This window comes from Halomonas sp. MCCC 1A11062 (assembly GCF_021404355.1).
Lineage (GTDB): Bacteria > Pseudomonadota > Gammaproteobacteria > Pseudomonadales > Halomonadaceae > Halomonas > Halomonas aerodenitrificans.
The window spans coordinates 1-54,621 of sequence record NZ_JABFTW010000021.1; the positions used below are offsets into that span (position 1 = coordinate 1).

The 54,621-nt window shown below is 64.1% G+C and carries 55 protein-coding genes and 1 rRNA gene; 31 read left to right on the forward strand and 25 right to left on the reverse strand.

The features are described 5' to 3' along the window. Window position 1 precedes the first annotated feature (1 nt). Window positions 2-117 (forward strand): 5S ribosomal RNA (rrf, locus tag HOP58_RS18110). Between the two features lie 139 nt (window positions 118-256). Further along, window positions 257-571, forward strand: a complete 315-nt coding sequence (gene sugE / locus HOP58_RS18115; RefSeq protein ID WP_010627686.1) for a quaternary ammonium compound efflux SMR transporter SugE — start codon at window positions 257-259, stop codon at window positions 569-571. 106 nt (window positions 572-677) lie between these two features. Here sugE and gdhA read toward each other — a convergent pair whose 3' ends face one another. Next, the gene (gene gdhA, locus HOP58_RS18120) at window positions 678-2,030 is read right to left on the reverse strand and encodes an NADP-specific glutamate dehydrogenase (RefSeq protein ID WP_234261103.1); all 1,353 of its coding nucleotides are present in this window, start codon (window positions 2,028-2,030) and stop codon (window positions 678-680) included. 251 nt (window positions 2,031-2,281) lie between these two features. Between gdhA and rlmM the strand changes: the two genes are divergently transcribed. Then, window positions 2,282-3,367, forward strand: coding sequence for a 23S rRNA (cytidine(2498)-2'-O)-methyltransferase RlmM (gene rlmM, locus HOP58_RS18125; RefSeq protein WP_234261137.1), 1,086 nt, complete (start codon window positions 2,282-2,284; stop codon window positions 3,365-3,367). Between the two features lie 42 nt (window positions 3,368-3,409). Here rlmM and HOP58_RS18130 read toward each other — a convergent pair whose 3' ends face one another. Continuing rightward, window positions 3,410-3,697, reverse strand: coding sequence for an antibiotic biosynthesis monooxygenase (locus HOP58_RS18130; protein ID WP_010627689.1), 288 nt, complete (start codon window positions 3,695-3,697; stop codon window positions 3,410-3,412). Window positions 3,698-3,726: 29 nt separating this feature from the next. Between HOP58_RS18130 and tusA the strand changes: the two genes are divergently transcribed. Beyond that, window positions 3,727-3,978, forward strand: coding sequence for a sulfurtransferase TusA (gene tusA, locus HOP58_RS18135; RefSeq protein WP_234261104.1), 252 nt, complete (start codon window positions 3,727-3,729; stop codon window positions 3,976-3,978). A 24-nt stretch (window positions 3,979-4,002) separates the two neighbouring features. Here tusA and HOP58_RS18140 read toward each other — a convergent pair whose 3' ends face one another. From HOP58_RS18140 to HOP58_RS18150, 3 genes are all read right to left on the reverse strand, one after another. Then, window positions 4,003-4,716, reverse strand: coding sequence for a hypothetical protein (locus HOP58_RS18140; RefSeq protein WP_234261105.1), 714 nt, complete (start codon window positions 4,714-4,716; stop codon window positions 4,003-4,005). Between the two features lie 153 nt (window positions 4,717-4,869). Further along, window positions 4,870-5,934 (reverse strand): DUF3080 family protein, encoded by a 1,065-nt coding sequence (locus HOP58_RS18145; protein WP_234261106.1) that lies wholly within the window; start codon window positions 5,932-5,934, stop codon window positions 4,870-4,872. Continuing rightward, window positions 5,906-7,354, reverse strand: a complete 1,449-nt coding sequence (locus HOP58_RS18150; protein ID WP_234261107.1) for an MATE family efflux transporter — start codon at window positions 7,352-7,354, stop codon at window positions 5,906-5,908. The genes HOP58_RS18145 and HOP58_RS18150 overlap by 29 nt, the downstream gene beginning before the upstream one ends. 136 nt (window positions 7,355-7,490) lie before the next feature. Between HOP58_RS18150 and HOP58_RS18155 the strand changes: the two genes are divergently transcribed. Continuing rightward, window positions 7,491-8,075, forward strand: a complete 585-nt coding sequence (locus HOP58_RS18155; protein WP_234254292.1) for an elongation factor P hydroxylase — start codon at window positions 7,491-7,493, stop codon at window positions 8,073-8,075. Here HOP58_RS18155 and HOP58_RS18160 read toward each other — a convergent pair. Continuing rightward, complete coding sequence (locus HOP58_RS18160) at window positions 8,033-8,884, reverse strand: LysR family transcriptional regulator (protein ID WP_234261108.1); 852 nt, start codon at window positions 8,882-8,884, stop codon at window positions 8,033-8,035. The genes HOP58_RS18155 and HOP58_RS18160 overlap by 43 nt on opposite strands. 97 nt (window positions 8,885-8,981) lie before the next feature. Here HOP58_RS18160 and HOP58_RS18165 point away from each other — a divergent pair, with 97 nt between their 5' ends. Together HOP58_RS18165 and HOP58_RS18170 are read left to right on the forward strand one after the other, a co-directional pair. Further along, a complete protein-coding gene (locus HOP58_RS18165; RefSeq protein ID WP_234261109.1) occupies window positions 8,982-11,210 on the forward strand; it encodes an alpha-ketoacid dehydrogenase subunit alpha/beta in 2,229 nt (742 codons plus the stop codon). Beyond that, window positions 11,207-12,295 (forward strand): ACP S-malonyltransferase, encoded by a 1,089-nt coding sequence (locus tag HOP58_RS18170; protein WP_234261110.1) that lies wholly within the window; start codon window positions 11,207-11,209, stop codon window positions 12,293-12,295. Before HOP58_RS18165 ends, HOP58_RS18170 begins: the two co-directional genes overlap by 4 nt. Here HOP58_RS18170 and HOP58_RS18175 read toward each other — a convergent pair. Both HOP58_RS18175 and HOP58_RS18180 read right to left on the reverse strand, forming a co-directional pair. Beyond that, the gene (locus tag HOP58_RS18175) at window positions 12,281-12,757 is read right to left on the reverse strand and encodes a hypothetical protein (protein WP_234261111.1); all 477 of its coding nucleotides are present in this window, start codon (window positions 12,755-12,757) and stop codon (window positions 12,281-12,283) included. The genes HOP58_RS18170 and HOP58_RS18175 overlap by 15 nt on opposite strands. Before the next feature lies 1 nt (window position 12,758). Continuing rightward, on the reverse strand, window positions 12,759-13,652 hold the full coding sequence (locus tag HOP58_RS18180) for a TatD family hydrolase (RefSeq protein ID WP_234261112.1): 894 nt from the start codon (window positions 13,650-13,652) through the stop codon (window positions 12,759-12,761). 100 nt (window positions 13,653-13,752) lie between these two features. Between HOP58_RS18180 and HOP58_RS18185 the strand changes: the two genes are divergently transcribed. After that, on the forward strand, window positions 13,753-15,678 hold the full coding sequence (locus tag HOP58_RS18185) for an ATP-binding cassette domain-containing protein (protein WP_234261113.1): 1,926 nt from the start codon (window positions 13,753-13,755) through the stop codon (window positions 15,676-15,678). A gap of 55 nt (window positions 15,679-15,733) precedes the next feature. Here HOP58_RS18185 and HOP58_RS18190 read toward each other — a convergent pair whose 3' ends face one another. Continuing rightward, complete coding sequence (locus tag HOP58_RS18190; RefSeq protein WP_010627703.1) at window positions 15,734-16,186, reverse strand: universal stress protein; 453 nt, start codon at window positions 16,184-16,186, stop codon at window positions 15,734-15,736. A 100-nt stretch (window positions 16,187-16,286) separates the two neighbouring features. Here HOP58_RS18190 and HOP58_RS18195 point away from each other — a divergent pair, with 100 nt between their 5' ends. Continuing rightward, window positions 16,287-16,823 carry a preprotein translocase subunit YajC gene (locus HOP58_RS18195; protein ID WP_234261114.1) on the forward strand — a complete coding sequence of 179 codons (537 nt, stop codon included), beginning with the start codon at window positions 16,287-16,289 and terminating at the stop codon, window positions 16,821-16,823. 2 nt (window positions 16,824-16,825) lie between these two features. Here HOP58_RS18195 and slyA read toward each other — a convergent pair whose 3' ends face one another. Continuing rightward, window positions 16,826-17,269, reverse strand: a complete 444-nt coding sequence (gene slyA / locus HOP58_RS18200) for a transcriptional regulator SlyA (RefSeq protein WP_010627705.1) — start codon at window positions 17,267-17,269, stop codon at window positions 16,826-16,828. Window positions 17,270-17,604: 335 nt separating this feature from the next. Between slyA and fadB the strand changes: the two genes are divergently transcribed. From fadB to HOP58_RS18215, 3 genes are all read left to right on the forward strand, one after another. Beyond that, window positions 17,605-19,782, forward strand: coding sequence for a fatty acid oxidation complex subunit alpha FadB (fadB, locus tag HOP58_RS18205; RefSeq protein WP_010627706.1), 2,178 nt, complete (start codon window positions 17,605-17,607; stop codon window positions 19,780-19,782). A gap of 27 nt (window positions 19,783-19,809) precedes the next feature. Then, entirely contained in the window at window positions 19,810-20,988 is a 1,179-nt protein-coding gene (gene fadA, locus HOP58_RS18210) for an acetyl-CoA C-acyltransferase FadA (protein WP_010627707.1), read from the forward strand. A 155-nt stretch (window positions 20,989-21,143) separates the two neighbouring features. Continuing rightward, window positions 21,144-21,332, forward strand: coding sequence for a CCGSCS motif protein (locus tag HOP58_RS18215; RefSeq protein WP_141638564.1), 189 nt, complete (start codon window positions 21,144-21,146; stop codon window positions 21,330-21,332). A gap of 89 nt (window positions 21,333-21,421) precedes the next feature. On the opposite strand, the gene HOP58_RS18220 is transcribed toward HOP58_RS18215, so the two are convergent. After that, window positions 21,422-21,883 (reverse strand): flavodoxin family protein, encoded by a 462-nt coding sequence (locus HOP58_RS18220; RefSeq protein ID WP_234261115.1) that lies wholly within the window; start codon window positions 21,881-21,883, stop codon window positions 21,422-21,424. Window positions 21,884-21,958: 75 nt separating this feature from the next. Here HOP58_RS18220 and HOP58_RS18225 point away from each other — a divergent pair, with 75 nt between their 5' ends. The 3 genes from HOP58_RS18225 to thpD all read left to right on the forward strand — a co-directional run bounded on the left by HOP58_RS18225 (window position 21,959) and on the right by thpD (window position 24,274). Further along, window positions 21,959-22,435 carry a YbhB/YbcL family Raf kinase inhibitor-like protein gene (locus HOP58_RS18225; protein ID WP_234261116.1) on the forward strand — a complete coding sequence of 159 codons (477 nt, stop codon included), beginning with the start codon at window positions 21,959-21,961 and terminating at the stop codon, window positions 22,433-22,435. 36 nt (window positions 22,436-22,471) lie between these two features. Then, complete coding sequence (locus HOP58_RS18230) at window positions 22,472-23,185, forward strand: hypothetical protein (RefSeq protein ID WP_234261117.1); 714 nt, start codon at window positions 22,472-22,474, stop codon at window positions 23,183-23,185. A gap of 177 nt (window positions 23,186-23,362) precedes the next feature. Next, the gene (gene thpD / locus HOP58_RS18235) at window positions 23,363-24,274 is read left to right on the forward strand and encodes an ectoine hydroxylase (RefSeq protein ID WP_010627711.1); all 912 of its coding nucleotides are present in this window, start codon (window positions 23,363-23,365) and stop codon (window positions 24,272-24,274) included. 77 nt (window positions 24,275-24,351) lie between these two features. On the opposite strand, the gene HOP58_RS18240 is transcribed toward thpD, so the two are convergent. Beyond that, window positions 24,352-25,119 carry a methyltransferase domain-containing protein gene (locus HOP58_RS18240; protein ID WP_026038033.1) on the reverse strand — a complete coding sequence of 256 codons (768 nt, stop codon included), beginning with the start codon at window positions 25,117-25,119 and terminating at the stop codon, window positions 24,352-24,354. Window positions 25,120-25,218: 99 nt separating this feature from the next. Further along, window positions 25,219-26,157, reverse strand: coding sequence for a 2-dehydropantoate 2-reductase (locus HOP58_RS18245; protein WP_010627713.1), 939 nt, complete (start codon window positions 26,155-26,157; stop codon window positions 25,219-25,221). Window positions 26,158-26,350: 193 nt separating this feature from the next. Between HOP58_RS18245 and HOP58_RS18250 the strand changes: the two genes are divergently transcribed. The 6 genes from HOP58_RS18250 (at window position 26,351) to HOP58_RS18275 (ending at window position 32,119) form a co-directional block, all read left to right on the forward strand. After that, entirely contained in the window at window positions 26,351-27,943 is a 1,593-nt protein-coding gene (locus HOP58_RS18250) for a thymidine phosphorylase family protein (protein ID WP_026038034.1), read from the forward strand. After that, complete coding sequence (locus HOP58_RS18255) at window positions 27,943-28,836, forward strand: ribose-phosphate diphosphokinase (RefSeq protein WP_234261118.1); 894 nt, start codon at window positions 27,943-27,945, stop codon at window positions 28,834-28,836. The genes HOP58_RS18250 and HOP58_RS18255 overlap by 1 nt, the downstream gene beginning before the upstream one ends. A gap of 142 nt (window positions 28,837-28,978) precedes the next feature. After that, window positions 28,979-29,521, forward strand: a complete 543-nt coding sequence (locus HOP58_RS18260) for a hypothetical protein (protein ID WP_010627716.1) — start codon at window positions 28,979-28,981, stop codon at window positions 29,519-29,521. Between the two features lie 135 nt (window positions 29,522-29,656). Then, window positions 29,657-30,094 carry a nucleoside deaminase gene (locus HOP58_RS18265; protein ID WP_010627717.1) on the forward strand — a complete coding sequence of 146 codons (438 nt, stop codon included), beginning with the start codon at window positions 29,657-29,659 and terminating at the stop codon, window positions 30,092-30,094. Window positions 30,095-30,201: 107 nt separating this feature from the next. Continuing rightward, window positions 30,202-31,410, forward strand: coding sequence for a Na/Pi cotransporter family protein (locus HOP58_RS18270; RefSeq protein ID WP_234261119.1), 1,209 nt, complete (start codon window positions 30,202-30,204; stop codon window positions 31,408-31,410). A gap of 25 nt (window positions 31,411-31,435) precedes the next feature. Next, window positions 31,436-32,119 (forward strand): PhoU domain-containing protein, encoded by a 684-nt coding sequence (locus tag HOP58_RS18275; protein WP_234261120.1) that lies wholly within the window; start codon window positions 31,436-31,438, stop codon window positions 32,117-32,119. Here HOP58_RS18275 and HOP58_RS18280 read toward each other — a convergent pair. After that, the gene (locus tag HOP58_RS18280) at window positions 32,089-33,015 is read right to left on the reverse strand and encodes a complex I NDUFA9 subunit family protein (RefSeq protein ID WP_234261121.1); all 927 of its coding nucleotides are present in this window, start codon (window positions 33,013-33,015) and stop codon (window positions 32,089-32,091) included. The genes HOP58_RS18275 and HOP58_RS18280 overlap by 31 nt on opposite strands. Before the next feature lie 51 nt (window positions 33,016-33,066). After that, window positions 33,067-33,534, reverse strand: a complete 468-nt coding sequence (locus HOP58_RS18285; RefSeq protein ID WP_234254276.1) for an Lrp/AsnC family transcriptional regulator — start codon at window positions 33,532-33,534, stop codon at window positions 33,067-33,069. Window positions 33,535-33,824: 290 nt separating this feature from the next. Between HOP58_RS18285 and HOP58_RS18290 the strand changes: the two genes are divergently transcribed. The 8 genes from HOP58_RS18290 (at window position 33,825) to HOP58_RS18325 (ending at window position 42,716) form a co-directional block, all read left to right on the forward strand. After that, on the forward strand, window positions 33,825-35,549 hold the full coding sequence (locus HOP58_RS18290; protein WP_234261122.1) for a bifunctional diguanylate cyclase/phosphodiesterase: 1,725 nt from the start codon (window positions 33,825-33,827) through the stop codon (window positions 35,547-35,549). A gap of 247 nt (window positions 35,550-35,796) precedes the next feature. Further along, the gene (locus HOP58_RS18295; protein WP_010627723.1) at window positions 35,797-36,261 is read left to right on the forward strand and encodes an SUF system Fe-S cluster assembly regulator; all 465 of its coding nucleotides are present in this window, start codon (window positions 35,797-35,799) and stop codon (window positions 36,259-36,261) included. Between the two features lie 70 nt (window positions 36,262-36,331). Continuing rightward, window positions 36,332-37,774, forward strand: a complete 1,443-nt coding sequence (gene sufB, locus HOP58_RS18300) for a Fe-S cluster assembly protein SufB (RefSeq protein WP_086510747.1) — start codon at window positions 36,332-36,334, stop codon at window positions 37,772-37,774. A gap of 201 nt (window positions 37,775-37,975) precedes the next feature. Further along, complete coding sequence (gene sufC / locus HOP58_RS18305; RefSeq protein ID WP_234261123.1) at window positions 37,976-38,728, forward strand: Fe-S cluster assembly ATPase SufC; 753 nt, start codon at window positions 37,976-37,978, stop codon at window positions 38,726-38,728. Next, window positions 38,725-40,095, forward strand: coding sequence for a Fe-S cluster assembly protein SufD (gene sufD, locus HOP58_RS18310; protein WP_234261124.1), 1,371 nt, complete (start codon window positions 38,725-38,727; stop codon window positions 40,093-40,095). The genes sufC and sufD overlap by 4 nt, the downstream gene beginning before the upstream one ends. 14 nt (window positions 40,096-40,109) lie before the next feature. After that, a complete protein-coding gene (locus tag HOP58_RS18315) occupies window positions 40,110-41,369 on the forward strand; it encodes a cysteine desulfurase (RefSeq protein ID WP_234261125.1) in 1,260 nt (419 codons plus the stop codon). Window positions 41,370-41,371: 2 nt separating this feature from the next. Beyond that, entirely contained in the window at window positions 41,372-41,944 is a 573-nt protein-coding gene (sufT, locus tag HOP58_RS18320; RefSeq protein ID WP_234261126.1) for a putative Fe-S cluster assembly protein SufT, read from the forward strand. A 55-nt stretch (window positions 41,945-41,999) separates the two neighbouring features. Continuing rightward, the gene (locus HOP58_RS18325) at window positions 42,000-42,716 is read left to right on the forward strand and encodes an ElyC/SanA/YdcF family protein (RefSeq protein ID WP_234261127.1); all 717 of its coding nucleotides are present in this window, start codon (window positions 42,000-42,002) and stop codon (window positions 42,714-42,716) included. A gap of 12 nt (window positions 42,717-42,728) precedes the next feature. On the opposite strand, the gene HOP58_RS18330 is transcribed toward HOP58_RS18325, so the two are convergent. From HOP58_RS18330 to HOP58_RS18345, 4 genes are all read right to left on the reverse strand, one after another. Continuing rightward, window positions 42,729-43,172: a hypothetical protein gene (locus tag HOP58_RS18330; protein WP_010627730.1), complete on the reverse strand. Its 444-nt coding sequence runs from the start codon at window positions 43,170-43,172 to the stop codon at window positions 42,729-42,731. Window positions 43,173-43,282: 110 nt separating this feature from the next. Next, complete coding sequence (gene rimK / locus HOP58_RS18335; protein ID WP_010627731.1) at window positions 43,283-44,191, reverse strand: 30S ribosomal protein S6--L-glutamate ligase; 909 nt, start codon at window positions 44,189-44,191, stop codon at window positions 43,283-43,285. A 29-nt stretch (window positions 44,192-44,220) separates the two neighbouring features. Then, complete coding sequence (locus HOP58_RS18340; protein WP_234261128.1) at window positions 44,221-44,658, reverse strand: RimK/LysX family protein; 438 nt, start codon at window positions 44,656-44,658, stop codon at window positions 44,221-44,223. A 24-nt stretch (window positions 44,659-44,682) separates the two neighbouring features. Next, window positions 44,683-45,714, reverse strand: coding sequence for a DUF3549 family protein (locus HOP58_RS18345; protein ID WP_234261129.1), 1,032 nt, complete (start codon window positions 45,712-45,714; stop codon window positions 44,683-44,685). Window positions 45,715-45,968: 254 nt separating this feature from the next. On the opposite strand from HOP58_RS18345, the gene HOP58_RS18350 reads away from it, so the two are divergent. Next, a complete protein-coding gene (locus HOP58_RS18350; protein ID WP_234261130.1) occupies window positions 45,969-46,301 on the forward strand; it encodes a YqcC family protein in 333 nt (110 codons plus the stop codon). A gap of 54 nt (window positions 46,302-46,355) precedes the next feature. Here the strand turns inward: HOP58_RS18350 and HOP58_RS18355 are convergent, their stop codons facing one another. Next, on the reverse strand, window positions 46,356-46,982 hold the full coding sequence (locus HOP58_RS18355; RefSeq protein WP_234261131.1) for an OmpW family outer membrane protein: 627 nt from the start codon (window positions 46,980-46,982) through the stop codon (window positions 46,356-46,358). A 211-nt stretch (window positions 46,983-47,193) separates the two neighbouring features. Further along, window positions 47,194-47,799, reverse strand: a complete 606-nt coding sequence (locus HOP58_RS18360) for an OmpW family outer membrane protein (RefSeq protein WP_234261132.1) — start codon at window positions 47,797-47,799, stop codon at window positions 47,194-47,196. A 267-nt stretch (window positions 47,800-48,066) separates the two neighbouring features. On the opposite strand from HOP58_RS18360, the gene HOP58_RS18365 reads away from it, so the two are divergent. After that, on the forward strand, window positions 48,067-48,363 hold the full coding sequence (locus HOP58_RS18365) for a hypothetical protein (protein WP_234261133.1): 297 nt from the start codon (window positions 48,067-48,069) through the stop codon (window positions 48,361-48,363). A gap of 72 nt (window positions 48,364-48,435) precedes the next feature. Here HOP58_RS18365 and putP read toward each other — a convergent pair whose 3' ends face one another. The 4 genes from putP to HOP58_RS18385 all read right to left on the reverse strand — a co-directional run bounded on the left by putP (window position 48,436) and on the right by HOP58_RS18385 (window position 54,579). Continuing rightward, complete coding sequence (putP, locus tag HOP58_RS18370) at window positions 48,436-49,914, reverse strand: sodium/proline symporter PutP (protein WP_010627738.1); 1,479 nt, start codon at window positions 49,912-49,914, stop codon at window positions 48,436-48,438. 43 nt (window positions 49,915-49,957) lie between these two features. Next, on the reverse strand, window positions 49,958-53,149 hold the full coding sequence (gene putA / locus HOP58_RS18375; RefSeq protein WP_010627739.1) for a bifunctional proline dehydrogenase/L-glutamate gamma-semialdehyde dehydrogenase PutA: 3,192 nt from the start codon (window positions 53,147-53,149) through the stop codon (window positions 49,958-49,960). Between the two features lie 180 nt (window positions 53,150-53,329). After that, complete coding sequence (locus tag HOP58_RS18380; RefSeq protein WP_010627740.1) at window positions 53,330-54,145, reverse strand: AraC family transcriptional regulator; 816 nt, start codon at window positions 54,143-54,145, stop codon at window positions 53,330-53,332. A gap of 59 nt (window positions 54,146-54,204) precedes the next feature. Further along, complete coding sequence (locus HOP58_RS18385) at window positions 54,205-54,579, reverse strand: hypothetical protein (protein ID WP_010627741.1); 375 nt, start codon at window positions 54,577-54,579, stop codon at window positions 54,205-54,207. Between the last annotated feature and the right edge of the window lie 42 nt (window positions 54,580-54,621).

Sequence of the window (54,621 nt, forward strand, 5' to 3'; positions counted from 1 at the left end):
GCCTGACGACCATAGCGAGTGGGAACCACCTGATCCCATGCCGAACTCAGCAGTGAAACCGCTCAGCGCCGATGGTAGTGTGGGGCCTCCCCATGCGAGAGTAGGTCATCGTCAGGCACTTCTTCAGAAACCCAGCTTCGAAAGAGGCTGGGTTTCGCCGTTTGGGGGGCCTAAAATGGCTCCGATCGCCAGCGGGACGACCCGATGGTGTGCTGCCAACCCGGGGACGGCCTCGGACCCTCAGAAGGAAATCTCAATGGCCTGGTTGTTGTTGGTCGTTGCCGGTCTTCTCGAAGTGGCGTGGGCGTTGGGCCTGAAGGCGTCACACGGTTTTACCCGACCGCTCCCCAGTCTGCTCACGATCTTGGCCATGGTGGCCAGTTTCTATCTGCTGGCACAGGCAATGAAGGTGCTGCCCGTGGGTACCGCCTACGCCATCTGGGTAGGCATTGGTGCGGTGGGTACGGTCTTGCTGGGCATTCTGATCTATGGCGATAGCGCTTCGCCGCTGCGGCTGCTCAGCCTGGTGCTGATCCTTGCCGGCCTGGTGGGCTTGAAGCTGGCTGCTTAGCGGGCGGTAGGTAAGAAGGTGCCCGTATGAAGCAAAGCCCTGGCCGAGAAGGCCAGGGCTTTGTCGTGTTCGGCCATCGGGAGCCCGACGGCCTGGATGGAGCGGCTTAGACGACGCCTTGATCGATCATGGCATCGGCCACCTTGCGGAACCCGGCGATGTTGGCGCCCAGCACCAGGTTGGTGGGCTCGCCGAACTCCTCGGCGGTGCCCGCACACTGCCGATGAATACCTGCCATGATCGCCTGCAGCTTGGTGTCGACCTTCTTCAACGACCACTGCTGCATGCTGCTGTTCTGCGCCATCTCGAGCTGACTGGTGGCCACGCCGCCGGCGTTGGCCGCCTTGCCGGGGCCGTAGGCGATCCTGGCTTCGAGGAAGCGGTCGACGGCGGTAGCGGTGGAGGCCATATTGGAGCCTTCGCTGATGCAGTGTACGCCGTTGCCGAGCAACGCCATGGCGTCGGCCTCGGTCACTTCGTTCTGCGTGGCGCTGGGGAAGGCAATCTCGCCCTTGATGCGCCATACGGCATGGCCGTCGCTCGGGTAGTCCAGAGCATCGATGTACGTTGCCTCAGGATGGTATTCCACATACTCACGCAGCGAGGTGCGTTTGACCTCCTTGAGCAGCTTGAGCGTGTCGAGATCGATACCTTCCGGATGATGGATCGTGCCGCGGGAGTCCGAGCAGGTGATGGGTCGGGCGCCGAGCTGGTAGAGCTTCTCGATGGTATAGATGGCAACGTTGCCGGCGCCGGATACCAGGCAGGTCTTGCCGATGATGCTGTCGCCGCGCGCCTCGAGCATGTTCTGTGCGAAGTAGACCGCGCCGTAGCCGGTGGCTTCCTTGCGACCGAGGGAGCCGCCCCAGTTCAGCCCCTTGCCGGTAAAGACGCCTTCATAGCTGCCCGTAAGACGCTTGTATTGGCCATACATGTAGCCGATCTCGCGGGCGCCTACGCCGATGTCGCCGGCCGGCACGTCGATGGTCGCGCCGATATGGCGATACAGCTCGTTCATGAACGACTGGCAGAAGCGCATGATTTCGCCGTCGGACTTGCCCTTGGGGTCGAAGTTGGAGCCGCCCTTGCCGCCGCCGATGGGCAGCCCGGTCAGGGCGTTCTTGAAGATCTGCTCGAAGCCCAGGAACTTGATGATGCTGGCATTGACGCTTGGATGGAAGCGCAGGCCGCCCTTGTAGGGGCCCAGGGCCGAATTGAACTGGACGCGATAGCCTTTGTTGACCTGCACCTTGCCGGAGTCGTCGACCCAGCTGACACGGAACATGACCTGACGCTCAGGCTCGACGATACGCTCGATGATGCTGTGCTGGTGATAGCGCGGCACCGTCTCGAGCAGAGGACGCAGGCACTCGAGGACCTCTTCTGCCGCTTGGTAGAACTCGCTTTGGGCAGGGCTGCTCTTTCTCAACCCTTCGAGGGTGTCGTGCACGTAAGTCATCGCTGTGTCCTGATGGTGAAAAGGATGCGCTCACTATAATTCAGTGCACCACTATGCAGCAATTGCATAGGCTATGTCGGGATTAGACATTGATATGAGTCGAAATCGCTTTCAAATTGCCATTTTTTGCGCACCAATATAGAACATTAGATCTTTTTAAAAGACGTTGTTTAAACGAATCCAAGATGGCCGACAGCGAAGGCCTAGTGCTGGTACCATTCGTCACCAACGAATCCGTGAGAGAAACACCGATGTCCAGCCTGGCAGAACGCATGGTGCCCGATCAGCTGCTCTTCTACTGTCGCCCGGGTTTCGAAGCCGATGTGGCAGCCGAAGTGGCGGCAAACGTCGAGCGACTCGGCTGGCAGGGCAGGGCCGAGTTCATCGATCAGGCAGGCTGCGTGAATTTCGTCGTCGACGATGAGCGACCGGCCAATGAGCTGCATCGACAGCTGGCGTTCGAGCGGCTCATCTTCGCGCGCCAGAGTCTGGTAGCGCTGCCGCCACTGCAGTTGGGGCGTGACGACAGGCTGTCTCCCATCCTCGAGCAGGTGGTGGAGAGCGGCTGGAGTTTCGATGCGATCTGGCATGAAACTCCCGATACCAATGAGGGCAAGGCGCTGGCGGGATTGATCAAGGCGCTGACGCGCCCGCTCGAATCGGCCCTGCGCAAGCGGGGAGCTCTGCGTCGCAAGGCCGGTGGGCGTCGTTTACATCTGTTCTGGATGGATGGCGACCTCGTGCAACTGGGCATGAGCTTCCCGGGTAACCGCAGCGAACTGCCCGGGGGCATACGCCGGCTGCGCTTCCCTTCGGCAGCTCCCAGCCGTTCGACGCTGAAGCTCGAGGAGGCCTGGCACGAGTTCATTCCGCGGGAGGAATGGGACGAGCGCCTGACGGAGGGCATGCAGGCGGCGGATCTGGGAGCGGCGCCCGGCGGATGGACCTGGCAATTGGTCGCACGGGGCATGCATGTCTACGCCATCGACAATGGCCCCATGAAGGGCGACCTGATGGCCACGGGTATGGTCGAGCATCTGCGTGAGGACGGCTTTGTCTGGGAGCCGCCCTATCGGTTGGATTGGCTGGTTTGCGACATCGTCGACAAACCGGCTCGGGTCACTGCCATGGTTCAGCGTTGGCTGATTCGACGCTGGTGCCGGGAGGCGATCTTCAATCTCAAGCTACCGATGAAACGACGCTGGGAGGAGGTGCAGCGCTGTCTGGTTCTGCTGGAAGAGGCGCTGGGGGATGCCGGCGTTCGCGCCACGCTGCGCTGCCGTCATCTCTACCATGATCGTGAGGAGGTCACGGTGCATGTCAGGCTGCACGACTGAGGTCAGCCAGCTGCAGCGACCAGGCGCAGAGGTCAGGGCGTCTCAGTAGGACGGCTCGTAGATGCGAATGGTCTCGTCCTCGGTGAGCAGCGGCAGGATGCGCTGCATCACCCTGGAGCGCTCCTCGCTGGTGTACCATTCGTTCCAGGCGTTCAGATCCCGCCACTTGACGATCATCAGACGCCGGTCGCTGCGGCCGCGTTCGACCAGGGTTTCGCCGCCGACGAACCCTCTGGCACCGAGAGAGAAACGCATCGCCTCACGGGCGGCTTCTTCGTATTCCTCTTCCAGGCCAGGCATGATGCGACGTTCGATTATGATCTTTATCATCTAGCAGTTCCCTACGCCGAGGTCGATCGATGACGAATACCGCCGACTCGCAGCCCGTCCACCAGGTCGAGCTGGACACGACCGGTCTTTACTGCCCGGAGCCCATCATGCTCATGCACAACAAGGTGCGTGACATGCACTCCGGCGAAATACTCAAGGTGGTGGCGACGGACCCCGCCACCACCCGTGACATCCCCAAGTTCTGCAGTTTCCTGGGGCACGAGCTGGTGGCGCAGGAGGAGTCGGACGGCCACTATGTCTACTTTATCCGCTTGGGCTGATGTACCGCCACCCCTGCTGCGTGCCTAGCCGTCGGCCCTTACGGAGGTGTTGGGCATGACCATCAGCGCCAGGGCCTCCAGGGTGCCGGGGTCCTGCTCACGGATTCGATTGGCGATGCTGCGCTGGAAGAAGTAGACCATCCTGTGGCGGCTTCGGCCCGGATAGAGGCAGGCATCGCCGGGTAGGATCGGGGTGGTCTCGATGAGTGACTCATCGGCCAGCAGAGCTTCCACGTTACCGTCGCTGTACAGACGCCAGCCGAACACTTGCTTCAACTGCCAGGGGCGATCGTCATCATCGATGCAAAGGGCGTGGGTGCCTTGAGTATCGGGAATCTGCTGGATGAGGGTGATGTCGCGCGTCTCTTCGTAATCGAAGTAGGCGGCGGCGTGTTCCAGCTCACAGGCCTTGTGGGGTGGGGGGTATTCGAGCAGCTCTTCGGTTTCGGGATCGCGATAGCCGACGAAACGGCCGTGTTCCGCATCGTCGAGCTGATGGCAGGAGGTCAACGTCTCCATCCAGGGCACCAGGCCCACGACATCGCCATCTTCACGCAGGCCCCAGGCCAGAATGGGCATGCCGTAGAGGGAGTCAGGGTCCGAGGCCAGGCTGTAGACCATTTCAAGGCCGTCCAGCTCGGGGGAGAGGCGCACCAGGCGTCGCTTGGCCTGGAGCTTCTGGCGCATCGTTTCCAGGTCGATGACCCGGGCAGGGCGGGGTGACAGTGTCATACCCATGTTCCTCCCTCCAGATTCTGCATGGGCCGAGCGGCAAGGTCACGGCTACGGCAAGGCTGACGGGATCGACTCCTACCTTCTCGCAATCACCAATATCACAGAGTTGGCATCCAAGTTAAGCCTGTCGGCACCTTTTTCGTGCAGGCCCGGGGTTTACGTGCATCGCCTGGCCAGGGCCTGCCAATGCTGCCGATGCTCGTTGCGTGCCTGGCGCAGGGCAGGCAGGGGGGCCTCGGGGTTCTCCAGCGAGAGCCAGGCATGGCGATAGTCATCGACCGCTTCGGGCGGGGGAACATGGCTTGCGAACAGGCCGTCGATCGCTTCGAGCCAGCGCGTCGCCAGGCTCTCCAACTGGTCCAGCCAGGCGAATGCTGCCATGTCGGCCATCTCTTCGCTCAGCGCATCGGCAGGCGAGGCAAGTGCGGTGCAGCCACGCTGCGACCGGAGGTTGGCGGCAAGAAGCTCGTTCGCTTCGGTCAGGCGTCTTTCGGCAAGCACCAGGGCGCGCAGCAGCTCGGCGGTCAGGGGGCGGCTGCGCAGTGAGTTGAGGTGGTTCTCCAGCGTACTCGACTGGTGCTGCCATTCGGGATTGAACTGGTTGAGAGTGGCTTGATGTAGCCACGCAAGGGCTTCGAACTGTGCCTCGATGCCGCGCGTATCGTCCGGTGCCAGGGGGGAGCTGGCGCGGGAGAAGCTGCGCACCCACTCTTCGGAATCGAACAGACTGTTCCAGCTCACCTTTGGCAACTGCTCGGTCTTGATCAGCGTGAGCCGTTCGAGGCGCTCGCGGTTGGCGTTCGACAAGCTGTCAGGCACGTCGCTGTGCCAGCAAGCATGCAGGCGGCGCCACAGTTCCAGCTCGTATATCCACTGTTGGCTGGGTGGCGCCACGCGCCCGAGCTGGTTGTTGCGGGCGGCGACCAACTGGGTGATATGACAATCGCGCAAGGCGTAGACGTTGAGCATGCCCTCGCGGGTTTCGGCCACCTCGAAGAGGCGCTCGTCGCGATCGGGAAAGGCGCCGATGTTGGCCGGCGCCGTCCTCTCCGGTGCCGGCTGGCCCAAGGCTTCGGCGAGCGCCCTCTGGTACTCGATGAGCTTGGCATCACCCTGCTCACCGCCGCCGCAGCCCGCCACCAGCGATGTCATCAGCCCTGCCATCATGCCTGCCGTCAGATGGCGTTTCGCCTCAGTCCAGCGGTATTTCCTGCTCGCCATGTGCGACTCCCTTGGCCCTGCGCCGCAGCCGCTCGCCGAGCAGCAGCGCCGCCACGGTGAGCCCAGCGATCAGGCCGATCCAGTAGCCATGCACTCCCAGCGGTTCGCTCCAGCCGGGCAGGCCGCGGGTGCCCAGCCAGTGGCCGCCGGCCAGCCCTATCGCCCAATAGGCGAACAGGGTGATGACCATGATGATGCGGGTGTCCTTGTAGCCCCTCAGGGCGCCGGCCAGGTTGACCTGCAGCGAGTCGGACACCTGATAGAGCATGGCCAGCAGAACCAGCGACAGGGCCAGGCGTTGCACGGCCGTATCGTGAGTGTAGAGAGCCATGACCGGCTCTGCCGTGAACCACAGCAAGGTGCTGTTGAGCAGCGCGATCAGCACCGAGACCAGTATGCCGTTCCAGGCCACCATGCGTGCCCGTTCGACCTTGCCCTGGCCCAGGGTGTTGCCGACCCTGACGGTCAACGCCATGCTCAGGGCCAGCGGCAGCATGAACAGGATCGAGGTGTAGTTCAACGCGACCTGGTGCGCCGCCACCGTCACTTCGCCCAGGCTGGCGATGAACAGCGAGATCAGCGTGAACAGCGTTACCTCGACGAAGATCGCTACGCCAATGGGTACACCCACGTAGAGCAGCTCGCCGATCAGACGCCAGCGGGGCGGGGTGGGGGAGTGCCATAGCGAGACGTTGCCGTAGGCCCGTGAGCGCCGCGTATAGGCGATCATGGTCAGGCACATGACCCACATGGAAAGGGCGGTGGCGATACCGCAGCCCAGCGCGCCCAGCGCCGGCAGGCCTTGTATCCAGCCGGGCAGCCAGTCGCCGAAAAGCGCCGTGAGCCCGTCGCCGCCGTAGATCAGCACGTAGTTGCTGGGAATGTTCACCCCGAGCCCTACCAGGCTGATCCACAGCGAGGGGCGGGTGTGGTTCATGCCGTCGGAGAAGGCGCGCAGCGCCTGGAACAGTGCGACCCCCGGCATGCCGAAGGCCACGGCCGAGAGATAGGCTGCCGAGCGGCGTGCCACCTCGGGGGGAACGTCCATCAGGCGGAAGATCGGCATCACCGTGAACCACAGCAGCAGGGCCGCCACCACGCCCAGGGCGAGGGCCACCCACAGCGCCTGATGCACGCTGGGACGGATGCGCTCCGTGGTGCCGGCGCCGAGCAGTTGGGCGACGATGGGCGTCAGCCCCATCAAGGTGCCGGTCATGAACAGCATCAGCGGCAGCCACAGACTGGAGCCCACCGAGACTGCGGCCAGGTCGGTGGCGCTGAGCCGCCCCGTCATCATCACGTCGGCCACACTCATGCCGGCCTGGGCCAGCTGGGCGCCACAGATGGGCAGGGCAAGACGCATCAACGGCCGCGTTTCCGTGCGGCTGACGCCTAGCAGGTTGGAGAAGAACGTTGCCAAGGCAGAAGGCTCCATGCGTGTCGAAAGCCTGACCAATGTGTCAGGAGAACCGAATATGTTAGCAATATCCGGTGAATTTCGCTGCGTGGTCGACTCGCCTATACTGTCCCGCCGCTCAGCCACACAGGAAGCCAGCGTGACGCATCGCCTCGAGGACGTGATCGCCCTGTTCGACGGGCTCTTCCGGGATAGCTTCGACACCCGCCTGCTGCGTGGCGGCGACGAGCCGCTCTATCTGCCTGCCGATACGGACTGCCCCTGGCACCGGGTCATCTTCGCTCGCGGCTTCTATGCCAGCGCCCTGCACGAGATCAGCCACTGGTGCATCGCCGGCGAGCGGCGCCGCCAGTTGGAGGACTACGGCTACTGGTACCTGCCCGACGGTCGTGATGCCGAGCAGCAGCGCCGCTTCGAGGCGGCGGAAGTGGCGCCTCAGGCGTTGGAAATGCTCTTTTCACGTGCCTGTGGGCTGCGCTTTCACGTTAGCGTCGACAACCTGGGCGGAGACACGGACGTCGACCGTGACGCCTTCGCGGCCCGTGTCACGGCCCGCGCGGCGCGCTACGAGCGTGAGGGGTTCCCCGCCCGGGCGGCGGCCTTTCATGCCGCGCTGCAGGCCTTCTACCAGCAGGGGCTCTCTCTCGAGAGTGCCGTTGCCAGCGGCCTCGATGTCCTGGCTCAGGCAGTACCGGCTGACTCCCACGCCTGCCTGCCGAGCTGAAGCAGCGGCTCGAGAGCGGGCATGGCCTGCCGCGCCGGATAAGCCACGCCGACGGTCTGGCGAATGTCGAGGCCGCTGAGAGGCCGGCACTGCACGTCCGGATGGATGAGGATTTCCGGCCAGGCCGGTACCAGCGAAGCACCGACGCCGGCCGCTACCAGCCCCAGGGTGTATTCGATGGTGCGCAGGCGCGCACGAACCTGACAGCGTACGCCGGCATCGCTGAGTACCGACGCCAACTGTTCCATGGCGGCACAGGGCTGTCGCCAGATGAACGGAAGACCGTCGAGGTCGCTCAGCGATACGGACCCCTTCAAGCCCAGAGGATGGCCGCCGGGCAGCGCCAGCAGATAGCTGTCGTGCCAGATGGGTTGAAATGCCTCGCCAGCTGCCAGGTCCTGTTCGCCGATGATGCGGGCGTCGCAGCGCTCCTCGGGATTGACCAGGGTCAGCGCCAGGTTGTCGCCCTGACCGATGTACTCCTTGAGCAGTGCCGTCATGCGGTTGGCCCCGAGCGAGCGCATCAGGCCCAGGCGTACCGGCGTTGCGGGCGCCGGCGTGCGGAACAGACGGTCGATGGCGTTGAGGTCTTCGCTGACCTGACGCGCCAGCGGGTAGAGCCGGTGGCCCTCCTCGGTCGGCGTTATACCGCGCCGATGACGCTCGAATAGTAGCGTGCCCAGGCGCTCTTCCAGTTGCACCAGCGCCGTCGAGATCGAGGGTTGCGCCACGTGGCAGCGTCGGGCGGCGGCGCTGATCGAGCCGCCCTCATAGGCGGCAATGAAGTAGCGCAGGCTGCGAACATCCATAGGTGGGGCCTATATCTGGGGCAGGATATCGATATTATCTCTTTGTCTGCCGGGCGCGCTAGGCTAGAGACATCTACCCTCCTTGCCTGGAGCCAGCATGGTGCTCGAACCCCTACCCCAAGAGCAGCGTTTCTTCACCGCCCTGCGCAGCGGCGACTGGCCGACACCGGATCGCGACTGGTCGCTAGAGGAGGTCGGGCTCTCTGCGGCGGATCTAGCCGAGCTGTTCGAAACCCAACTGATGAGTCGCCACCTGGACCTGCATGCCCGGCGCCTGCAGGCCCGCGGCGAAGCCTTCTACACCATCGGCAGCGCCGGTCACGAGGGCAATGCCGCCATCGCCCGCGCCTTTCGCGCTACCGATCCTGCCTTTCTGCACTATCGCGACGCGGCTTTTCTGATCCAGCGCAGTCGCGGTGTGCCGGGGCAGACGCCGCTGTGGGATCTGCTGCTGAGCTTCGCCGCCTCGGCGGATGACCCGATCTCCGGCGGGCGGCACAAGGTACTGGGCTCGAAATCGCTGCATGTCCCACCCCAGACCAGCACCATCGCCTCGCACCTACCCAAGGCCGTGGGGGCCGCCTACAGCTTCGGGCTGTGGCGGCGGCTGGGCGGTGTCGGCGAGTGGCCGGCCGACGGTGTGGCGATCTGTAGCTTCGGCGACGCCTCGTTCAACCACTCCACCGCCCAGGGCGCGCTCAACGCTGCCGGCTGGGCCGCCTACCAGGGGGCACCGCTGCCGCTGGTGATGGTATGCGAGGACAACGGCATCGGCATCTCCACGCCCACGCCCAACGGCTGGATCGAGGCCAGCATGCGCTCGCGCCCCGGCTTTCACTACCTGGCCTGCGACGGACTCGACCTGCTCGATACCTGGCGAGCGGCGAGGGAAGCCGAACGCATCGCCCGGCTTCGCAAGCAGCCGGTATTCCTGCACATGCGCTGCGTGCGGCTCTACGGCCATGCCGGCTCCGACGCGCAGCAGGCCTACCTCTCTCCCACGCGGATCAAGTCCGACGAGGCCCGCGACCCGCTGCTGGTCACGGCGGGGCTTCTCGAACGCCACGGCGTGCTCGGGCGCGATGCCATCGCCGCGCTCTACCGCTCGGTGGCCGAGCGGGTCGCGCATGTCGCCGAGGAGGCGATCTGTCGGCCCAAACTGGAGACGGCCGCTCAGGTCATGGCCAGCATCGTGCCGCCGCCGCGGGCTGGCCGTGAACGGCCATGGCAGGGTGAGGTGGAGCCCACGCCGGCGCCCATGGCCAAGCTGCTGAATCAAGCGCTTGCCCGTCTGATGGAGAGCCATCCGCATCTGGTGATGGCGGGCGAGGACATCGGCCGCAAGGGCGGCGTCTATGGCGTCACCCAGCGTCTGCAGGCCCAGTTCGGGCCGCATCGGGTGATCGACACCCTGCTCGACGAGCAGAGCATCCTCGGGCTCGGCATCGGGCTGGGGCAGAGCGGCCTGGTACCGATTCTCGAGATTCAGTTTCTGGCCTACCTGCACAACGCCGAGGATCAGCTGCGCGGCGAGGCGGCCACGCTCAGCTTCTTCTCCAACGGCCAGTACACCAACCCCATGGTGGTGCGTATCGCCGGGCTCGGCTACCAGAAGGGCTTCGGCGGCCACTTCCACAACGACAACGCCATTGCCGTGCTGCGCGACATCCCCGGCCTGCTGGTGGCCTGCCCGTCGAACGCCGCCGATGCCGTGGGCCTGCTGCAGGAGGCGGTGCGCCTGGCCGACGAGGAGCAGCGGGTAGTGGTGGTGATCGAGCCCATCGCGCTCTACCACACCCGCGACCTGCATGAAGAGGGCGATCAGCAGTGGTGCTTCGCCGACCCCGGGCCCGGGCATCGCCTGGCGCAAGGGGTGCTCGGCCAGTGGGGCGAGGGGAGCGAACTCGCCATCGTCACCTACGGCAACGGGGTTTACCTCTCGCGTCAGGCGGCGGCAAGGCTGGAGGCCCAGGGCGTGCGCCTGCGCATCGTCGACCTGCGCTGGCTCACCGCCATCGACCATGATGCCGTGTACCGCCACGTCGCCGAGTGCGACCAGGTGCTGGTGGTGGACGAGTGCCGGCGCAGCGGCTCACTCAGCGAGGAGCTGATCACCGCGCTGGTGGAGCGCGGCATGTCGAGCGGCAGGCTGCACCGGCTGACCGCCGAGGATAGCTTCATCCCGCTGGGGCGGGCGGCCACGGTCACGCTGCCTTCGGTGGCGGCGATCGTCGAGCAAGCGCTGCGCCTTGCCGCTCCCGGAGCGAAGGATGGAGCAATGACAAAGACACCAGGCAAGGCGACGGCAGGGAGCGACAACCCATGAGCCAACGGCGCGCTAACGAACCCCGGAGCGGTGGCCGCGAACGGCTGCTGATCGTGTGCCCCGGCCGCGGCACCTACAACGCCGCCGAATGGGGCACCCTCAATCGACTGGCGGGCGGCAGCGAGTGGCTGGCACGCTTCGACGCCATGCGCCGTGAAGCCGGCATGCCGACGCTCACGGAACTGGACGGTGAAACACCCTTTCGCCAGAGCCTGCACGGGCGCGGCGAACATGCCGCACCGCTGATCTATGCCTGTGCCTGGGCCGATCTGCTGGCCATCGATCGCGAGCGTTACGAGGTGGTGGCGGTAACCGGCAACTCCATGGGCTGGTACATCGCCCTGGCTGCGGCAGGCGCCCTGGGGCCCGATGAAGCGCTGCACCTGATTGGCAGCATGGGGCTACGCATGCAAGAGACCCTGGCCGGAGGGCAGGTCATCTACCCCTGGGTCGACGAGGAGTGGCGGCCGGACTGGACACTGCGCCGGGAGCTGCTTGGGCTGATCGAGCGTATCCACGGCCGGGGCGAGGCGGAGCTCCATCTCTCCATCGACCTGGGCGGCATGCTGGTCTTCGGCGGCAACGAAGCGGGGCTGGCGCGCCTGAGCGAGGCGCTGCCGCCCCGCGAGCGGTTTCCGCTGCGGCTGCATCAGCACGCCGCCTTTCATACGCCGCTGCAGGAGGGGGTGAAGCACGAGGCGCGCCGCGAGTTGGCGAGCCTGCCGCTGCGCTCACCCGAGGTGCCGATGATCGACGGCCGCGGCCATGTCTGGACGCCCTGGAGCACCGACCCGCAGGCGCTATGGGATTACACCCTGGGCGAACAGTTGGTCGCGCCCTACGACTTCACGGCGGCGATCCGGGTCGGCGTGAGGGAGTTCGCGCCGGATCGCATCGTGATTCCCGGCCCAGGAGCGACCCTGGGTGGGGCCACGGCCCAGGCGCTGATTCAGCTCGGCTGGCAGGGCTGGAGCGACAAGAGCGATTTCCAGCGGGACCAGGCCGAGGAGCCGAAATTGCTGTGCATGGGCCTGGCGGAGCAGCGCGAGTGGCTGCTGGCTCGGCGGGAGTCACTCACTGCCTAGGCGCTCGTGTAGGCGCAGCATCACTTCCACTTCGTGTTCGGGCCGCATTGGCTCGAGCCCCATTTCGCCGAACAGCTCGTTGCGTGCGCGGCTCCATTCGCCGGCCGAGAGTGCGGGATAGAGGCTGTCGGCCGGTGCCAGTTCGACGAAGGGGTCGATGCCGTAGGTGTCGAACAGCCTGGCCAGGGCGGCTTCGTCGCCGCTGACGCCGGCGGTGAACAGGGTGGCGTTGAAGTGGTCGTTCTCCAGCTCCCGAATCACGTCGAGCGGGCTAGCGCCGAAGCTGTGCAGCTCCTCCAGGCTGTAGCCGTTGAGCTCGTTGAACTCGTCATCGAGCCAGTCGTCGTCGGGCTGGATCAGGGTGTGCTTGATCCTGCCGTCGGTCAGTACCCAGGCAATGGCCAGGGGCAGATCGCTATCGGCGCCGGTTTCCACGGCGATGAATCCGGGTATGTCGGCCATGCTACGACTCCTGTGGGGGGCGGCCATTGTCCTGGGGTTCGCCGTTCAAGGGAAGGCGAAAGAAGCGTCTTGCCGTCTCGCTGGTCGCCCGAGCCAGCTCGGCTTCGTCGTTGCCGCGCCAGTGGGCGATCTCGCGCACGATCCACGGCAGCAGGGCAGGCTCATTGCGCCTGCCCTTGAGTTTGGCAGGTAAATCGCGCGGCAGCAGGTAGGGGCAGTCGGTTTCCACCATCAGGCGCTCGAGGGGGATCTCCTTCACCAGTTCGCGCAGGTGATGGCCGCGGCGCTCGTCGCAGATCCAGCCTGTCAGGCCGATATGCAGGTCCAGATCGAGATAGCCGTGCAGGGTGTCGCGGTCGGCGGTGAAGCAGTGCACCACGGCATCGGCGATGTCGTCGCGCCATGCCTTGAGCATTTCCCGCATGCGCCGGCCGGCATCGCGCTCGTGGATGAACAGCGGCTTGCCGCTCTCCGCCGCCAGGCCCAGTTGCGCCTCGAAGGCGTGCTCCTGCTCCGCCGGGGTGGAGAAATTGCGGTTGAAGTCGAGGCCGCACTCGCCCACGGCCACCACCTCGGGGCGACGGTGCAGCTCGGCCATGCCCGCTGCCAGCTCGGCATCCCAACGGCTGGCATCGTGGGGGTGCACGCCGGCGGTGGCGTACAAGCCCGGGAAGCGCTGCGCCAGCGCCACGGCCTGCTCGGCGTGAGCGAGATCGGTGCCGGTCACGATCAGCGTCGTGACGTTGGCGGCTCGCGCACGCTGCAGTACCGCTTCGAAATCCCGGTCGAAGCTGTGATGGGTCAGGTTGGCGCCGATGTCCACCAGCGGGGCGGGCGAGCGAAAGCGCAGCGCCTCGGGCAGGAAGTCGTCGAAAGTGGCGTGGCTGTGGGACAAGGTACCGCTCCATTGCTCGTTCACGAGGCATTGTAACCAAAGCCACGGCAGGCCAGCCATGCGTTACACTAGCCGCCTCGATGAACGATGAGGTGAGCGCGTGACCCTGCTACGTCTGGAAAGCCTGCAACTGGCCTATGGTACCCATGTGCTACTCAATGGCGCCGACCTGGTGCTGGAGAAAGGGGAGCGTCTGGCGCTGGTCGGGCGCAACGGTACCGGCAAGTCGACCCTGCTCAAGCTGGTGGCAGGGGAGATCCTGCCCGACGACGGCAGTATCTGGCGCGCGCCGGGACTGAAGATCGGCGTGCTGGAGCAGGACCTGCCTTCCGCTTCGGGGGAAACCATCTTCGACGTGGTGGCCCAGGGCCTGCCCCAGGCCGGCGAGCTGCTGGCCGAGTACCACCACCTGGTGCAGGCGGCCGAGCCCGACATGAAGCGCATGGCGACCCTGCAGAGCCGTCTCGAGGCCATCGACGGCTGGTCTTTTCATCAGCGCATCGACGTGGTGCTGACCCGGCTCGGGCTGCCTGCCGACGACCTGATGAGTGCGCTCTCCGGCGGCTGGCGCCGGCGCGTGGCGCTGGCCCGGGCGCTGGTCGCCGAGCCCGATCTGCTGCTGCTCGACGAGCCTACCAACCACCTGGACCTCGACACCATCGCCTGGCTCGAGGAGCAACTGCTCGATTTCAACGGTGCGGTGCTGTTCATCACCCACGACCGGGCCTTCCTGTCGAAGCTGGCCACGACCATTCTCGAACTCGATCGCGGTCGGCTGGGGCGCTATCCCGGGGATTACGCCAAGTACCAGCAGCAGAAAGCCCACGAGCTCGAGGTCGAGGCGCGGGAGAACGCCGAGTTCGACAAGAAGCTGGCCCAGGAGGAAGCCTGGATCCGCCAGGGCATCAAGGCACGGCGCACGCGCAACGAAGGCCGAGTGAGGGCGCTGGAGCAGCTGCGCCGTGAGCGCGGTCAGCGCCGTGAGGTGCAGGGCCGGGCCAGCTTCGGCATCGACAGTGGCGAGCGTAGCGGCAAGCGGGTGGTTGAACTCGTCGGCGTGACCCACCGATTCGGCGACGAGACGATCGTTCGCGACCTTTCGCTCGAGATCCAGCGCGGCGATCGCATCGGCCTGATCGGGCGCAACGGTGCCGGCAAGACCACGCTGCTCAAGATCCTGCTCGGTGAGCTCGAGCCCAGCGAAGGCACGGTAAAGCTTGGCACCAACATCAAGGTGGCCTACTTCGATCAGCTGCGGGCAGGCCTCGAGCCGGAGAAGAGCGTCTACGACAACGTTGCCCAGGGTAGCGACCGAATCACCGTGGGCGGCAAGGACAAGCACGTCATCAGCTATCTGCAGGACTTCCTGTTCACCCCGGAGCGGGCGCGCCAGCCGGTCAAGGCGCTCTCTGGCGGCGAGTCCAACCGACTGCTGTTGGCCAAACTGTTCACCCAGCCGGCCAACGTGTTGGTGCTCGACGAGCCGACCAACGATCTCGACGTCGAGACCCTGGAGCTGCTGGAGGAGTTGTTGCTCGACTTCGATGGCACCCTGCTGTTGGTCTCCCACGACCGCGCCTTCATGGACAACGTGGTGACCGGCGTGCTGGCCTTCGAGGGTGATGGCGTGGTGCGCGAATACGTGGGCGGCTACAGCGACTGGGTGCGCCAGGGCGGAAAACTGCCGCCGGCGCCATGGGAGGGGGCGGCACGCCAGCAGGTCGAGCCTACGGCCAAGCCGGTGGAGAAGGCGCCCGCCGGCCCGTCGCCCTCAGCGCCGGCGGCGAAGAAACCCGCCAAGCTCTCCTACAAGCTGCAGCGCGAGCTCGATGCGCTGCCGGCCGAGATCGAGCGGCTCGAGGCCGAGGTGGCGGAGTACGAAGCCAGGGTGGGCGCCCCGACGTTCTATCAGCAGGAGGCAGGGGTGGTGTCCGAGGTGCTGCAGGCGATGAGCGACAAGCAGGCAGAACTCGACGCCGCCATGGAGCGGTGGATGGAGCTTGAGGCCCTCGCCGCAGGGGAGTAAGACGCTCCCCACATCCCTGTGGGTCGTCGAGCGCAGTAGATAAACAGGGTTTCCGCTACTCGGCGCTCTCGCCCTTTTTTCCTACCCGTACGGCGAGCACGTCGCACTGGGCGCCGTGCAGTACCCCGGTGGAGGTGGAGCCGAGCAGCAGGGCGAAGCCGTGCCGGCCGTGAGAGCCGACCACGATCAGGTCGACGCTGCGCTCCTCGGCGAAGCGGTGGATCTCGGTATCCGGCATGCCCACCAGGACGTGCTGGTTCTCCTTGGCCACGTGAGGGTCGGCAATTTCAGCCAGGCGCTGCTTGGCATGCTCGTCGAGCTGATCCTGGATGCTGGTCAGATCCATTGGGATGTCGCCACCGTAGGCGAAGCCCAGCGGTTCGAGAGTATGCATGATCGACAGCTTGGCCTGGTTGCGCTCGGCGATCTGCAAGGCGCGCTCGAGCACCTTGTGGGAATCCTTGGTCAGGTCCACGGCGACCAGGATGTGGCGGTACTCATTGCTCATGTCAGACTCCTGCGAAGCGGCAAGATGTGGTTGATATGCCTTAACTCTAGGACGCCTGACGAGTCAAGACAACGACTTGCGTCAAGAAACGGAGATAGAGATGGTCTGGGTAGTAATCGTGGCGGCGCTTTTGCTCATGATCTCGCCGGTGATGTGGCTCAAGCCCAGCGCGAGGCAGCGTCGGCTGGCGCCGCTGCGCAGCGCGGCGAACAAAGCCGGGGGCAAGGTCGTTATGGAGAAGCCGCCGCTGCACGGTATCGGCACGCCCATGCCGGGCTATCGCTGGAGCTATCCCAGCGATGCCCCGGGTCCGCGATTCGTGCTGGTGAGGGCAAGCGAGGCCAGCGACGTGCTCGAGCCCTGCGTGGCCGACTGGCGCTGGCGCATCGAGCCTCTCCGGCCGCTGCCGGAAGCGGCTCGTCGACCTCTCGAGGCGCTGCTGATGCGCCTGCCGCAGGATGCGCTGGTCGTCGAATCCAGCGAGTTCGCCATCACCCTGTGGTGGTGGGAGTCGCAGACGGCCGAGCGCTTCCTCACCTACGTCGAGGATTTCCGGTTGCTGCGTGATGCCCTGGCCGGCTACGCCGATCACCCCGGGGCCCGGCGCGCTTTCGGTGAGAAGTCGCCGGGCAACTGAGCTCAGCCATCGCTCTCTCTGGCCTGGATCGCCAGGCCGTTGTTCTCGATGTGCTCCAACAGGGCGTCGAGCTGCCGGATCTCATCCTCGCTGAGGCCTGCCAGCATTTCGCGCCGCGCCTGATTCACCACATCATCGATCTTCTCCAGCAGCGGCGTTGCCGCTTGCGTCAGAAAGACACGCTTGGTGCGCCGGTCCTGATCGCAGGGGCAGCGTTCGATCAGCCCCTGCTCGGAGAGCTGGTCGAGGGTGCGTACCAGGGAAGGCGCTTCGACGCCTATCGCCCGTGCCAGGTCGCACTGAGGCTGCCCATCGCCTAGCCGCCATAGATGGTACAGCGTGATCCAGCGGGTCTGGGTCAGACCCAGCGGCGCCAGGCGCCGGTCGATGATGGCCCGCCACTGCCGGGGCAGGCGGGACAGCCGGAAGCCGATGTTCTGGTGCATGGGACTCCGCAATAATATCGTTGAATTTGTCGAATTGTCCGGACCCCTTGCGTGTAATGCAACTTGTCTGGCGAAAACGCATAGGGAGCGACATGGCCCGGGCCGCCACTTCATTGCCGACGCAGCTCCGTCCGGTGCGGCTCCTGCCACTGAAGCGACTATGCTGTCAGCCAGTTCCACTGACTTCCATTGACCAAGCGTGCCGGTCGCTACGGCCAACAAAGCATCGCCAGGGGCTTGACGTGCCGGCTGGAGTGGACCAAGCTTTCCCGAATCAAACGGCCGTATGAAATCTGGCACTCCGCCAACGCCAACCTCTGTGTGGAGATTCGTGGATGATCTATCAAGGCAACGCCATCACGGTGGCCCGCGGTACCAACAACGGGGGCGACGATGTCGCCATGCTCACCTTCGATCTGAAGGATGAATCCATCAACAAGCTGTCCAGCGCCGTGATCGCCGAGCTCGACGAAGCCGTCCAGGCGATTCGCGCCGAGAGCGGTCTCAAGGGGCTGGTGATCGGCAGCGCCAAGGAGTCGTTCATCGTCGGTGCCGACATCACCGAATTCCAGAGCATGTTCGGCAAGGGCGCCGAGTTCCTCGAGTCGATGCTGATGAAGGTGCATGACATCTTCAATGCCATCGAAGACCTGCCGTTCCCCACGGTGACCGCGATCAACGGCCTGGCGCTGGGTGGCGGCTGCGAGGTCACGCTGACCACCGATTTCCGGGTGATGGGCGACAAGGCCAAGATCGGCCTGCCCGAGACCAAGCTGGGAATCCTGCCCGGCTGGGGCGGCTGCGTGCGCCTGCCGCGCATGATCGGCTCGGACAATGCCGTCGAGTGGATTGCCGGCGGCACCGAGAATCGCGCCGATGCCGCGCTCAAGGTCGGGGCGGTGGATGCCGTGGTACCGAACGATCAGCTCGAGGCGGCGGCCCTGGACATCCTGGCGCGTGCCAATGCCGGTGAGCTCGACTACCAGGCGCGCCGTGCCGAGAAGACCGGCCCGCTCAAGCTCAACGCCATCGAGCAGATGATGGCCTTCGAGACCGCCAAGGGGTTCGTGGCCGGCAAGGCTGGGCCGCACTACCCCGCGCCCATCGAGGCGATCAAGGCGATCCAGAAGGGCGCCGGCGAGGAGCGGACCCGTGCCCAGGCCATCGAGGCCAAGGCCTTCGCCAAGCTGGCCATGACCGACGTGGCCTTCAACCTGGTCGGCCTGTTCATGAACGATCAGGTGGTCAAGAAGAAGGCCGGCAAGTTCGAGAAGCAGGCCAAGGCAGTCAAGCAGACCGCCGTGCTGGGTGCCGGCATCATGGGCGGCGGCATCGCCTACCAGAGCGCCTCCAAGGGCACGCCGATCCTGATGAAGGACATCAAGGAAGAGGCCGTCGAGCTGGGGCTCAAGGAGTCGCGCAAGCTGTTCGCCAAGCAGGTGGAGCGGAAGAAGCTGACCACCGAGCAGATGGCCGAGAAACTGACCCTGATCCGCCCGACGCTCTCCTACGGCGACTTCGGCCACGTCGACCTGGTCGTCGAGGCGGTGGTGGAGAATCCCAAGGTCAAGGGCGCGGTGCTGAGCGAAGTGGAAGGCCTGGTGAGCGAGGACACCATCCTCACCTCCAACACCTCGACCATCTCGATCACTCGCTTGGCGCAGAACCTCAAGCGTCCCGAGAACTTCTGCGGCATGCACTTCTTCAACCCGGTGCACCGTATGCCGCTGGTCGAAGTCATCCGCGGCGAGAAGACCGGCGACGCCGCCGTGGCCGCAACCGTGGCTTACGCCCGGGCCATGGGCAAGACGCCGATCGTGGTTAACGACTGCCCCGGCTTCCTGGTCAACCGGGTGCTGTTCCCCTACTTCGGCGGCTTCAGCCTGCTGGTGGAGCAGGGCGCCGACTTCCAGCGCGTCGACAAGGTGATGGAGAAGTTCGGCTGGCCCATGGGCCCCGCCTATCTGCTCGACGTGGTGGGCATGGATACCGCGGTGCACGCCAACGAAGTGATGGCGGAGGGCTTCCCGGACCGCATGGCTCGCGACGGCAAGACGGCGATCCAGGTCATGTACGAGAACGAGCGCCTGGGCCAGAAGAACGACAAGGGCTTCTATGCCTACGAGGAGGACCGCAAGGGCAAGCCGAAGAAGGTCAGCGACGACAAGGCCTACGAGCTGGTCAAGCAGGTGGCGGTCGGCGAGAAGGAATTCTCCGATGAGGACATCATCGCGCGCATGATGGTGCCGCTTTGCCTGGAGACGGTGCGCTGTCTCGAGGACAACATCGTCGAGACGCCGGCCGAGGCCGACATGGCGCTGATCTACGGCATCGGTTTCCCGCCGTTCCGTGGTGGCGCGCTGCGCTACATCGATGCCATGGGCGTGGCCGAGTTCGTCAAGCTGGCCGATGGCCTGGCCGAGGAGCTGGGGCCGCTCTACGCCCCCACCGACAAGCTGCGCCAGATGGCCGAATCCGGCAAGCGTTTCTATCCCAGCCAGGCCCAGGGCTAATCCACCACGAGCAGGAGGTAAGTTGAAATGAGTTTGAATTCGAGAGACATCGTGGTGGTCGACGGCGTCCGTACCGCCATGGCCAAGGCCAAGAACGGCGCCTTCCGCAACGTGCGCGCCGAGAACCTCTCCGCTGCGGTGATGCAGGCACTGTTCGATCGCAATGCCAACCTCGACCCGGCCGAAGTCGACGACGTGATCTGGGGCTGCGTCAACCAGACCCTCGAGCAGTCGATGAACATCGCCCGCAATGCGGCGATCATGACCGGTATTCCGCGTACGGTGCCGGCCCAGACGGTCAACCGCCTGTGCGGCTCCTCGATGACTGCGCTGCACATCGCGGCGGCCAACATCAAGGCCGGCATGGGCGACTTCTACGTCATCGGTGGCGTCGAGCACATGGAGCACGTGCCCATGGCTCACGGGGTCGACGTCAACCCGGCGGCCAGCAAGTATGCTGCCAAGGCCGCCATGATGATGGGCCTGACCGCCGAGCTGCTGGGCAAGATGCACGGCGTCACCCGCGAGGATCAGGACAAGTTCGGCGTGCGTTCGCACCAGCGCGCCGCTGCGGCCAGCGATCAAGGCTACTTCGATAATGAAATCATCGGCGTCGAAGGCCACGACGAACGTGGCTTCCGCCAACTGGTCAAGCGTGATGAAGTCATCCGCATCGACGCCAGCCTGGAGGACATGGCCAAGCTCAAGCCGGTGTTCGATCCGCGCGGCGGCACGGTGTCGGCAGGCACCTCCTCGGCGCTCTCGGTCGGCGCTTCCGCCATGGCGATCATGAGCTACGAGCGTGCCCGTGCGCTGGGGCTCGAGCCCATTGCCCGGGTGCTCTCCACCGGCGTGGCCGGCTGCGATGCCTCGATCATGGGCTATGGCCCGGTGCCGGCGTCCAAGAAGGCGCTCAAGGCTGCCGGTCTCTCTGCCCAGGATATCCAGACCGTCGAGCTCAACGAGGCCTTCGCCGCTCAGGCGATCCCGGTGCTCAAGGACCTGGGCTTCCTCGAGGCCATGGACGAGAAGGTCAACCTCAACGGCGGCGCCATCGCCTTGGGTCACCCGCTGGGCTGCTCGGGATCGCGTATCTGCACCACGCTGCTCAACGTGATGCGCCAGCAGGACACCACCCTGGGACTCGCCACCATGTGTATCGGCATGGGGCAGGGTGTGGCGACCGTTTTCGAACGCCTGAAGTAAACGCCTGAAGCAACTCTTGATGAAGTCAGTACTCCTATGACCGACGGCCCCGTCCGCAAGGACGGGGCCGTCGACGTTTGTTGCGTTGACGTTTCAGTGTGCGAACAATAAGATACATTTTGTATGCTTCTTTTAATTGCTGCGAGGTGACTCCCGTGGAGCGGCTCAAGAATCTGTTCAAGAAAGCCAAGGCGCAAGACAAGCAGGTCGTTCAGGGCTTCGAGCCTGGCGCACCGACAGGTGCGGAGGTGGATGCCAGCCCTGAAGCAAGTTCCGCCACCGATGCTGCCAAGAAGGTCAAGCATGGTCAGCCTGGTACCTGCTGTGGATCATGCAGTAACTGACATCCGTTAACCGCCGCTAGCCACGTCAAACGGGCATGGCTTGGGGCATACCCGTTTTTGCACGTGAAGGCCAAGTCTTGGCCGGTGGGCTACAGCACGCCGGCCTCAAGGCCCGCCGCCAGATAGAGACCCAGCTCCTCGACCCGATCGACGAAGCCGTCCTGCCACTCGCCGCGCAGGATCAGCGGCTCCTGCACCCAGCGCCAGCGCAGCCCGGTAACGATGCTTTCCACCGCGCGTCGGGTACCGGTGCCGTCATGGCCAGCGCGAACGTAGAGCGCGCAGGGCAGCCCCTGTTTCTGCTCGAGCACGGGGTAGTAGCTGCGGTCGAAGAAGTCCTTCAGCGCGCCGCTCATGTAGCCGAGGTTCTCGGTGGTGCCGAGCAGAATGGCATCGCAGCTCAGCACGTCGTCCGGGCCGGCCTCGAGCGGGGCCTTGACGGTCACTTCGACGCTATCGATATCCGAGTGCGATGCGCCGTGCTTGGCGGCGTCCCGCAGGCGACGGGTATTGGGCGAGGGCGCGTGGGCCACGATCAGCAGACGTTTCATGTTTGACAGTCTAACGGCTTTTTCCGACGCTGTTTCGGCACCTTCCGTATTCGTCAGGCAGGAGGAAACACGCACATGGCCTTTGCTCTTTCGAACATGCAACTGGAAAGTTCCGCCTTCGAGGCCCACGGGGCCATCCCTACCAAGCATACCGGCGAGGGCGACGATGTTTCGCCAGCACTGAGCTGGCGCGATGCTCCCGAGGGTACCAAGGGATACGCGATCGTCTGCCATGATCCCGATGCGCCCCTCGTCCAGCACGGCAGCTACGGCTTCGTGCACTGGCTGCTCTACAACCTGCCGGGTTCGACCACGTCGCTTGGCGAAGGCAGCAGCGACGGCACCCGTGGCAAGAACGATTTCGGCAAGGTCGGTTACGCCGGCCCCATGCCGCCGGAAGGGCACGGCGTGCACCACTACTACTTCTGGGTGCTGGCGCTGGACAAGCCCACCGACCTGCCCGAGGGGCTGGGGCTCGGTGAGCTGCTCAAGCAGCTCGAGCCGCACCTGCTCGGTATGAATCGTTTGATCGGCACCTACCAGCGCGGCTGATCCACGCGACGTTCATGGCAGTCAGGGAGGATTGCGATGTTCGACTGGCTTTTCGAGCACGGAGACGGTGTCTCCGTGCTGACCGACATCGGCACGCTGATCGTCTGGGTCGTCTATGCCCAGTTGCTCTACTTCAGCTTTCGCCGTCAACGCCGGCCTCGCCTGTTGATCAATAGGGGCAGGAAGAAGGACATCGATGCGCTGTGCATCATCAGCAACATGAGCGCCGAGCCTGTCTTCATCCAGCACGTCGTGGCGGAACTGGAAACGTCCCATGGCGTGGTGCGCGTCGATGTGACCGATCGAACCGAGAGCTATCAGGATGGCGACGAGAATCGCGACCAAGACGCCTCGAATTCTTCGTCAGAGAACTCTCCCATCGTGCGTGACGGTTCTCACCAAGGTCCGCTGGAACCAGGTGGCTTCGTCCATATCGACAGTTTCGATGCCCTTACCCGGCGCCTGGCGCACGACGGTGGGTTCGAGATGGAAGGCCACCAACCCCAGCAGGGGGTGGTGTTTCACTCGCTCACCGTGCGCATCATCTGCATCTATGGCTCCGAAGATCTGCCGATCGGTGCCGAGCGATGCTTCGAGTTCATCGACCGTCAGCCGGGTTGCGGTCTGGTGCCGGCGACCTGGGACACCAAGCGGCTGGCATCGTGGTGGCAGCGAAGACGCCTATGCCGGGAAATCATTCAGTTGAACGACAAGGATGATCTTTCCACCCTGCGCACATCCCGCTCCTGACGACAGTCAGTGGAAGGCTCGCAGTGAAATGTTCTGCTCGATCCGCGCTTACGGTTAATTTTCTTTGCGCAATAGGCGGATACAAACTCGCTTTGCATGCAAACGTTTCCAGGTCTAGGTTGGATCATTACCAGTCCGGATGACTGGCGTTTCGCTTGGATCAAGGAGGAGCATGCGATGAAAAAAGATGTCCAGGACCTGTTTCCGACTCGATTGGAACGCAAGCTGGGAATGTTCGAGCGTATCGACCCGGTGGTATTCACCGATGAGGCGGAGCGTAGCAATGGGCCGCTGAGCGAGGCGCAGGTTCGCGAGTACGAGGAGAAGGGGTTCCTGTCGTTCGAGGGTTTTTTCGACCGCGAAGAGATGGAAGCCTTCATACAGGAACTGCGCGAATACGAGCAGGACGAGGACCTCAAGCTCTCAGAGGGCACCATTCTGGAGCCGGGCCGGGAGGAGATCCGCTCGATCTTCGGCATTCATGAAATCTCGGAGCGCTTCAGCCGCCTGACGCGGGATCCGCGACTGCTGGCGATGGTCGAGCAGCTGCTCGGCAGGGGCATATACATTCACCAGTCGCGAATCAACTACAAGCCCGGCTTCAAGGGCAAGGGCTTCGATTGGCACTCCGACTTCGAGACGTGGCACAGCGAGGATGGCATGCCTCGCATGCGTTCGCTGAGCTGTTCGATCATCCTTACCGACAACGGTGAGTTCAATGGGCCATTGATGCTGATTCCGGGCTCTCACCGCTATTTCGTGCCCTGCGTAGGACGCACGCCAACGGATAACTACAAGGAGTCGCTGAAGAGCCAGGATGTCGGGGTGCCCGACAATGCCAGCCTGCGTGAACTGATGCTCAAGGGTGATATCGAGGCGCCCAAGGGCCCGGCGGGTACGCTGGTGATGTTCGAGTGCAATACCATGCACGGCTCCAACATCAACATGTCGTGCTGGCCGCGCAGCAATCTTTTCTTCGTCTACAACAGCGTCGAGAACGGGCTGATGAATCCGTTCTGCGGCAACCGTCCGCGCCCCGAGTTCCTGGCCAATCGCAGCGACTGGAATCCGCTGAAACCGGTTGGCTGAGCCGCGCCCGCCCTGGGCACACCGCAGATATCGCTCGCATGCGCCATGCCATTCGCCCCGCTTGCGGGGCGAATGCATCAGCATAGCGCCTTGACGCGCAGGCGAACGTAATCGGCCGTCCAGTTGCCATGGCTGTCGCGCAGGTTCGGCGCCAGCAGGGCCAGGGCATCGTTGAGTATCGCATCGCGCAAGTATTCGTCCAGGCCGTGGAGGAAGGGGGCAGCAAAGGTATCGAGCCAGCCGGTCATGCCCGTTGGCAGGCGTGTAGGGCGTGGAATCAGCTCGATGCTCTCGATCGTGAAGCCTACCGCTTCCAGCATTTCGGCGTACTCTTCCACGGTGGGAAAAAACCAGGGAAAACGGGCTCTGCCGCTTATTCCCCGCGCCTGTAGTGCCGCCAGCATGGCGGTGCAGATGGCTGCCACATTGCCATGGCCGCCAAACTCGGCGACGAATCGCCCATTCGGCTTCAGCGCACGGTGGAGGCTGGCCAGGACGGCCTCGTGATTGAGCATCCAGTGCAGGGCGGCGTTGCTGAATACCGCATCGAACTCATGTTCGAAGGGCAGGTTGTGGGCATCCATGACACGAGCGTCGAGGCCTCGCGCCTTGGCGGCGGCGACCATGTCGGGGGATGAGTCGATGCCGACTACGGTGGCGCCCGCTTTCACCAACGTCTCGGTCAGGGCGCCGTCGCCGCAGCCCACATCGAGGATGCGCTCGCCGGGGCGGGGGGCAAGCAGTTTCGCCACCTCGCCGCCCAGGGCGGAGACGAAGTCGGCATTATGCATGTAGGCGGCAGCGTTCCATTGCTGGCCTGGGGCGTTATGTGGAACTTCGGTCATGGTATGCCCCCTCTCTGGTCTTGAGCCTCATTCTCATCCTACTCCATCCCGAGGTTTTCGGCACCGGCAGCCATGCGCTGCCCACGGCTGCACGGAGCGTCACAAGGACAGCTCTCCCCGGGCTGCCAGCTCCTGTGGCAGGAGGGCCGCATAGACGGCGGCATGAATCGGTGTTTCGACGCCAACCGCTCGGCCCAGGCGCACCACCGCACCATTCTGAGACTCCAGCTCGGATGGTTCACCGGCCAGGATGTCACGCTGCATGGAAGAGGTGCTGTCTGCCGGCATGGCATCGATGAACTGCATGGCGCGCGCCACGGCATTGGCGGGGAAGGCAACGCCGTGGCCCTGGGCCACCTGATGAATCTCTTCGAGCATGCGTTCTATCAAGGCGCGTGTTTCGGGCAACTGCCGTGTAATGCCGATGGGAGCCCGGCACAGGCTGCCGATACCGCTCATGGCGCAGATGAAGAGAAACTTGCTCCATTGCGCGACGACGATGTCGTCGGGTATCTCCGCACTGACGCCATGCGCCTTGTCGAATACTGCCTTGAGACGAGCCGTACGCTCGCTGGTGTGATTGTCGCGCTCGCCGAAGCGCACGAAGGGATCTACGCCGGCATGGCGAATGTGTCCCGGTGCTTCGCGCCAGGCCAGGATGCCGCACAGTCCTTCGAGGACCGGTGTCTCGCCGAGTACCTCGGTCAGGATGTCGGCGGCCTCGACGCCGTTTTCCAGCGGCAGGACCAGGGTGTCGGGCCCGACCAGCGGACGGATGGCTTCCGCTGCCTCGCGTACCTGCCACGCCTTGACGGCCACGATTACGCAATCCACCTCTCCCAGCGTGGCAGGATCGTCGGTGGCCTTGACCGGCTTCACCACGATATCGCCCTTGATGCTGCTCACGTGAAGTCCGTCGTGCTGCATGGCGGCCAGATGTCGACCGCGGGCAATGAAAGTGACGTCCTCGCCGGCTTCGGCCAGGCGTGCACCGAAATAGCCGCCGACACCGCCGCTACCCATGATGGCGAACTTCATGCTGTCTCCTTTCCCTTGCAGGTGTAACGAATTGCGGGTGTTACTCGGAGCATAGCGGCAAAGCAGCGATTGGGTGATCTCCAGGCTGCGTCGGCGGGGCTTGCCCTGGATCATGAGCGCCCGTCGTGGCGCTGCACAGGCTGAAGCAAATGAGGCAGACTGAAAACATCGACCAGCCGAAGACAGGCGCCACATGAACGACACTCAACCCAGTAGCGCGGCCAGTGACGAGACTGGCGGAGAAACGGGATTGCCCCTGGCGCTGTGTCGCGTGGCGATCGACACCTATCGCGAAAACGTCGCCTACCTGCACCGCGAGTGCGACCTGTACCGCGCCGAGGGGTTTCAGGCGCTTTCCAAGGTGGAGGTTCGTGCCAATGGCAAGCGGATACTGGCCACGCTGAACGTGGTGGATGACGTGGCCATCGTAGGCCATACCCAGCTCGGCCTTTCCGAGGATGCCTTCGCCCTGCTCGGGGTGGCGGAGGGACATCCGGTCAGCGTCTCGCAGGCAGAGCCACCCGCATCGATCCCGGCCCTGCGGCGCAAGATCGCCGGCGAGCGCCTGACGCGACAGGATTTCCGCGAGATCGTGCAGGACATTGCCGAGCTGCGTTATTCGAAGATCGAACTGACGGCCTTCGTGGTGGCCTGCGAACTGGGCGAGCTGGATCGCGAGGAAGTCTTCTATCTCAGCGACGCCATGGGCAGGGTGGGGCGACGGCTCGACTGGCACGAGCATCCGGTGGTGGACAAGCACTGCATCGGCGGGATACCCGGTAACCGCACCTCCATGCTGGTGGTGCCCATCGTGGCCGCTCATGGGTTGCTGTGTCCCAAAACCTCGTCGCGGGCGATCACTTCGCCATCCGGCACCGCCGATACCATGGAGGTCCTGGCCAAGGTCGAAGTCCCGTTCGACGAGCTGGGTGAGTTAGTGCGTACTCACCGCGGCTGCGTGGCCTGGGGCGGCACCAGCGAGCTGTCGCCGGCCGACGACGTGCTGATCGCGGTGGAGCGTCCGCTCTCCATCGATTCGCCGGGGCAGATGGTGGCCTCAATTCTGTCCAAGAAGATCGCGGCGGGCTCCACCCACCTGCTGCTCGACATCCCGGTAGGGCCGCATGCCAAGGTGCGCAGCATGCCCGAGGCGCGTCGATTGCGTAAGCTGTTCGAGTTCGTGGCGGGGCGCATGGGGCTGGTACTCGACGTGGTGATCACCGACGGCAGCCAGCCGATCGGGCACGGCATCGGCCCGGTGCTGGAAGCCCGCGACGTGATGCGAGTACTCACCAACCATCCCGACGCGCCCATGGACCTGCGTCAGAAATCGCTGCGTCTGGCGGGGAGAATGCTGGAGTTCGATCCCGACATCCGCGGCGGAGACGGCTTCGGTATCGCCCGCGACATTCTCGATTCCGGCCGTGCTCTGGAGAAGATGCAGGCGATCATTCGGGCTCAAGGCGAGAAACCCTTCGATCTCGACCATCTAGAGCTGGCGCCGCACCGCTTCGAAGTACTCGCGCCCCGGGCAGGTGTCGTCATTGGCATCGACAATCTTCGTCTGGCCAGGATCGCGCGTCTGGCCGGCGCGCCCAAGGCCAGGGGCGCGGGGGTCGATCTGCTGGCCCGTATCGGCGATCGTGTAGAAAAGGACCAGCCGCTCTATCGGGTCCATGCGGCCTATCGCAGCGAACATGGCTTCGCTCTTCAGTGCAGTGAGCAGGACAGTGGCTTCGATATCGGCCAACCTGACGAGATACAACGCCTGAACGTGGAGTTCTGATGCAAGTGAGTCTGCTCTATTTCGACGAAGAATCTCCCCCCGCCCAGCGCTTGGCAGCGGCGGTCGGCATCGAAGCGCTGCGCATGGAACGCCACCGCTTTCCCGATGAGGAGCTGTGTTTGCGCCTGCCGGATATCGAGCTGCCTGAATGTCTGGTCGTCTATCGCAGCCTGGACCGACCCAACGAGAAGCTGGTCGAGCTGATGCTGCTGGCTCGCCACGCGCGTGAGCGAGGCGTCAGGCGCCTGGTGCTGGTAGCTCCCTATCTGGCCTACATGCGCCAGGACATCGCCTTCCGCCCGGGCGAACTGGTCAGTCAGCGGTTGGTCGGCGGCTTTCTTGCCGAGCTGTTCGACGCGCTGATCACCGTCGACCCGCACCTGCACCGTATCGAGCGCCTCGAGCAGGCGGTGCCGCTGCGCCAGGCCGTTGCGCTCTCTGCGGCGCCAGCGCTGGCCGAGGCCATCGTCGAACGACGCCGCGATGCGCTGCTGCTGGGGCCCGACGCAGAGTCGGCGCAGTGGGTGGAAAGTGCCGCACGTGCAACGGGGCTGGCGTATGGCGTGTGCACCAAGCAGCGCCATGGCGACCGTGACGTCGAGATCGCGCTACCCGAGCTGGCCCTTGCCGGTCGCTGCGTCGTACTGCTGGACGACATTGCCAGCTCGGGGCGTACCCTGGCCCAGGCGGCGAGACGAGTGCTGGCCGCCGGTGCTGCCGGCGTGGACGTGGCCGTGACGCACGCTCTGTTTGCCGGCGATGCGCTGAGCGTGATTCGTCAGGCCGGGGTGGAAGAGGTCTGGAGTACCGACAGCATCCCCCACCAGAGCAATGCCGTGTTCCTGGCGCCGGTGCTGGCGGCGGCCCTCGGGGAAGTGCTCGATGCACGCTGAGCGCGGCCCTTGCCGGCCCATGGACGTTTGACGCGTGAGGGCTGGTCATCGGCCGCACAACAGCGTAAAACGCAGCAGCTCATAGTCAGTGAGCAATCCATCATACCCAGTGAGCAATCCAGACCCAGTGAGAGAATACGCTATGCCAAGTTCCAGACTGACGGGCGCGCTGATCCTGCTGCTGTTCTTGAATGGGTGTGCCGGCCCTTCTCGGTCGCCCGCTCCGCAGGAGAGCCCAGCCCCCGAACCGGCCGAGCAGGTCACCACGCCGCCGCCGGTGGCGATGAGCGGCACCACGCGGGAAGACCGCTTTTGGGTTCCCCCGCACTTTGCTTCGCAAGACGATGAAATCCACTACTACATCAGCCGTCTGGCCGACAGGCGTTTCATTGATGTGTATGGCGGTGAGGAGCACCCGCGGGTGTGGTACATCGCCGCGGAGCAGTTGGGGCAGATCGGCGAGCCCGCGGTGCCGATGCTGTATGCGCTGATCGACACCCGCAACCAGTATGAACTCATGCTGGTGCTCTACGCGCTGCAGCTGGCGACTCAGGATCCGCAACTTCTGGCGCAAACCGGCGGGGACTACGTTCGCCTGAGCGAAACGCTCAGCGAGAGCGCCAATGTCGAGAACCGTGAGATTGCCCAGGAGTGGTGGGAGCGGCATGGCTGGCGCTGGCAATGATGACGCAGCGTGAGCGCAGGATGCCATCGGTGATTGAGACCGCCTGCGCCGAGGTGCGTTGACGGGCAGTCTTTCACGGCATCTGCTAAGGTCACCGCAACGCCGGGCACGCCTTGCCAAAGGAGAGTGTTTCAGATGGACCATTACATGCAAGCGGCTATCGATGAGGCCCGCAAGGGGCTTGCCGAAGGTGGCATTCCCATCGGCTCGGTGCTGGTGCACCAGGGCGAAATCATCGGACGTGGGCACAACCGCCGGGTGCAGGCGGGCAGTACGGTGCTACATGGCGAGATGGATGCGTTGGAAAATGCCGGCAGGCTGTCGGCCTCTGTTTACCGCAACTGCACGCTCTACACGACGCTTTCTCCCTGCCCCATGTGCAGCGGCGCGATCCTGCTGTATGGCATTCCACACGTGGTGATCGGCGAGAACCAGACCTTCCTCGGCGAAGAGGAACTGCTGCGCTCCCGTGGCGTGGCTGTCGAGGTGCTTCAGCTCGAGGAGTGCATCGAGCTGATGACGCACTTTGTCGAATCGGCTCCCGAACTGTGGAACGAGGACATCGGCGAGTAGGTGCATCGCTGTCATGAAACTGTCACACAGGATGGTTACCGTTCGCCAGCAGTCATCTGGGTGTCATGCATCCGTCACATTTCCTGCAGAGAGTAAGTGGCCCTTTCATGTCGAAACCACCTCCTTCTTCCAGCGGAACGCAACGCGCAGCACTGGCTCGTGAACCGGTGCGTGAAGTACCGGCCTGGATGCGCGGCATCTATGCCGGCCTATGCCTCTATCTCTTTCTGGCGGCTCTGAACGTACTGGGGGCGGGTCTCGGCACCTTCGGCCGCGCCAGCGATTTCCTGACCCAGCTCTTTGCCTACGGAGAGAACCCCTTCATCGCTCTGCTGGCCGGGGTGCTGGTCACCATGATCGTGCAGAGCTCCTCGTTCACTTCGGCACTGATCGTGACGCTGGTGGCGAGCGGCGAGATGACCCTCGGCACCGCGGTCTTTGCCATCATGGGTGCCAACATCGGCACCGCGGTAACCGGGGTGATCGTGGCGCTGGCCAACATGCGCATCAAGCGCAACTTCCGGCGCTCCTTCACTGCGGCGCTGATGCACGACTTCTTCAATATCCTCACCGTGCTGGTGGTGTTTCCGCTGGAGTTCGTCAGTGGCCTGTTTCACGAGGCGGGGCGTGGCATCTTCTCCCGGCTGGCGGGCTGGCTGGCCGACCTGATCGGCCTCGACGAGGTGGCACGGCCCAATAGCCCGATCAAAGTCATTACTCAGCCGGTCGTGGATCTCTTCAACCTGATCGGCGGCTGGCTGACACCCACGTCGGCCGCTCAGGGGCTGTTGGTTGCCGGGCTGGGGCTGCTGCTGATGTTCATTGCCCTGATCTTCATGGTGCAGAACCTGCGCGGCGCGCTGCTGCGGCACATGGACGGCCTTTTTCGCACCTACTTCTTCCGCAGCGACCTGCGCGCTTATGGCGTTGGCCTGGTCTCCACCGTACTGGTGCAATCGAGCACCATCACCAGCAGCCTGATGGTGCCCCTCGCCGGTGCCGGCGTGGTGCGGCTGCGTCGGGTACTGCCGTTCATGATGGGGGCCAACCTGGGCACGACAGTGACCAGCGTGCTGGCGGCCACTGCCAACCCGGTGGCGGCGGCCATGACCGTGGCGCTTTTCCATGTCATCTTCAATCTGACCGGTACCGCCATCTGGTGGCCGCTGCGCTATATTCCGCTCAAGGTGGCCACTTGGTACGGCAAGCTGGCGGCTCGCCAGACCCGCTATGCCTTCATTTTTCTGATTGGCGTGTTCCTGGTGATCCCCCTGCTGGGAATCGGTGCCGTCGAACTGTTCACGAGCCTGCGCTGAGCGCGGTATTTCAGGAGTTTCCTCGATGTTTCGTCAGCTATTCAGCGCCTTGACCTCAGAAAACACCATCAATCTCGCCTTTGAGGATCTCACCCAGATGCTGCGCGACGGCGCCTGGATGTTCGACCGAGCCAACGAGGTGCTGCACAGCACGGTGGCAGCCGATGAAGTGCGCCAGCCGCTCTACGAGCGCGACCGCAGCATCAATGAACTCGAACGCTCCATTCGACGCAAGGTGCTGCGCCACCTGACGGTCAACCCGGGCCACGACGTGGCGATCTGCCTGGCCTTGATGAGCGTGGCCAAGGACGCCGAGCGGATCGGCGACTACTGCAAGAACGTTTTCGAGGTCGGACATTTCTACCGCGAAGGCTTCCACGTAACCAAGTACCAGGAGCCGCTGGACCGCATCGCCGCCCAGGTGGCGGAGATGTTCGGCATGGTCATCAAGTCGGCGCAGAAATCCGACGAGGCCAGCGCACGCAAGGCACTGGCGCTGGCTCGCGAGGTACGCCCGCACTGCGACCGATTGATCGAGGAGCTGTTCCGCGACGAGGACCGGGTGGAGTTCCACGAGGCCGTGGCCTACTCGCTGCTGGCGCGCCACTACAAGCGCGTGGCGGCCCATCTGGCCAACATTGCCACCGCGGCTCTCGGTCGCCTCGAAGACCTCGACTTCTACTCCGACGAGGACGAATCCGAGGCTTGAGTCGTCAGGCAGGCGGGCAGGCTGTCGCGCAGCGAGCGCGGCACGATACCCAGGTCGGCGAAGGTGCCAACGTCTTCGCCGACCGTATTGTCTTCGCTCATCATGAAGACCTGATCGCGGGTCAGCGGGGAGCCGGGCAGCGGCGCTGCCAGCAGGGCGGCCAGGTGCCATAGCGGGAAGGGAATGGCCAGCAGCGGGCGTTCGCGCTCCAGCTGTGCCTGCAGCAGGTTCACCGCGTCGCGATAGGGCAGCACGTCCGGGCCGCCCAGCTCGAACAGGCGGCGCTCGGGAGGATTGGCCCCCAGCAGCCTGGCGATGGCTCGGGCGACGTCCACTACGTGCACCGGCTGCAGGCGGGTCTGGCCTTGCCCGAACAGCGGTATTACCGGTAGCCGCGTCAAGCCCGCCAGGCGCGTGATGAAGGCGTCGCCGGCGCCGAACATCACGCTGGGGCGCACGATCACCGCCTTGGGGTATTCTTCGATCACCTTCGCCTCCCCGCGTCCTCGTGCCCCGACATAGCGAGAACGCGCCGACGGACTTGCGCCGATGCCGGAGAGCTGGATAAAGGTCTTCACACCAGCCACCCGGGCCAGGCGCGCCATTCGGCCGGCACCCTCGATATGGATGTCGTCGAAGCTCAGCCCGGCGCTCTCCACATAGAGGCTCACGGCATTGACCACGCCGCTGGCGCCTTCGAGCGCCCGCCCGACATCGGCTTCGCTACGGACATCGGTCACCATTGGCTCCAGCGGATCGCCGGGCTCGGCCCAGTCAGGCAGCGTCGGGTGACGGGCCGCGATACGCACGGAGTGCCCTGCTTCGAACAATTCGCGAACGATCCGAGTGCCCAGAAAGCCGGTCCCGCCGAACACTGTGATCGGGGCCTTTGTCATGTCTTCTCCATCTCATCGTTTAGCGCCTGAACCGTCTTGCCGAGGCAAGCCTCACTGGATGGGCAGGGCTCCGTTCTCCTTGATCGTACGGATCGAGAAGCTGCTGTCCACGGCACTCACCGCCGTCAACTGACGAAAGTGCCTTAACCAGCGCTCGAAGGCATCGATATCGGTGGTGATGACCTGCAGCAGGTAATCGAAGTGGCCGGAAACGCTATGGCATTGGATCACTTCCGGCATGTCGCGAACGGCGTGCTCGAAGTGTTCGACCTGTTCCCTCTGGTGCTGGTCGAGGCGCACCTGGACGAAGCTGGTTACCATCAGGTCGAGAAGGGTTTTGTCCAGTTCGGCGCGATAACGCGTGATCAGTCCTGCCTGCTCGAGCCTGCGGATTCGGCGAGCGCACGGAGAAGGAGAGAGGTTCACCAGCTCTGCCAGTTCGGCTGTGGTCAGACGGGCGTCCTGCTGCAGAGCTTCGAGCAGCATGCGGTCGATGCGGTCGAGTTTGAGGTTACGCATGGGTTGCCTCGTCAATGTGGCGTTCAGTGGTTCCTTGGCCGATACCGCTAACCATCATTGCAAGTCTGGCGAATGCGGCCCGTGCTCGCCAGTTTCCAGGCGTATTCGAGACGCAGCCGGAATTTTTCGTCATGAGAAAGATGCTTAGGCGAGAAGGAGAAAGGGAAAGAACAAGCGAAGCGTTGAGAACGCCCAAGGTGTCAGCCATTCATCCTGCATACACTTCATGAGCCGTAGCCGGTAGTTTCAATTGGGTGAATCGTGGTTCAGCAATCAGCCAGGAGGATGTCATGACAGCCTTGAGTCGCGCTCTGCGCGCCTGGCGCGCCGTGGAGAATCGGTGGCGGTCCTGCCCACCTGCTGCACGCGAGACCAGCCGGATCATGGTTCTGGTGGCACTGCTGGCCCTGGGTACCTTGATCGTCTATGTCACCGGCGGGACACGCTATGCCTACCCCTACCTGATGCTGATACCGGTATTGCTGGCAGGTGCCTGGTACACCTGGCGCGGTTCGCTGCTCGTCGCGTTGATGGCCGGCTTGCTGATGGCGGCGATACCGCTGTCAGTGGCCTCGGGAGAGACTCAGGCCGCCCTCAACTGGGTGATCCGCCTGTGTCTGTACCTGGCCATCGGTGCCTTTGCCGGATGCCTGTTCGAGCGGCTGAGGCAGAGTCATCTCAAGGCTGAGCGGGCGTCACGAACCGACCCGCGGGCCGGCCTGCCCAACGAAATCGCCCTGGAGGCAGAGCTATCCCGCTTGCTCAAGGCGCCTCAGCGGCTGGATGGTCGCAGCACGGGAGTCATTCTGATACGCATCGAGGACGTCAGCGAGATCATGGAGGCCTTGGGGGCGGATGCATGCGACGACCTGGTTCTCGCCATCAACCGCCGTCTGGTCCGGCTGGGACCCAACCTGCTGGGGTGCTACCGGGTGAGCGGTGCTGAGTTGGCCCTATTGCTCTGGCCGGTCGGGCTCGATGAGCTCAACCGCATCGCCGCCCGCGTCGTTGAGTTGGGTGAGGACAACCTGTTGGCCCTCGGTGTGCCGCTGCGGGCTCAACTGGTGCTGGGCAGTGCCTTGCACAAGTCTTGCGACGATACGCCTGGCGGCCTCGTGCGTGAGGCGCGTATCGCCATGCTGGCCGCAACGGAGAAACAGCGCTCCCATTGCCACTTTCAGTCCGCTTTCGCTCGCCGAGGCGTACAGAACATCAAGTTGATTGCGCGGGTACGCCGCAGCCTGGCCAGAGGGGAGTTCGAGCTGCACTATCAGCCGAAGCTGCGTCTTGTCGATGGCAAGGTGACGGGCTACGAAGGGCTTATTCGGTGGCGAGACGAGCAGGGCAACCTGATCCCCCCGGGGCTATTCATGCCAAAGGTCGAAAACACCACGCTAATTGCACCGGTCACACGTTTCGTGGCAGCCGAAGCCTGTCGATTTGCGATGACTCAGGACAAGCGGGTCAGCATCAACTTCTCGGTGCGCAACCTGCTGGACGATGCGCTGCTGGAAGAGCTGGGCGAGCATGTCAGACAGTCGGGTATGGAGCCGTCCCGGCTGGAAGTGGAGATCACCGAGAGCGCGCTGGTGCATGATCTCTTTGCCGCCAAGCGGGCCCTGGAGCGTATTCGCAGCTGCGGGATTCGGGTCAGCATCGACGACTTCGGTACCGGTTTTTCCTCCTTCGAGTACCTGCGCCATCTGCCGCTCACGGGACTCAAGATCGATCGTGCCTTCGTCGAAGGTCTGGAGCATGATCGACGGGCGCGCAAACTGATGGCCTGCCTGATCGATGTGGGGCACGCTCTCGATCTCGAGGTGACCGCGGAGGGTGTCGAGACCCAAGAGCAGCATCGTTTACTCAGGGAGATGGGCTGTAACCAGGCCCAGGGCTTTCTCTATTCCAAGGCCCTTTCCGCCGAGGAGGTGTTGGCCTGGCACCGTGAGCGCGAACGACCATCACACAACCAGGTTTCCGCTCTGAGCTGCCGCGGCGCACCAAGCGAAGAGTGAGCCAGCCTCGCTGTCCCCCGACAAACGCCAAACTGGACTCGCCATTCCATAAGATTGGCAGAATTGCACTGCGTTGCGAATAGGAATGATTGCGTTTATTGATGCTATCGGCGCCGAACATGCCGGTATCTCGCTGCTTGCAGTGCCCTTTTCGCCAGCGGGACTTCACATCGAATCCATACAGGACTAAAATGGTCCCAAATGGAGCGATGGCACGACTTCGCATCGTGATACCCAGGAGTCAGGCATGCTGAAGCTTTCCCGGCTGACCGATTACGCTGCGGTGATCCTGGCGCAGATCGCCCGGCATCCCGAGCAGCCCCATGCGGCAACGGAGTTGGCCGAGACCGTGCAGTTGCCGCATCCCACGGTCAGCAAGACCTTGAAGATGCTGGTCAAGGCGGGGCTGCTGGAGTCGCGCCGTGGTGCCCAGGGCGGCTACTCCCTGGCGCGCCCGGCATCGCGTATCACCGCCATCGACATCATCACCGCCATCGAAGGGCCGGTGGCGATGACCGAATGCAGTCACGCCGAAGGCGATTGCGACCTGCTCGCCACCTGCGGCGTGTCGGACAACTGGCAGCGCGTGTCGCTGGCCGTGCGTACCCTGCTCGACAGCGTGACCCTGGCCCATCTGGCCGACAGCGCACCGATCAAGCTGCCCGTACAGCTACCCATACAGAGCGTGAGCCTGGCCGCCGATATGGCCTGAGCCAGCGAACAGAATTCATTACCCGAGGCGAGTACGCTCGCCGGCCCAACCGCCCGGGAGGGGAGAGACCATGGCAAGTCAGGAAATGGAACAGCTAGTCCGCCGCGAATACAAAGAGGGATTCGTGACGGACATCGAGAGCGAGACGGTACCGCCGGGGCTCGATGAGAGCGTCATCGCCTTCATTTCCAACAAGAAGGGCGAGCCCGAGTGGATGCTCGAGTGGCGCCTCAAGGCCTACCATCAGTGGCTCAAGATGAAGGAGCCGTCCTGGGCGCATCTGGACTATCCGCCCATCGACTATCAGGCGATCTCCTACTACAGCGCGCCCAAGCGTCCTGAGGACCGTCCCCAGAGCCTCGATGAGGTCGACCCCAAGCTGCTCGAGACCTACGAGAAGCTGGGCATTCCGCTGCACGAACGCGCCGCTCTGGCCGGGGTGGCGGTAGACGCGGTGTTCGACTCCGTGTCGGTGACCACCACCTTCAAGGAGAAGCTGCACGAGGCGGGAGTGATCTTCTGTTCGATCTCCGAGGCGATCCGCGACTACCCGGAGCTGATCAAGCAGTACCTGGGCACGGTGGTGCCGGTGGCCGACAACTACTTCGCCGCGCTCAATTCGGCGGTGTTCACCGACGGCTCCTTCGTCTTCGTGCCCAAGGGCGTGACCTGCCCGATGGAGCTCTCCACCTACTTCCGCATCAACGCCGCCAACACCGGCCAGTTCGAGCGCACCCTGATCATCTGCGAGGAGGGCGCCCAGGTCTCGTATCTGGAGGGCTGTACCGCGCCGATGCGCGACGAGAATCAGCTTCACGCCGCGGTGGTCGAGCTGGTGGCGCTGGACGACGCCTACATCAAGTACTCCACGGTGCAGAACTGGTACCCCGGCGACGAGGATGGCAAGGGCGGCATCTACAACTTCGTTACCAAGCGCGGCGACTGTCGCGGCGATCGCTCGCGCATCAGCTGGACCCAGGTCGAGACCGGTTCCGCCATCACCTGGAAGTACCCCTCCTGCGTACTGCGCGGCCGCGACAGCATCGGTGAGTTCTACTCCGTGGCGGTGACCAATGGCCGTCAGCAGGCCGATACCGGCACCAAGATGATCCACATCGGCGAGGGCACGCGCTCCTACATCGTCTCCAAGGGCATCTCCGCTGGCCGCAGCAACCAGTCCTACCGCGGCCTGGTCAAGATCGGCCCGCGGGCCAAGGGGGCGCGCAACTTCACTCAGTGCGACTCGCTGCTGATCGGCGACAAGTGCGGCGCGCATACCTTCCCGTATCAGGAGATCGGCAACAGCACGGCCACTATCGAGCACGAGGCGACCACCTCGAAGATCGGCGAGGACCAGCTGTTCTACTGCCAGAGTCGCGGCATCTCCGAGGAAGACGCGGTGAGCATGATCGTCAACGGCTTCTGCAAGGACGTGTTCCAGGAGCTGCCGATGGAGTTCGCCGTGGAGGCCGAGGCGCTCCTGAACGTCACCCTCGAAGGCGCCGTGGGTTAAAGCGCTTTGGCCAAGGAAACGGCTACGCGACGTCTGTACGGCGTTGAGCGCGGATTCGAGAATGCTCATTTACAGTCGTAAACTCCGCTTCTCTCTTCCGCGCTCGCCTTGTCCAGACGCCGCTCGCTCGTTTCGCTGGGTTGGATGAATTTATTTTCCGGGTCGCGTTGGCGGCTCGCCAGAATCGAAAAGGTATTCAAGATGCTCGAAGTTAAGGATCTGCACGTCAAGGTGGAAGGCAAGGACATCCTCAAGGGCCTCACCCTGACCATCAACGCCGGGGAAGTGCATGCCATCATGGGCCCCAACGGGGCCGGCAAGTCGACCCTCTCGGCGGTGATCGCGGGCAAGGATGGCTATGAGGTGACCCAGGGCTCGATCACCTTCGAGGGTCAGGACGTGCTGGAGATGGAGGTGGAGGAGCGCGCCCAGGCGGGCCTGCTGCTGGGCTTCCAGTACCCGGTGGAGATTCCCGGGGTGAAGAACATCTACCTGCTCAAGGCGGCTCTCAACGCCCAGCGCGAGGCGCGCGGCGAGGGCGAGGTGCCGGCGCCGGAGTTCATGAAGCTGGTCAAGGAGAAGCTGGCGCAGATGAAGATGGACGCCAGCTTCCTGCAGCGCGCCGTCAACGAGGGCTTCTCCGGCGGCGAGAAGAAGCGCAACGAGATCCTGCAGATGCTGGTGCTGCAGCCCAAGCTGGCCATGCTCGACGAGATAGACTCCGGTCTCGACATCGACGCCATGCGCGTGGTGGCCGACGGCGTCAACTCCCTGCGTGACGAGAAGCGCGCCATTCTGCTGGTGACCCATTATCAGCGTCTGCTCGACTACATCGTTCCCGACCGCGTGCACGTGCTGGTCGACGGTCGCATTGCCAAGAGCGGCGATGCCGAGCTGGCCAAGGAGCTGGAATCCCGCGGTTACGACTGGGTCGTGGAGGAGTCCGCTGCATGAGTGAGGTAAACAGCGAAGTGACGACCTTTCTGACGCGCCTCGAAGAGCGCAGCGCCGCGCGCCGTGCCGCACAGGGGGCGGAGCCGACCTGGATCGCCGCCCGGCGTCAGGCCGGGGCGGCTCGCTTCGAGGCTCTCGGCTTCCCCACTCGTCGCGACGAAGCGTGGAAGTACACCGACGTACGCGCCATCGCCCGGGGCGATTTCGCCCTGACCGACAGCGCCGAGTTCTCGCAGGCCTCGGCCGCGGCGATCACGCTGCCCATCGAGGCATACCGGCTGACCTTCGTCGACGGCGTGTTCTCGGCGGCGCTCTCCGATCTGAGCGAGCTGCCCGGCGGGGTGGCGGTTCTGCCTCTTTCACAGGCGCTGGCCGAGAATCACGAGGCGGTGGGTGGCCCTCTGGGACGCCTCACCGGCGTCGATTTTTCGCCGTTCTCGGCGCTCAACACCGCCTTCATGGAGGAGGGCGCCGTGGTGCGCCTGGCGCCAGGCAGCGTGGTGGAGAAGCCAATCTTGCTGCAGTTCCTGTCCCGGGCCAATGCCGCGCCGGTGATGAGCCATCCGCGCATCCTGGTCGAGGCCGGTGCGCGCAGCCAGGCTACGCTGATCGAGCATCACGTCGGTGAGAGCGAGGCGGCCAATTTCACCAACCTGGTGGCCGAACTGATGCTCGACCGCGGTGCGATCCTGACCCACTACAAGCTGCAGGAGGCGCCGCTGGCCGACCTGCACGTGGCCAGCATTCACGTCGAGCAGAACCGCGACAGCCGCTACACCTCGTTCAACCTGAACCTGGGCGGCGGGCTGGTGCGCAACGACCTGATCGGTGAGCTCAACGGCGAGGGGGCCGAGGCCAATTTCTACGGGCTGTTCTACGGTCAAGGGCGTCAGCACATCGACAACCACACCCTGGCCAACCACAACGCCCCGCGTACCTTCTCCAACGAGAACTACAAGGGCATCCTCGACGACCGCGCCCGTGGCGTGTTCAACGGCAAGGTAGTGGTCAAGCGTGACAGCCAGAAGATCGAGGGCTTCCAGAGCAACGCCAATCTGCTGCTCTCCGACCGCGCCGAGATCGACGCCAAGCCGGAACTGGAGATCTACGCCGACGACGTCAAGTGCTCCCACGGCACCACCACCGGGCAGCTCGACGAAGAGGCGGTCTACGCGCTGCGCACCCGCGGCATCGACGAGCAGACCGCCCGCGGCCTGCTGACCCTGGCCTTCGCCGGCGAGGTGATGGAGCTGGTCGATCTGGATGCCATCGCCGAACGGGTGGAGCTGGCGGTGGCCGGCAAGCTGCCGGAGCGTTTCAACCTGGCCGGGCTGGTGGAAGCCGCCGTGGCCCTGCACGACGAGTGAGCGAGGAGAGAGCGATGAATCACCTGGCCACCGAGCATGAGCTCGACACTCCGGCCCTCGACGTGGCCGGGATTCGCGCCCAGTTCCCGATCCTCGAGCGGCAGGTGCATGGCCGGCCGCTGATCTACTTCGACAATGCCGCCACCAGCCAGACGCCGCTGGCGGTGATCGATACGTTTCGCGACTACTACAGCCGCTACAACGCCAACATTCATCGTGGCCTGCATACCCTGGCCGACGAGGCGACGGCGGCCTATGAAGCCACCCGCGAGACGGTGCGCAGCTTTCTGAATGCCGCCGACCGCCGCGAGATCATCTTCACCCGCGGCACCACCGAAGCGATCAACCTGGTGGCCAACAGCTGGGGCCGGACCAACCTCAAGGCGGGCGACGAGGTGCTGGTGTCGCTGCTGGAGCACCACTCCAATATCGTGCCGTGGCAGCTGCTGGCTAGCCAGCTCGGTATCGTGGTCAAGGTGATCCCGGTGGACGAGCGCGGCGTGCTCGAGCTCGATGCCTACCGTGCGCTCTTCACTGAGCGCACCCGGCTGGTGGCGGTCAATCACGTCTCCAACGCCTTCGGCACCGTCAATCCGGTGGGTGAGATGGCGGCCATCGCCCATGAGCACGGCGCCCTGATCCTTGTCGACGGCGCCCAGGCCACGCCGCACCAGACAGTGGACGTGCGCGCCATCGACGCCGATTTCTACGCCTTCTCCGGGCACAAGGTCTACGGGCCCACGGGGGCCGGCGCGCTCTACGGCAAGGCGGCGCTGCTCGAGGCGATGCCGCCGTGGCAGGGCGGCGGCGAGATGATCAAGAGCGTCTCCTTCGAGGTCCCGACCACCTTCGCCGACGTGCCGCATAAGTTCGAGGCGGGCACGCCGGCCATCGCCGAGGTGATCGCCCTGGGCGTGGCGCTGGAGTGGGTGCGCGGTGTGGGGCTCGATGCCATCGGCGCCTGGGAGGCAAGACTGCTGGAGCGGGCCACGGCGGCAGTGTCGCGCATCGACGGGCTGCGCATTCTCGGCACCGCGCCGAACAAGGCCGGCGTACTCTCCTTCGTCGTCGACGGCGCGCACTCCCAAGACATCGCCTTGCTGATCGATCAGCTCGGGGTGGCGATCCGTACCGGCAACCACTGCGCCCAGCCATTGCTGGCGCACTTCGGCGTGACGGCGACCTGTCGGGCTTCGTTTGCCGCCTACAATACGCTGGAAGAGGTCGACGCCTTCGGCGAGGCCCTGGAACGTGTGATCGGAATGGTGCGCTGAGCATGACCAGCATCGAGCAGATAGCGAGCCTGCAGAAGGGGCAGAAGCTGCCGCTGCAGCGCGACGTGGATGTCATTTCGATCCCCTTCGGCAAGACCATCTCGCTGCCCGAGGATACCGAGGTCACGGTCATGCAGGCCAAGGGCAGCTCGGTCAGCGTCGGGTTCGAGGGCAGGCTCTACCTGATCGAGGGCAGCAACCTCGATGCCCTGGGCCTTGAGCCGCTGCCGCGCCCGACCCTGCCCGAGGATGCCGGCGACGAGGAGATCGAGCAGTTCGTCTGGGACCAGCTGCGGACCTGCTTCGACCCCGAGATCCCGGTCAATATCGTCGACCTGGGGCTGGTCTACGGCTGTCGCATCGAACGGCTGATCAGCGGCGAGCGCATCGTCACCATCCGCATGACCCTGACCGCGCCCGGCTGCGGCATGGGCGACGTGATTGCCGCCGATGCGCGCAACAAGATCCTCGGTGCCCCGCAAATCAGCCGGGTGCATACGGAAATCGTCTTCGATCCGCCCTGGAGCCGTGAGATGATGAGCGATGAGGCCAAGCTGGAACTCGGCATGTTCTAGCGGCTGGCCCTCGCTATCGCTGAGGGCCGTCCATCTCCTCGACCGGTGACGGTGAATGCAGGCGCTGCTGTGGAAAACCTTCAAGTTCCTTCTGATGACGCTCGGCGCCGTGCTGCTGCTGGCAGCGTTGCTGTTCGTCTCTGCCAACCTCTGGGTGCTGGGCAAGACCCACTCGCGTATCGAGCATGAGCTGCCGCTGTGCGGCCCGGAGCGTGTCGGCATCGTCTTCGGCACCTCGAGCTGGACCCGCAGCGGCGTGCGCAACCCGCATTTCGAGGCGCGCATGAATGCCGCTTCCCGCCTGCTGCGGCTGGGGCGGGTCGAGCATCTGCTGCTCTCCGGCGACAACCGTACCCGCCAGTACAACGAACCGATCAGCATGTGGCGCGACCTGCGCCGACAGTACGTGCGTGACGAGGACATGACCCTCGATTACGCGGGGTTCAGCACCTTCGATACGCTGGCGCGGGCGCGGGACGTGTTCGGCGTCGAGCAGGCGCTGCTCGTCACCCAGTCGTGGCATCTGCCCCGGGCGCTGTTCATTGCCGACGCACTGGGGCTCGAAGTGCGCGGCTGCAGCGCGCCGTCGCGCCCGGTGGCAGGGCTCTGGCGATTGCAGGCGAGGGAGTGGATGGCGCGGGCCGCCACCGTGGGCGACCTGTACGTATGGGGGCGTGAGCCTTACTTCCTGGGGCCGCTGGAGCCGCTGCAGATCGTGCCGCCGACCTGGCGGCAACTGCTGGATATCGAGCCCGATCTGGACTTCGAGTAGCGGCTTCTCAGTTCAGCGCCGGCGCTCTTTCTGCAGTCGGTAGAGTTCGCGGATCAGCGCCCGGCACTCTTTCCAGCATTGCTCCACGACCGGCTCGAGCGGATTCGGCAGGGGGTGGGTGTAAAGCGTGGCCAGAGCCTGCATCAGCACGCGCTCCTGCTCGAGCAGTTCGCCGATGACGACCTGACTCTCGTTGCCGACGAAGCTCTTCAGGCGGCTCCACAGCCACATGTAGTCGTCGCGCTCGACGTCGGCATCGCGCGGGAGCAGCTTGAGGTGCCGTCTGGCCAGCTCACGGAGCTTCTGCAGAGCCTTGGCGCGTGCCTCGTAGTGCGGCTTGAGCGTTTCACGCAGGGAAGGGCGCAGGCGCTCGAGATTGTCCTGGAAATAGTCGATGCTGTCAGCCAGCGCTTCCAATACGCTGTCCATCGCCACCTGGCGATTGTCGAGAAACATGAGCGGTCACCTCCTCCGGTGACGCAGATTGTGGCGGGGGAAACACTGTTTTGCTACCCCCGCAGGTGAAATAAGTAGCCTTTCTACAAAAACAGGCGCTTTTCTCGCAATTACCCTTTGGGCTTGGGCGGTGCCTTGCGCGAGGCGCTGGCATTCTTCTCGATGTGCTCGATGATCAGCCCGGCGATGTCCTTGCCGGTAGCCGTCTCGATTCCCTGCAGCCCCGGTGAGGAATTGACCTCCATGATCACCGGTCCATGATTGGCGCGCAGCAGATCGACGCCGGCGACCCGCAGCCCCATCGCCCTGGCTGCACGAATGGCCGTGGAGCGCTCCTCCGGCGTGATGCGAATCAGGCTGGCCGTACCGCCGCGATGCAGGTTGGAGCGAAACTCGCCTTCGGCCGCCTGCCGTTTCATCGAGGCGACCACCTTGTCGCCGATCACGAAGCAGCGAATGTCGGCGCCACGGGCCTCCTTGATGTACTCCTGCACCATGATGTTGGCCTTCATGCCCATGAAGGCCTGGATCACCGATTCGGCGGCCTGGTTGGTCTCGGCCAGCACCACGCCGATGCCTTGGGTGCCCTCCAGCAGCTTGATGACCAGTGGTGCGCCCTTGACCATGGTGATCAGATCGGGAATGTCGTCCGGGGAGTGGGCAAAGCCGGTGATCGGCAGGCCCAGGCCCTTGCGCGACAGCAACTGCAGCGAGCGCAGCTTGTCCCGCGAGCGGGTGATGGCGACCGAGTCGTTGAGCACGTAGGTGCCCATCATCTCGAACTGGCGCAGCACGGCGCAGCCGTAGAAGGTCACCGAGGCCCCGATGCGGGGAATGACCGCATCGAAGCGCTCGATCTCTTCACCCTTGTAGTGAATCGAGGGGTGATGGGCGGCAATACTCATGTAGCAGCGCAGGGTATCGATGACCCGCACTTTGTGGCCGCGCTGTTCGGCGGCCTCCACCAGGCGTCGCGTGGAGTAGAGGTTGCGATTGCGTGACAGCAGCGCGATGTGCATCTTGGGCTCCGGACGTATGGCCGAGTGGGTCAGGGTTCGCCGTGCAGGAAGGTGACGCCGGGCGCCACCAGCAGTCGGCGCAGGGCGCGTCGGCCCAGCAGCATGGGGTAGCGCATGTCACTGCGATCGGTCAGGGTCAGTTCCACCATCATTTCGAGTTCGCCAAGCTGCATCAGTGTGCGAATCACGTAGCGCCACTCCTTGTGACCGTTGGAACTCGTCACCCGACGGCGGTCGTGCAGATGGGTGCGGTGCTGGTGCGGTGGCGACTCCAGCCCGCCGCTGCGCGTCGTGAAGCTGACCCAGAGATGACCCTCTTCCTCGAAGATTTCGATATCTTCCGCATGCAGCGCCGAGGTATAGGCGCCGGTATCGATCTTGGCGCAAACGGTTATGCCGATGGTCGGCAGGCTAGCCATCTCGAGGCGGCCGATGACGGCCTTCGGAGTATAGGGCAGTTCCTTCATGACATTATGTCCCGCTATCCATACTCAATGGCCCAGCTCGGCCAAACGCTGGCCGATGGGGGTTTCCCGCTGCGATTCGCGCAGCACCATCAGCACGGGCAGGCGCAGACGGGGAATCAGCGCCAGGTCGCGTGCGGCAGAGGCGAAGTCGGTGCCTGGCTGCTGCGCCAGTCGCTCGAGGAAACGTGGCAGCCGCTCGCCGTGTTCCAGGTGGTTCCAGCCCCGCGCGGCAATGGCGGCCAGCAGGTCGGGGCCGCAGGCGACCGGGTCGTCCAGCAGGGCATCGTACCAGGCGCCGGCCAGTGCCGGGCTGGCGCCACCCACGGCGCGTACGCAGGCGCACAGGGTTTCCAGATCGCCGGCTTGGGCTGCCTGCTCGCCCCGGTGTCGCAGCGCGGTGGCGAGCCCATCGGCAATGGCCATGTGCTCGAGGCAATAGCACAGTGTCACCAGCACCTCATTGGGCAGCTGCGGCAGCGAATCGATCAACGCCTGGGTCGATTCGCTGTCGAGGCGGACGACGAAATCGGCCAGCCCCTGCAAACCGAGAAACTGCCAGTCTACCGGCTGTTGGCCGCTGAGATAGGCTTCCACCGGCTCCAGATGGGGGCTCGCCGGCTTGTCGAGATCGTAGGTGGCACGTGCATGCAGCATGGCCTGAAAGGGCAGCGATGGCGTGAAGGCCAGCGGGTTGTCGTGCATCAGATTGTCGATTTGTCCCTGATGTTCGGGCTCGCGACCGGCGCGCTCCACGTTGCGCCCCAGAGTGACCAGCAGGCGCTGCAGGAAGGCATCCCGCGGTGCCGCTACCAGTTGCCCCTGCTCGTCCAGCGGCAGTGCCAGAAACCAGATCAGCGGATCGGTTAGGTCACCCAGACGAAAGACGATGCCCAGGCGCGCCTGACCCTGCCAGGGTAGCGGCCAAGCGGCTCCATCGTCCTCCAGGCCTGCCAGGGTTGCCATGGAGCACGGTTCGACCCGGCGCCCCATGTGGTAGAGATGCACATCGGCCCCGGTGCGGAGGAAAAAATCGTGAAGCGAATGAATCGGCTGCATATCGGCTCCCTTTTGAGCGTGCACTCTACCGTGACGGCCGGGGGGTTGTCAGCCACTCTCCGAGCAGACGGCAAGGCGTTGATCAATTTATGACCACGCCTGGCAGCACCCCGGTTTCTCTGCTACGCAGCTTCCTTTCCAAAGCTTATCCACAGCCTCTTGCAGCGAATCTGTGAACAGTCCGCTGGCGGTCCTGGCCAGCAGGTGGGGCTGGCGGGATATAATGAAGGCACATTCGTTTCAGGTATTTCGACATGACGGTCCACGATGAGCTCGATGTGGCCTTGCGCCGCCTCGAAGCCACGATGAAAGCCACCAACATGTGGCGCATGAGTGCTCCTACGCCCGCCGCGTACGAGAGCCAGCAACCCTTTTGCATCGACACCATGGACCTGCCGCAGTGGCTGCGCTTCGTGTTCATCGCCAGGCTCGATGCACTGATCGAAGCGGAAGCGCCGATGCCGGAGAAGTGCGATGTGGCGCCGGTGCTGGAGACTTACCTGGCGCAGCAGGGAGCGCGCGCCAACGACCGCCTGCTGCTGTGCAAGGCAGTGGAAGAGATCGACCGGTTGGTCACGGAGAATTGAGCTGAACGCAACAGGGTCCGCCAGTCGGCGGACCCTGTTGCGTCAGCGTACTGCTCAGAAACGGTAGCTGATGCCGGCCATGAAGACCCAGGGGTCGACGCTGACCTTGCCGAGGTCGTTGCCGTCCAGGCTGACGTCGGTATCGATGTCAATGTACCAGGCCGCAGCATTGAGGCCCCAGTTGTCATCCAGGCGCACGTCGAGACCCAACTGGCCTGCCAGACCCCAGGAGCTGTCGAGTTCCAGATTGCCGAGCTCGCTCTTCTCACTGAAGAAATGCGTGTAGTTGAGGCCGATACCGGCATAGGGCTGGAGCTGCGCGCCGGTACCGCCCAGGGGGTAGTACTGCACGGTCAGGGTCGGCGGCAGATGCTTGGTGGAAGCAAGATCCTCACCATTCAGCCGAATGTCATGCTTGAACGGCAGCGCCGCCAGCAGCTCGACGCCGAAGTTGTCGTGGAACAGGTAACCCAGCGTGAAACCCAGGTTGGTGTCGCTGCGAACGTCGACGTCGATGGTGCCGTCCGCCAGGCTGCCGTTGTTGCTCTTGGGGTCGACATGGGCAACGCCCACGCGGGTGATGAAATCGCCCTGGTTGTAGGCGAGCGCCTGGCTGCTGGCCAGCAGGGCGGTGGCGGCAAGGCCGGCAGTGACGAGCGTGGAAAGGGTGTGATTGCGCATGGGTCGACTCCTGTCGTTTCAAAGGGGCAGTTGTGAAGCTGCCATATGATGAAAGGAGTCTACTCAGCGGCTGCGAGGCAATTCTTGATCCAGGGCAATAGTTCCATCTGAAATTAAAGAGGTGTTCAATATATTCATTATGCGCCCGATGCGCCAATGAAAACGCCGGGCTCATGGCCCGGCGTATAGGGAGACGTGGTGTCTTGTTCGCTCAGAAGCGGAAGGTCACGCCGCCACCGATGGTCATCGGGTCCACTTTAGCGGTGCCGATAGCTTCCCCCTCGGAGGAGAGGCGCGCATCGACGTCGGCATAATTGGCAAAGCCGTTGAGCATGAAGTTGTCGGTGATGGCCAGATCGATCCCCACCTGGCCTACGGCGCCGTAGGAGCGACGGGCATCGATGCCCTCGGGCTCGCCGGAGAAGCGAGTGTAGTTGAGGCCCGCACCCACGTAGGGCTGCACGCGGGAGTCGAAGCCGCCCAGCGGGTAATAGTTGACCAGCAGGTTGACCGGCATGCGGTCGATGGTGCCGAGGTCGGCGCCACCCAGGGCAACGTCATGCTCGAACTTCTCGGAGCTGTTCAGCTCGATACCGATGTTGTCGGTGAACAGGTAGCCGGCGCCGAAGGTGAAGCCCCGTGCCGTGCTGATATCTACATCCTGCCCCAGCACTTCTCCATTGTCTGAGCGAACGTCCGACTGAGCGACGCCGCCACGCACGAAGGCGTCGCCGGCGCTGTAGGCCAGGGCTGCCTGACTGGCGAAGGTGCAGCCGGCAGCGAGAGCTACTACGGGAATCAGGCGAATCGGTTTCATAACAGCGTCCTCCAGTTTTCACTCGAGCCGGAGCCCCGGCAGTGTTGAACGCCTCCAACTATACGAACACTGTTTCTAAAAGTCTTGTTTAAATTTGTTATGGCACTGATTGGCTTGATTGATTGTCGTAATGCCAAGGCTCTCTAATTTTACGAGCGCGCATATGCTGGCGAAGGTAGGCGAGCTGTACAATTATTGCTGTGCTGCATCATGGCGAGACAGAGCACTTGCAGCTAAGCCTTGAATAGGAAAAGCAGGAGGCAGACGATGCGAGTCGAGGTACAGAACCCCCCCATCTGGCTCAATCTCGGCGCGATGCTGTTGGCTGCGGCGCTTGCGCTGTGGTTGCTCGTGCAGCCCGAGCTCATCAGCGGACTGCCCATGGCGCTGAGGCTGCCCGCCATTGCGCTGGGCGTATGGGCCTTGGGAGCGGCATTCATGCAACCGCTGGGGCTTGAGTTGCGGCGCTACTGGCAGCGCCAGGCCACCAGCCCGCCGATCAGCCTGGCGGCGCTGGCCGCCTTCACCTTGCTGGTGGTCGTTCGCGCCCTGTGGCTGGTATGAGGGGTTGCTTGAGCAAGGACGAGAAAGCCGCCCGAGGGCGGCTTTCGTCTGCGGTGAGCTACTGCCTGTCGATTACGCTTCGTCGAAGGTGTCGAAGTCGGCTGTGACACGCAGGTCGGGCTCTTCCGTGGCCAGGCTCGCCACCACGATGGCGATGTAGGCCAGGATCACGCCCGGCACGATCTCGTAAAGGTCGAAGATGCCGCCGGACAGTTCGGCCCAGACCACCACGGTCACGCCGCCGGTCACGATGCCGGCCAGGGCACCCCACTTGTTCATGCGGCGCCAGTAGAGCGACATGATCAGTGCCGGGCCGAAGGCGGCGCCGAAGCCGGCCCAGGCGTAGGCGACCAGGTCGAGCACGGTGGCATCGGGGTTGAGCGCCAGCAGGTAAGCGACGATGGCGATGGCGATGACGGCGAAGCGGCCGACCCAGACCAGCTCGGTCTGGCTGGCATCCTTGCGGAAGATCGCCTTGTAGAAGTCGTCGGTCAGCGCCGAGGAAGAAACCAGCAGCTGCGAGTCGGCGGTGGACATGATCGCGGCCAGGATGGCGGCGAGCAGGATACCGGCGATCACCGGATGGAAGATCAGATTGACCATTACCATGAACACGGTTTCGCCATCGGCCAGGTCGCGTTGAACGAAGCCGACACCCAGCAGGCCCACGGCCACAGAGCTGATCAGGGCGATGGCGGTCCAGGTCACCGCTATGCGGCGAGCGGCGGGTATGTCACGGTCGCTGCGAATGGCGGCAAAGCGCGCCAGGATGTGCGGCTGACCGAAATAGCCCAGGCCCCAGGCAAGCGAGCTGACGATACCGATGAAGGTCAGCGTCTCACCGGTGGAAGCGTCGCGGAACCAGGCCAGCATGTACTCGCTCTCCGCCGCCAGCGCCGCAGCGGCGCCTGTGGTGCCGCCCAGGTCGCCGAAGGCGATGATCGGCACGATGGCCAGAGCTGCCGCCATCATCAGCCCCTGGATCAGGTCGGTCCAGGAGACCGCCAGGAAGCCGCCGAAGAAGGTGTAGGAGATCACCGCTACGGTGCCGATGGTGACGGCCAGCGTGTAATCGTAGCCGAACACCGTCTCGAACAGCCGTCCGCCGGCGACCAGGCCGGAGCTGGTGTAGAAGAGGAAGAACAGCAGAATGAAGATCGCCGAGATCACCCGTAGCAGCTGCGACTTGTCGCGGAAGCGGTTGGCGAAGTATTCGGGCAGCGTCAGGGCATCGCTGACCTTGAAGCTGTAGAGGCGCAGGCGGCGCGCCACGATCAGCCAGTTGAGCCAGGTGCCGATCAGCAGGCCCACGGCGATCCAACTGGCGGAGATGCCGCTGACATAGGCGGCGCCGGGCAGGCCGAGCAGCAACCAGCCCGACATGTCCGAGGCTCCGGCGGAGATCGCCGAAGTCCAGGGCCCCAACGAGCGCCCGCCAAGGATGTAGTCGGAAAGGTTGGTCGTACGCTTGTAGGCGACGATACCGATGCCAAGCATCAACAAGAGGTACACCACGAAGGTGAAACCGATAGCCATGTTATTCTGAACCATGAGGGGTTCCTTCAAATGTTGTTGTGGTCAATGACGAGCGCGGTTACTCGTCTCCCAGCGCAAGCAGTGACGCGTTACCGCCCAGCGCGGCGGTATTGACGGTCACGGTCTTCTCCGTGGCGAAACGCAGCAGATAGTGCGGTCCGCCCGCCTTGGGGCCGGTACCGGAAAGACCTTGCCCACCGAACGGCTGCACACCCACGACGGCGCCGATGATATTCCGGTTGATGTACACATTGCCAACGCGAATCTTCTGCGCAACGAGCTGTGCAAAGGATTCATTGCGGCTATGTACGCCGAAGGTCAGCCCGTAGCCCCTGGCATTGATCGAGTCGAGCACTTTTTCGATCTCGCTGGCCTTGTAGCGCACCACATGCAGTACCGGGCCGAACTGTTCCCGCTCGAGGGCGTCGATGGCGTCGATGCTGAAGGCCACCGGCGGCACGAAGGTGCCATGCGCGGTGTGGGCCGGATCCAGGCGGGTCTCGGCCAACAGGCGCCCCTCGCCCTTGAGCTTCTCGATATGCGCCAGCAGGTTCTTGCGTGCATCCTCGTCGATCACCGGGCCCACGTCGGTGCCCAGGTCACGGGGATCGCCGACGTGCAACTCGTCCATGGCGCCGCGCAGGATCTCGATGACCCGGTCGGCCACGTCTTCCTGAAGGTAGAGCACGCGCAGCGCGCTGCAGCGCTGGCCGGCACTCTGGTAAGCCGATTGGATCACGTCGGCCACGACCTGCTCCGGCAGGGCGGTGGAGTCGACGATCAGTGCATTCATGCCGCCGGTTTCGGCGACCAGTGCCGGCAGCGGGGCGTTCTCGCGAGCGGCCAGAGCGCGGTTGATGATCTGCGCGGTGTCGGTGCCGCCGGTGAAGACCACCCCGGTGATGCGCGGGTCGGAGGTGAGGACGCTGCCCACGGTGGGGCCGTCGCCCGGCAGCAACTGCACCACGTCGCGGGGCATGCCGGCCTCGTGCAGCAGCTCGATGACACGGTGAGCCACGATAGAGGTTTGCTCGGCGGGCTTGGCCAGCACGCTGTTGCCGGCCACGGCAGCTGCTACCACCTGACCGCAGAAGATCGCGACCGGGAAGTTCCACGGGCTGATGGCGGCGAACACGCCCTTGCCGCCCAGCATCAGGCGGTTCGATTCGCCGGTGGGGCCGGGCAGCTCGAGGGGCTCACCGAACTGCTCTTCGGCGCGCATGGCGTAATAACGGCAGAAGTCCACCGCCTCGCGGATCTCGTCGACGCCGTCGGTGAGCAGCTTGCCGCCCTCGCGGGAGCACAGCGTCATCAGCTCGGCCAGATTCTCTTCCATCAGATCGCCCAGGCGGCGAATGATGGCGGCGCGCTCGGCTACCGGCGTGGCTTCCCAGCGCGGGAATGCGGCCCAGGCGGCATCCACCGCGCGGGCGGCCTGGTCGCGGGTGGTCCACTGCACGCTGCCGACCCGCTGACGGCGGTCATAGGGGCTGAATACCTCGTGCACGTTGGCCGGGTTGCGTTGTACATCGAAGGCCAGCAGGGGGGCGACGTCATAGCTGCGTTCCATGAAGCCCGACATGGCCTTCATCAGCGGTTCGTAATGGCTGCGCACGTTGAGGTTGACTCCCCTCGAGTTGTGTCGTTTTGCGCCGTAGATGTCCTTCGGCAGCGGAATCCGTGGGTTGGAGAAGGTGCGATACTGGCTCAGCGTCTCCACCGGGTGCACGCACAGGGTCTCCACCGGCACCTTGGGGTCGACCAGTTGGTGCACGAACGAGGAGTTGGCACCGTTCTCGAGCAGCCGGCGCACCAGGTAGGGCAGTAGATCCTTGTGCGCTCCCACCGGCGCGTAGATACGGCAATAGGTACCCTTGGGGGCGCGCTTGAGGGCCGCGTCGTAGAGCGCCTCGCCCATGCCGTGCAGGCGCTGGAACTCGAACGGCCGGGTCGCCTCGTCGGCCATCTCGAGGATGGTGCTGATGGTGTGGGCGTTATGCGTCGCGAACTGGGGGAAAATGCGACCGCGGGTCTGGTCGGAGAGCAGGAAACGCGCGCAGACCAGGTAGGCTACGTCGGTGCAGGCCTTGCGGGTATAGACCGGATAGCCCTCGACGCCTAGCTGCTGGGACTCCTTGATCTCGCTGTCCCAGTAGGCGCCCTTGACCAGGCGCACGGGGATCTCGTCGCCTTGACGCTCGGCCAGACGATTGAGGTAGTGCAGCACCGGCAGGGCACGCTTGGAATAGGCCTGCACCACCAGGCCGAAGTGTCCCCAGTCCTTGCAGGCGTCGCTCTCGTAGACGGCACGGAACACTTCCAGCGATAGCTCCAGGCGATCCACTTCCTCGGCGTCGATGGTCAGCGCCACGTTACGCTCGCGGGCCATGGTCACCAATTCGCTTACGCTGCCCACCAGTTCGCGTAGGATTTGCTCGCGACGGCCGAACTCGTAGCGCGGGTGCAGCGCCGAGAGCTTGATCGATACCGAAGGCGCCGGGGTTCGTTCGGTGAGTTTGGTGCTGGTCAGCCCGACCTGCTGGATGGCCTTGGCATAGTCGTCGAAGTAGCGCTTGGCGTCGGCCCGCGTGCGTGCTGCTTCGCCCAGCATGTCGTAGGAGTAGGTATAGCCCTTGTCGAACAGCGGACGGGAGCGCTTCAGCGCCTCGTCGATGTCGCGGCCGAGCACGAACTGCTTACCCATGATTTTCATCGCCTCGTACATGGCGCGGCGGATCACCGGCTCACCCATGCGATTGACCAGGCGGTTGATGAAGCCCGAAGGCTTACCGTCGCGCGGCTTGTCGAGGGTGACCACGTGGCCGGTCATCAGCAACCCCCAGGTGGAGGCGTTGACCAGCCAGGAGTCGCTCTGCCCGACATGGGCCTTCCAGTCGGCGGGACCGAGCTTGTCTTCGATCAGCGCGTCGGCCGTGGCCGTATCGGGAATGCGCAGCATGGCTTCGGCCAGGCACATCAGCATCAGCCCTTCGTGGGTGTCGAGGCTGTACTGCTGCAACAACTGATCGATCGTATCGACGGCGGTATCCATCTCGCGGACTTCGCGCACTAGTTCGGCGGTCTTGCTGGCAATGCGCCGGAAATCCTCGGGATTGGCGCTGAGTACGCTGACTAGCTCCTTGACGAAGGTCTCTTCGTCCACGACGTAATGTTCGCTGATACGCGAGAACAGACTATCGAGATCCTGCTGCCAGGTAGCAGCATTCAGCATGGTATCGGCATTGAGCATAGGAATCCCCCGGGTATCCACCCGTTCCAGAACGGCAAAACGCCATGTGCGTGGCGCTCTGCCCGAACATGGGTGTGTCTTCCTTGACTGTAGGGCCGGTTGAACTGGGCTGCTTGCCAAAAACCGGGAAGGATTTATGAATTTCGCGGCAGAATGCCGCAGTGCCATTGAAGTTTAGACTTAAGTCGTATGTTGTAGTCGGTTGGTGATGTCGAGAGGGGAGGGGCGATCCAGAACGGCGCGCCGGATCTGGCTCGGCGGGCAGCCGAAAGCACTGCGAAACGCATGCGACAGCGCACTCTGATGGGCAAAGCCGGTACTCACCGCAATCTGTGACAATGGCATGCGACTCTCCTCGAGCAGCCGGCGGGCGGCCTCCAGGCGCCGTCGGCGTACGTACTGCCACGGCGACAGGCCGGTTTGCTCACGGAAGCAGCTGCTGAAGTGGGCTTCGCTGAGGCAGGCCTGCCCGGCAAGGTCGGCCACGGAGATCGGTGCCGCCAGGTGCCGGTCGATGAAGCGGTCGAGCTTGGCAAGGTTCAGACGGCGTTTTGCCGGTGGCGACGTTTCTCCGCCGAGTCTGGCGTGCAGGCAGCCGAGAAAGGTCGCGGCCAGGCGGTCGCTCTGTGCCGAGCTCAACCCGTCCTGGCTATCGCCCTGCTCGAGTAGCAGGAAGTCGAGATAGTGCTGGAGCGGCTTGTCCAGGGCGAAGAAGCGCGGTGCGTCGAACAGGCGTGACAGCTCATGATGATAGCCGGTGAGCGAAGGGGCATCTGCCGGAAGGTCGAGGATGAGCTGGCGGTTCTGGCCCTGGCCGACATAGTAGTGAACGTGGTTGGCAGGCACGATGCAGCCGGAAAGGGCAGAGATGGCGCCACCCAGGCCCTCGATTTCGAACTCCGCCCGGCCCTGCAGACCGATCACGATCTGATGAAAGTCATGGGAGTGGTGCTGAGTGGCGGTATCGAGCGGAATCTGGCGTATGACGCTGGACATGAGGGCCTCCCGCATGTGGCTGTCGTAACAGAGCTTACCACATCAATGTTGTGTCAACGCTACGATTCGTTGCGTTGCCTTTCACGCAGCCGCAGGTGGGCATCAAGGTGGTTGCGTAATGCCGTCAGCTCTGCCTGGCCCGTCTTGTTGAGCAGGGGCTTGCCCTGAGCCACTTGCCAGGGGCGACCGTGCTCCTGCATCAAATGCTGGGCGCGCCGTCTCACACCGTCGAGATAGTCGTCGTGGCGAATCGGATAGTTGATCACGACGTTCCACTCGGTCTCACCGACCTGGTTGGCGATCGCCTTGTCGAACAGCTCCAGCAACTGCTCCGGCTCGGTGCGGTAACGGGGCGTACGTGAAAAGAGAAGCACCAGCACCATGCCGCCGATAATGAACAAGCAAACGGCAAAGATGAGCAGGAAGAGAGCCATGTTCGAGCCACGCTGATAAGCTGGGACCGGACTTGCGGCGGT

Bases quoted from the DNA above. Each gene is read 5' to 3' on its own strand.
- sugE (WP_010627686.1), top strand. From the start codon at position 257: ATGGCCTGGTTGTTGTTGGTCGTTGCCGGTCTTCTCGAAGTGGCGTGG.
- gdhA (WP_234261103.1), bottom strand. From the start codon at position 2,030: ATGACTTACGTGCACGACACCCTCGAAGGGTTGAGAAAGAGCAGCCCT.
- rlmM (WP_234261137.1), top strand. From the start codon at position 2,282: ATGTCCAGCCTGGCAGAACGCATGGTGCCCGATCAGCTGCTCTTCTAC.
- HOP58_RS18130 (WP_010627689.1), bottom strand. From the start codon at position 3,697: ATGATAAAGATCATAATCGAACGTCGCATCATGCCTGGCCTGGAAGAG.
- tusA (WP_234261104.1), top strand. From the start codon at position 3,727: ATGACGAATACCGCCGACTCGCAGCCCGTCCACCAGGTCGAGCTGGAC.
- HOP58_RS18140 (WP_234261105.1), bottom strand. From the start codon at position 4,716: ATGGGTATGACACTGTCACCCCGCCCTGCCCGGGTCATCGACCTGGAA.
- HOP58_RS18145 (WP_234261106.1), bottom strand. From the start codon at position 5,934: ATGGCGAGCAGGAAATACCGCTGGACTGAGGCGAAACGCCATCTGACG.
- HOP58_RS18160 (WP_234261108.1), bottom strand. From the start codon at position 8,884: ATGGATGTTCGCAGCCTGCGCTACTTCATTGCCGCCTATGAGGGCGGC.
- HOP58_RS18165 (WP_234261109.1), top strand. From the start codon at position 8,982: ATGGTGCTCGAACCCCTACCCCAAGAGCAGCGTTTCTTCACCGCCCTG.
- HOP58_RS18170 (WP_234261110.1), top strand. From the start codon at position 11,207: ATGAGCCAACGGCGCGCTAACGAACCCCGGAGCGGTGGCCGCGAACGG.
- HOP58_RS18175 (WP_234261111.1), bottom strand. From the start codon at position 12,757: ATGGCCGACATACCCGGATTCATCGCCGTGGAAACCGGCGCCGATAGC.
- HOP58_RS18190 (WP_010627703.1), bottom strand. From the start codon at position 16,186: ATGAGCAATGAGTACCGCCACATCCTGGTCGCCGTGGACCTGACCAAG.
- HOP58_RS18195 (WP_234261114.1), top strand. From the start codon at position 16,287: ATGGTCTGGGTAGTAATCGTGGCGGCGCTTTTGCTCATGATCTCGCCG.
- slyA (WP_010627705.1), bottom strand. From the start codon at position 17,269: ATGCACCAGAACATCGGCTTCCGGCTGTCCCGCCTGCCCCGGCAGTGG.
- fadB (WP_010627706.1), top strand. From the start codon at position 17,605: ATGATCTATCAAGGCAACGCCATCACGGTGGCCCGCGGTACCAACAAC.
- fadA (WP_010627707.1), top strand. From the start codon at position 19,810: ATGAGTTTGAATTCGAGAGACATCGTGGTGGTCGACGGCGTCCGTACC.
- HOP58_RS18220 (WP_234261115.1), bottom strand. From the start codon at position 21,883: ATGAAACGTCTGCTGATCGTGGCCCACGCGCCCTCGCCCAATACCCGT.
- HOP58_RS18225 (WP_234261116.1), top strand. From the start codon at position 21,959: ATGGCCTTTGCTCTTTCGAACATGCAACTGGAAAGTTCCGCCTTCGAG.
- HOP58_RS18230 (WP_234261117.1), top strand. From the start codon at position 22,472: ATGTTCGACTGGCTTTTCGAGCACGGAGACGGTGTCTCCGTGCTGACC.
- thpD (WP_010627711.1), top strand. From the start codon at position 23,363: ATGAAAAAAGATGTCCAGGACCTGTTTCCGACTCGATTGGAACGCAAG.
- HOP58_RS18240 (WP_026038033.1), bottom strand. From the start codon at position 25,119: ATGACCGAAGTTCCACATAACGCCCCAGGCCAGCAATGGAACGCTGCC.
- HOP58_RS18245 (WP_010627713.1), bottom strand. From the start codon at position 26,157: ATGAAGTTCGCCATCATGGGTAGCGGCGGTGTCGGCGGCTATTTCGGT.
- HOP58_RS18250 (WP_026038034.1), top strand. From the start codon at position 26,351: ATGAACGACACTCAACCCAGTAGCGCGGCCAGTGACGAGACTGGCGGA.
- HOP58_RS18255 (WP_234261118.1), top strand. From the start codon at position 27,943: ATGCAAGTGAGTCTGCTCTATTTCGACGAAGAATCTCCCCCCGCCCAG.
- HOP58_RS18260 (WP_010627716.1), top strand. From the start codon at position 28,979: ATGCCAAGTTCCAGACTGACGGGCGCGCTGATCCTGCTGCTGTTCTTG.
- HOP58_RS18265 (WP_010627717.1), top strand. From the start codon at position 29,657: ATGGACCATTACATGCAAGCGGCTATCGATGAGGCCCGCAAGGGGCTT.
- HOP58_RS18270 (WP_234261119.1), top strand. From the start codon at position 30,202: ATGTCGAAACCACCTCCTTCTTCCAGCGGAACGCAACGCGCAGCACTG.
- HOP58_RS18275 (WP_234261120.1), top strand. From the start codon at position 31,436: ATGTTTCGTCAGCTATTCAGCGCCTTGACCTCAGAAAACACCATCAAT.
- HOP58_RS18280 (WP_234261121.1), bottom strand. From the start codon at position 33,015: ATGACAAAGGCCCCGATCACAGTGTTCGGCGGGACCGGCTTTCTGGGC.
- HOP58_RS18285 (WP_234254276.1), bottom strand. From the start codon at position 33,534: ATGCGTAACCTCAAACTCGACCGCATCGACCGCATGCTGCTCGAAGCT.
- HOP58_RS18290 (WP_234261122.1), top strand. From the start codon at position 33,825: ATGACAGCCTTGAGTCGCGCTCTGCGCGCCTGGCGCGCCGTGGAGAAT.
- HOP58_RS18295 (WP_010627723.1), top strand. From the start codon at position 35,797: ATGCTGAAGCTTTCCCGGCTGACCGATTACGCTGCGGTGATCCTGGCG.
- sufB (WP_086510747.1), top strand. From the start codon at position 36,332: ATGGCAAGTCAGGAAATGGAACAGCTAGTCCGCCGCGAATACAAAGAG.
- sufC (WP_234261123.1), top strand. From the start codon at position 37,976: ATGCTCGAAGTTAAGGATCTGCACGTCAAGGTGGAAGGCAAGGACATC.
- sufD (WP_234261124.1), top strand. From the start codon at position 38,725: ATGAGTGAGGTAAACAGCGAAGTGACGACCTTTCTGACGCGCCTCGAA.
- HOP58_RS18315 (WP_234261125.1), top strand. From the start codon at position 40,110: ATGAATCACCTGGCCACCGAGCATGAGCTCGACACTCCGGCCCTCGAC.
- sufT (WP_234261126.1), top strand. From the start codon at position 41,372: ATGACCAGCATCGAGCAGATAGCGAGCCTGCAGAAGGGGCAGAAGCTG.
- HOP58_RS18325 (WP_234261127.1), top strand. From the start codon at position 42,000: ATGCAGGCGCTGCTGTGGAAAACCTTCAAGTTCCTTCTGATGACGCTC.
- HOP58_RS18330 (WP_010627730.1), bottom strand. From the start codon at position 43,172: ATGTTTCTCGACAATCGCCAGGTGGCGATGGACAGCGTATTGGAAGCG.
- rimK (WP_010627731.1), bottom strand. From the start codon at position 44,191: ATGCACATCGCGCTGCTGTCACGCAATCGCAACCTCTACTCCACGCGA.
- HOP58_RS18340 (WP_234261128.1), bottom strand. From the start codon at position 44,658: ATGAAGGAACTGCCCTATACTCCGAAGGCCGTCATCGGCCGCCTCGAG.
- HOP58_RS18345 (WP_234261129.1), bottom strand. From the start codon at position 45,714: ATGCAGCCGATTCATTCGCTTCACGATTTTTTCCTCCGCACCGGGGCC.
- HOP58_RS18350 (WP_234261130.1), top strand. From the start codon at position 45,969: ATGACGGTCCACGATGAGCTCGATGTGGCCTTGCGCCGCCTCGAAGCC.
- HOP58_RS18355 (WP_234261131.1), bottom strand. From the start codon at position 46,982: ATGCGCAATCACACCCTTTCCACGCTCGTCACTGCCGGCCTTGCCGCC.
- HOP58_RS18360 (WP_234261132.1), bottom strand. From the start codon at position 47,799: ATGAAACCGATTCGCCTGATTCCCGTAGTAGCTCTCGCTGCCGGCTGC.
- HOP58_RS18365 (WP_234261133.1), top strand. From the start codon at position 48,067: ATGCGAGTCGAGGTACAGAACCCCCCCATCTGGCTCAATCTCGGCGCG.
- putP (WP_010627738.1), bottom strand. From the start codon at position 49,914: ATGGTTCAGAATAACATGGCTATCGGTTTCACCTTCGTGGTGTACCTC.
- putA (WP_010627739.1), bottom strand. From the start codon at position 53,149: ATGCTCAATGCCGATACCATGCTGAATGCTGCTACCTGGCAGCAGGAT.
- HOP58_RS18380 (WP_010627740.1), bottom strand. From the start codon at position 54,145: ATGTCCAGCGTCATACGCCAGATTCCGCTCGATACCGCCACTCAGCAC.
- HOP58_RS18385 (WP_010627741.1), bottom strand. From the start codon at position 54,579: ATGGCTCTCTTCCTGCTCATCTTTGCCGTTTGCTTGTTCATTATCGGC.